Origin of the sequence: Alistipes sp. An116 (assembly GCF_002161005.1) — a bacterium.
GTDB lineage: Bacteria > Bacteroidota > Bacteroidia > Bacteroidales > Rikenellaceae > Alistipes > Alistipes megaguti.
In genome coordinates, this window is the sequence record NZ_NFLR01000002.1 from 230,687 (window position 1) to 288,357 (window position 57,671).

At 61.3% G+C, this 57,671-nt stretch carries 49 protein-coding genes (2 of these 49 running past the window's edge); 24 read left to right on the top strand and 25 right to left on the bottom strand.

Annotation, left to right across the window (positions count from 1 at the left end):
* The 4 genes from uvrA to dapB all read right to left on the bottom strand — a co-directional run.
* Positions 1-2,095 carry the 5' portion of an excinuclease ABC subunit UvrA gene (gene uvrA, locus B5E60_RS02195; protein WP_087309244.1) on the bottom strand. 695 nt of this gene lie to the left of the window's left edge, so the window shows 2,095 of its 2,790 coding nt (coding positions 1-2,095); its start codon is at positions 2,093-2,095; its stop codon lies off the left edge, out of view.
* A 199-nt stretch (positions 2,096-2,294) separates the two neighbouring features.
* Entirely contained in the window at positions 2,295-2,900 is a 606-nt protein-coding gene (locus B5E60_RS02200) for an IMPACT family protein (protein WP_087309245.1), read from the bottom strand.
* A gap of 3 nt (positions 2,901-2,903) precedes the next feature.
* The gene (gene lepB, locus B5E60_RS02205; protein ID WP_087309246.1) at positions 2,904-4,256 is read right to left on the bottom strand and encodes a signal peptidase I; all 1,353 of its coding nucleotides are present in this window, start codon (positions 4,254-4,256) and stop codon (positions 2,904-2,906) included.
* Between the two features lie 19 nt (positions 4,257-4,275).
* Complete coding sequence (gene dapB, locus B5E60_RS02210; RefSeq protein WP_087309247.1) at positions 4,276-5,034, bottom strand: 4-hydroxy-tetrahydrodipicolinate reductase; 759 nt, start codon at positions 5,032-5,034, stop codon at positions 4,276-4,278.
* Positions 5,035-5,223: 189 nt separating this feature from the next.
* Here dapB and truA point away from each other — a divergent pair, with 189 nt between their 5' ends.
* The gene (gene truA / locus B5E60_RS02215; RefSeq protein ID WP_087309248.1) at positions 5,224-5,991 is read left to right on the top strand and encodes a tRNA pseudouridine(38-40) synthase TruA; all 768 of its coding nucleotides are present in this window, start codon (positions 5,224-5,226) and stop codon (positions 5,989-5,991) included.
* 219 nt (positions 5,992-6,210) lie between these two features.
* Here the strand turns inward: truA and lpdA are convergent, their stop codons facing one another.
* Both lpdA and B5E60_RS02225 read right to left on the bottom strand, forming a co-directional pair.
* Positions 6,211-7,587, bottom strand: coding sequence for a dihydrolipoyl dehydrogenase (lpdA, locus tag B5E60_RS02220; RefSeq protein WP_087309249.1), 1,377 nt, complete (start codon positions 7,585-7,587; stop codon positions 6,211-6,213).
* A 36-nt stretch (positions 7,588-7,623) separates the two neighbouring features.
* Positions 7,624-9,321 (bottom strand): C69 family dipeptidase, encoded by a 1,698-nt coding sequence (locus B5E60_RS02225; RefSeq protein WP_087309250.1) that lies wholly within the window; start codon positions 9,319-9,321, stop codon positions 7,624-7,626.
* A 238-nt stretch (positions 9,322-9,559) separates the two neighbouring features.
* On the opposite strand from B5E60_RS02225, the gene B5E60_RS02230 reads away from it, so the two are divergent.
* The 3 genes from B5E60_RS02230 (at position 9,560) to proC (ending at position 12,622) form a co-directional block, all read left to right on the top strand.
* Entirely contained in the window at positions 9,560-10,810 is a 1,251-nt protein-coding gene (locus B5E60_RS02230; protein WP_087309251.1) for a WD40-like domain containing protein, read from the top strand.
* Between the two features lie 244 nt (positions 10,811-11,054).
* On the top strand, positions 11,055-11,723 hold the full coding sequence (locus tag B5E60_RS02235; protein ID WP_087309252.1) for a YggS family pyridoxal phosphate-dependent enzyme: 669 nt from the start codon (positions 11,055-11,057) through the stop codon (positions 11,721-11,723).
* Positions 11,724-11,845: 122 nt separating this feature from the next.
* The gene (proC, locus tag B5E60_RS02240) at positions 11,846-12,622 is read left to right on the top strand and encodes a pyrroline-5-carboxylate reductase (protein WP_087309253.1); all 777 of its coding nucleotides are present in this window, start codon (positions 11,846-11,848) and stop codon (positions 12,620-12,622) included.
* A gap of 249 nt (positions 12,623-12,871) precedes the next feature.
* Here proC and B5E60_RS02245 read toward each other — a convergent pair whose 3' ends face one another.
* From B5E60_RS02245 to B5E60_RS02270, 6 genes are all read right to left on the bottom strand, one after another.
* Positions 12,872-14,077 carry a peptidoglycan DD-metalloendopeptidase family protein gene (locus B5E60_RS02245; protein ID WP_087309315.1) on the bottom strand — a complete coding sequence of 402 codons (1,206 nt, stop codon included), beginning with the start codon at positions 14,075-14,077 and terminating at the stop codon, positions 12,872-12,874.
* Between the two features lie 197 nt (positions 14,078-14,274).
* Positions 14,275-14,847: a DUF3109 family protein gene (locus B5E60_RS02250; RefSeq protein WP_087309254.1), complete on the bottom strand. Its 573-nt coding sequence runs from the start codon at positions 14,845-14,847 to the stop codon at positions 14,275-14,277.
* Positions 14,844-15,827 carry a D-alanine--D-alanine ligase gene (locus B5E60_RS02255; protein ID WP_087309255.1) on the bottom strand — a complete coding sequence of 328 codons (984 nt, stop codon included), beginning with the start codon at positions 15,825-15,827 and terminating at the stop codon, positions 14,844-14,846. Before B5E60_RS02255 ends, B5E60_RS02250 begins: the two co-directional genes overlap by 4 nt.
* Before the next feature lie 2 nt (positions 15,828-15,829).
* Positions 15,830-16,642 (bottom strand): nicotinate (nicotinamide) nucleotide adenylyltransferase, encoded by an 813-nt coding sequence (nadD, locus tag B5E60_RS02260; protein WP_087309256.1) that lies wholly within the window; start codon positions 16,640-16,642, stop codon positions 15,830-15,832.
* A 2-nt stretch (positions 16,643-16,644) separates the two neighbouring features.
* Positions 16,645-17,208 (bottom strand): guanylate kinase, encoded by a 564-nt coding sequence (gene gmk / locus B5E60_RS02265; RefSeq protein ID WP_087309257.1) that lies wholly within the window; start codon positions 17,206-17,208, stop codon positions 16,645-16,647.
* On the bottom strand, positions 17,208-18,080 hold the full coding sequence (locus B5E60_RS02270) for a YicC/YloC family endoribonuclease (protein ID WP_087309316.1): 873 nt from the start codon (positions 18,078-18,080) through the stop codon (positions 17,208-17,210). Before B5E60_RS02270 ends, gmk begins: the two co-directional genes overlap by 1 nt.
* Positions 18,081-18,273: 193 nt before the next feature.
* Here B5E60_RS02270 and serC point away from each other — a divergent pair, with 193 nt between their 5' ends.
* The 7 genes from serC (at position 18,274) to B5E60_RS02305 (ending at position 24,802) form a co-directional block, all read left to right on the top strand.
* Positions 18,274-19,347: a 3-phosphoserine/phosphohydroxythreonine transaminase gene (gene serC, locus B5E60_RS02275; protein WP_087309258.1), complete on the top strand. Its 1,074-nt coding sequence runs from the start codon at positions 18,274-18,276 to the stop codon at positions 19,345-19,347.
* A 111-nt stretch (positions 19,348-19,458) separates the two neighbouring features.
* Complete coding sequence (locus tag B5E60_RS02280; protein WP_087309317.1) at positions 19,459-20,382, top strand: 3-phosphoglycerate dehydrogenase; 924 nt, start codon at positions 19,459-19,461, stop codon at positions 20,380-20,382.
* Between the two features lie 105 nt (positions 20,383-20,487).
* Entirely contained in the window at positions 20,488-21,744 is a 1,257-nt protein-coding gene (locus tag B5E60_RS02285; protein ID WP_087309259.1) for a DUF1015 domain-containing protein, read from the top strand.
* Between the two features lie 407 nt (positions 21,745-22,151).
* Positions 22,152-22,379, top strand: coding sequence for a 4Fe-4S binding protein (locus tag B5E60_RS02290; RefSeq protein WP_087309260.1), 228 nt, complete (start codon positions 22,152-22,154; stop codon positions 22,377-22,379).
* A gap of 3 nt (positions 22,380-22,382) precedes the next feature.
* On the top strand, positions 22,383-23,477 hold the full coding sequence (locus tag B5E60_RS02295; protein ID WP_087309261.1) for a 3-methyl-2-oxobutanoate dehydrogenase subunit VorB: 1,095 nt from the start codon (positions 22,383-22,385) through the stop codon (positions 23,475-23,477).
* Positions 23,478-23,482: 5 nt separating this feature from the next.
* Entirely contained in the window at positions 23,483-24,253 is a 771-nt protein-coding gene (locus B5E60_RS02300; protein ID WP_087309262.1) for a thiamine pyrophosphate-dependent enzyme, read from the top strand.
* Positions 24,254-24,256: 3 nt separating this feature from the next.
* On the top strand, positions 24,257-24,802 hold the full coding sequence (locus tag B5E60_RS02305) for a 2-oxoacid:acceptor oxidoreductase family protein (RefSeq protein WP_087309263.1): 546 nt from the start codon (positions 24,257-24,259) through the stop codon (positions 24,800-24,802).
* A 108-nt stretch (positions 24,803-24,910) separates the two neighbouring features.
* Here B5E60_RS02305 and B5E60_RS02310 read toward each other — a convergent pair whose 3' ends face one another.
* The 5 genes from B5E60_RS02310 to B5E60_RS02330 all read right to left on the bottom strand — a co-directional run bounded on the left by B5E60_RS02310 (position 24,911) and on the right by B5E60_RS02330 (position 30,484).
* Positions 24,911-25,603, bottom strand: a complete 693-nt coding sequence (locus B5E60_RS02310) for a PEGA domain-containing protein (protein WP_087309264.1) — start codon at positions 25,601-25,603, stop codon at positions 24,911-24,913.
* A 346-nt stretch (positions 25,604-25,949) separates the two neighbouring features.
* Positions 25,950-26,927, bottom strand: coding sequence for a methionyl-tRNA formyltransferase (gene fmt / locus B5E60_RS02315; RefSeq protein WP_087309265.1), 978 nt, complete (start codon positions 26,925-26,927; stop codon positions 25,950-25,952).
* A gap of 3 nt (positions 26,928-26,930) precedes the next feature.
* Positions 26,931-28,154, bottom strand: coding sequence for a bifunctional 3,4-dihydroxy-2-butanone-4-phosphate synthase/GTP cyclohydrolase II (locus B5E60_RS02320; protein WP_087309266.1), 1,224 nt, complete (start codon positions 28,152-28,154; stop codon positions 26,931-26,933).
* A complete protein-coding gene (locus B5E60_RS02325; protein WP_087309267.1) occupies positions 28,147-29,655 on the bottom strand; it encodes an LptF/LptG family permease in 1,509 nt (502 codons plus the stop codon). Before B5E60_RS02325 ends, B5E60_RS02320 begins: the two co-directional genes overlap by 8 nt.
* Complete coding sequence (locus tag B5E60_RS02330) at positions 29,639-30,484, bottom strand: metal ABC transporter permease (protein WP_087309268.1); 846 nt, start codon at positions 30,482-30,484, stop codon at positions 29,639-29,641. Before B5E60_RS02330 ends, B5E60_RS02325 begins: the two co-directional genes overlap by 17 nt.
* 97 nt (positions 30,485-30,581) lie before the next feature.
* Between B5E60_RS02330 and mtaB the strand changes: the two genes are divergently transcribed.
* From mtaB to B5E60_RS02365, 7 genes are all read left to right on the top strand, one after another.
* Positions 30,582-31,892: a tRNA (N(6)-L-threonylcarbamoyladenosine(37)-C(2))-methylthiotransferase MtaB gene (mtaB, locus tag B5E60_RS02335; protein ID WP_087309269.1), complete on the top strand. Its 1,311-nt coding sequence runs from the start codon at positions 30,582-30,584 to the stop codon at positions 31,890-31,892.
* Positions 31,893-31,983: 91 nt separating this feature from the next.
* Positions 31,984-32,796, top strand: a complete 813-nt coding sequence (locus B5E60_RS02340) for a hypothetical protein (RefSeq protein ID WP_087309270.1) — start codon at positions 31,984-31,986, stop codon at positions 32,794-32,796.
* Between the two features lie 6 nt (positions 32,797-32,802).
* Positions 32,803-34,248 (top strand): TrkH family potassium uptake protein, encoded by a 1,446-nt coding sequence (locus tag B5E60_RS02345; protein WP_239403170.1) that lies wholly within the window; start codon positions 32,803-32,805, stop codon positions 34,246-34,248.
* Positions 34,249-34,256: 8 nt separating this feature from the next.
* Positions 34,257-35,804 carry an SPOR domain-containing protein gene (locus B5E60_RS02350; RefSeq protein WP_087309319.1) on the top strand — a complete coding sequence of 516 codons (1,548 nt, stop codon included), beginning with the start codon at positions 34,257-34,259 and terminating at the stop codon, positions 35,802-35,804.
* 46 nt (positions 35,805-35,850) lie between these two features.
* Positions 35,851-36,321, top strand: a complete 471-nt coding sequence (locus B5E60_RS02355; protein ID WP_087309271.1) for an NfeD family protein — start codon at positions 35,851-35,853, stop codon at positions 36,319-36,321.
* A 12-nt stretch (positions 36,322-36,333) separates the two neighbouring features.
* On the top strand, positions 36,334-37,305 hold the full coding sequence (gene floA, locus B5E60_RS02360) for a flotillin-like protein FloA (RefSeq protein WP_087309272.1): 972 nt from the start codon (positions 36,334-36,336) through the stop codon (positions 37,303-37,305).
* 76 nt (positions 37,306-37,381) lie between these two features.
* Positions 37,382-38,203, top strand: coding sequence for an alpha/beta hydrolase (locus B5E60_RS02365; protein ID WP_087309273.1), 822 nt, complete (start codon positions 37,382-37,384; stop codon positions 38,201-38,203).
* A gap of 75 nt (positions 38,204-38,278) precedes the next feature.
* Here the strand turns inward: B5E60_RS02365 and B5E60_RS02370 are convergent, their stop codons facing one another.
* Complete coding sequence (locus B5E60_RS02370) at positions 38,279-39,064, bottom strand: CDGSH iron-sulfur domain-containing protein (protein ID WP_087309274.1); 786 nt, start codon at positions 39,062-39,064, stop codon at positions 38,279-38,281.
* A gap of 148 nt (positions 39,065-39,212) precedes the next feature.
* On the opposite strand from B5E60_RS02370, the gene B5E60_RS02375 reads away from it, so the two are divergent.
* Together B5E60_RS02375 and B5E60_RS02380 are read left to right on the top strand one after the other, a co-directional pair.
* Positions 39,213-40,697 carry a hypothetical protein gene (locus B5E60_RS02375; protein WP_087309320.1) on the top strand — a complete coding sequence of 495 codons (1,485 nt, stop codon included), beginning with the start codon at positions 39,213-39,215 and terminating at the stop codon, positions 40,695-40,697.
* Positions 40,698-40,839: 142 nt separating this feature from the next.
* On the top strand, positions 40,840-42,042 hold the full coding sequence (locus tag B5E60_RS02380; protein ID WP_087309275.1) for an MFS transporter: 1,203 nt from the start codon (positions 40,840-40,842) through the stop codon (positions 42,040-42,042).
* Positions 42,043-42,171: 129 nt separating this feature from the next.
* On the opposite strand, the gene B5E60_RS02385 is transcribed toward B5E60_RS02380, so the two are convergent.
* From B5E60_RS02385 to B5E60_RS02415, 7 genes are all read right to left on the bottom strand, one after another.
* Positions 42,172-43,380: a homoserine dehydrogenase gene (locus tag B5E60_RS02385; protein ID WP_087309276.1), complete on the bottom strand. Its 1,209-nt coding sequence runs from the start codon at positions 43,378-43,380 to the stop codon at positions 42,172-42,174.
* 40 nt (positions 43,381-43,420) lie between these two features.
* Positions 43,421-44,437: a homoserine O-acetyltransferase family protein gene (locus tag B5E60_RS02390; protein ID WP_087309277.1), complete on the bottom strand. Its 1,017-nt coding sequence runs from the start codon at positions 44,435-44,437 to the stop codon at positions 43,421-43,423.
* A gap of 22 nt (positions 44,438-44,459) precedes the next feature.
* Entirely contained in the window at positions 44,460-45,746 is a 1,287-nt protein-coding gene (locus B5E60_RS02395) for an O-acetylhomoserine aminocarboxypropyltransferase/cysteine synthase family protein (protein ID WP_087309278.1), read from the bottom strand.
* Positions 45,747-46,093: 347 nt separating this feature from the next.
* Positions 46,094-46,675: a TetR/AcrR family transcriptional regulator gene (locus B5E60_RS02400; RefSeq protein WP_087309279.1), complete on the bottom strand. Its 582-nt coding sequence runs from the start codon at positions 46,673-46,675 to the stop codon at positions 46,094-46,096.
* Positions 46,675-48,048, bottom strand: coding sequence for a TolC family protein (locus B5E60_RS02405; RefSeq protein ID WP_087309280.1), 1,374 nt, complete (start codon positions 48,046-48,048; stop codon positions 46,675-46,677). Before B5E60_RS02405 ends, B5E60_RS02400 begins: the two co-directional genes overlap by 1 nt.
* Before the next feature lie 3 nt (positions 48,049-48,051).
* Positions 48,052-51,237, bottom strand: a complete 3,186-nt coding sequence (locus B5E60_RS02410; RefSeq protein ID WP_087309281.1) for an efflux RND transporter permease subunit — start codon at positions 51,235-51,237, stop codon at positions 48,052-48,054.
* Positions 51,238-51,240: 3 nt separating this feature from the next.
* Positions 51,241-52,482, bottom strand: a complete 1,242-nt coding sequence (locus B5E60_RS02415; RefSeq protein WP_087309282.1) for an efflux RND transporter periplasmic adaptor subunit — start codon at positions 52,480-52,482, stop codon at positions 51,241-51,243.
* Between the two features lie 163 nt (positions 52,483-52,645).
* Here B5E60_RS02415 and B5E60_RS02420 point away from each other — a divergent pair, with 163 nt between their 5' ends.
* The 4 genes from B5E60_RS02420 to B5E60_RS02435 all read left to right on the top strand — a co-directional run.
* Positions 52,646-53,500 carry an AraC family transcriptional regulator gene (locus tag B5E60_RS02420; protein WP_087309283.1) on the top strand — a complete coding sequence of 285 codons (855 nt, stop codon included), beginning with the start codon at positions 52,646-52,648 and terminating at the stop codon, positions 53,498-53,500.
* Positions 53,501-53,774: 274 nt separating this feature from the next.
* Positions 53,775-54,779: a 2-hydroxyacid dehydrogenase gene (locus B5E60_RS02425; protein ID WP_087309284.1), complete on the top strand. Its 1,005-nt coding sequence runs from the start codon at positions 53,775-53,777 to the stop codon at positions 54,777-54,779.
* Positions 54,780-55,093: 314 nt separating this feature from the next.
* On the top strand, positions 55,094-56,284 hold the full coding sequence (locus B5E60_RS02430; protein ID WP_446697988.1) for a cupin domain-containing carboxymuconolactone decarboxylase family protein: 1,191 nt from the start codon (positions 55,094-55,096) through the stop codon (positions 56,282-56,284).
* A 101-nt stretch (positions 56,285-56,385) separates the two neighbouring features.
* On the top strand, positions 56,386-57,671 hold the 5' portion of the coding sequence (locus tag B5E60_RS02435; protein ID WP_087309286.1) for a 4Fe-4S binding protein. The gene runs 382 nt beyond the window's last position; 1,286 of the gene's 1,668 nt are visible here — the first part of the coding sequence; the start codon lies at positions 56,386-56,388; its stop codon lies off the right edge, out of view.

The window sequence follows — 57,671 nt, forward strand, 5'->3', positions numbered from 1 at the left end:
GCTGGTCGGCGAACAGCTTGCGGATCTCGTCGTAGGCCTTGATGTAGGTGACGGGATTCGAGCGCGAGGATTTGCCGATGGGGTTCTGGTCGACCATCTCGATCGACTTGAGGAGCCGCACGTCGCCCTCCAGCCCGTCGAAGTCGCCGGGTTTCAGCCCCGTGTCGTAGAGCATGCGCCGCAGCGCCGGGTAGAGAATCCCCTTGGCCAGCGACGACTTGCCCGAGCCGCTGACTCCGGTGATGCAGGTCATCACGCCGAGCGGGATGCGCACGTCGATGTTTTTGAGGTTGTTTTCGCGGGCGCCGCGGATGGTGATCCACTGGCTCCAGCCGCGGACGCTCTCCGGGACGGGGATCTGACGGCGTCCCGTGAGGTAGTCGGCCGTCAGGCTGCGGTCGCACTTCAGCAGGTCGGACAGCGTGCCGTTGAAGACCACCTGCCCGCCGTTGTAACCGGCCCCGGGGCCGATGTCGACGATCCAGTCGGCGGCGCGGATCACCTCCTCCTCGTGTTCGACGACGATCACCGTGTTGCCCAGATCGCGCAGCTGCTTCAGCACGCCGATCAGGCGGTTCGTGTCGCGGGGGTGCAGACCGATCGAGGGTTCGTCGAGGATGTACATCGAGCCGGTGAGGTTGCTGCCGAGCGACGTGGAGAGGTTGATGCGCTGGCTCTCGCCGCCCGAGAGGGTCGACGACAGCCGGTCGAGGGTCAGATAGCCGAGCCCCACGTCCGAGAGGTACTGCAGGCGGTTGCGGATCTCGACCAGAATGCGCGCGGCGGTCTTCGTGTCGTGTTCGTCGAGCTGCAGCGCGGCGAAGAAGCCGATCAGTTCGTCGACGGGCATGCGCACCAGATCGGCGATCGTTCGGCCGCCGACCTTGACGTAGAGGGCCTCCTTGCGCAGGCGCGAACCGCCGCACTCGGGACAGACGGTCTTGCCCGTGTAGCGGGCCTTCATCACGCGGAACTGAATCTTCCTCCGCTCGGAGTCAATGTACTGGAAGAATTCGTCCAGACCGTGGAAATATTGGTTTCCGCGCCACAGCAGCCGCTTTTGGGCGAGGGTCAGCTCGTGGAACGGCGTATGGATCGGGAAGTTGAATTTCGAAGCGTTGTCGATGAGCTGCTGTTTCCAGCGGCGCATCGTCTCGCCGCGCCAGCAGGCGATGGCATCCTCGTAGATGGTCTTGCTCTTGTCGGGGATGACCAGATCCTCGTCGATGCCGATCACCTTGCCGTAACCCTCGCAGCGGGGGCAGGCCCCCAGCGGGTTGTTGAAGCTGAAGAGGTGCTCGGTCGGGGGTTCGAACTCGATGCCGTCGGCCTCGAATCGCGACGAAAAGCTCTTCAGTCCCTCGTCGGTGATCGTCTCGCAGACTCCGTCGCCGTAGGAGAAGGCCCTTGCCACGGAGTCGCGCACACGGGTCGGGGTCTCCTCGTCGTTGTGCACACGCAGCCGGTCGACGATCAGATGGATTGACTCGGGCTTCGTGTCGGGGCCGATTTCGGGCAGCAGCTCCTCGATGAGTTTCGTTTCGCCCTCCACGTAGACGCGCATGAAGCCGTCCGAAAGCAGTAGCGTGAGCTTCTCGATGATCCCCTGCCCCTTCGTCAGCACCAGCGGAGCGGCGATGATGACCCGCTCTCCGTCGTGGGCCAGAAGGTATTCGGCCACGTCGTCCGTCGAGTAGCAGCGCACCTCCTGCCCCGAGACGGGCGAGAAGGTGTGGCCCGCGCGGGCGAACAACAGTTTCAGATAGTCGTAGATCTCGGTTGTCGTGCCGACGGTCGAGCGGGGGTTGCGCGTATTGACCTTCTGCTCGATGGCGATGGCCGGGGCAATCCCCTCAATAATGTCGACATCCGGCTTGTTGATCTTTCCGAGGAACTGCCGGGCATAGGCCGAGAGGCTCTCCACGTAGCGGCGCTGCCCCTCGGCAAAGATCGTGTCGAAGGCCAGGGTCGATTTTCCGGATCCCGACAGACCGGTGATGACGACCAGTTTTTCGTGCGGGATCTCGAGCGAGATGTTGCGCAGGTTGTGGACCCGCGCCCCCTTGATATATATGCAGTTTTCGTGTTTTTCCATATCGGTTCGGCCCAATGCAGCGGCCGTTTCAGCAATCTGTTTTCTGTGTGTTGTTTCATCCGGCGATGCTCCGGCCTCTGTCGTTTTCACGCCCGGGCCCCGTCTTTCACGTTCATCCTCCGTCTTTCTCACGCCCGGGTTCCGCCGGTTCCCACGCCCGGCCCGTCGTTTCTGCCTTCTCTATTCCCCTCCGCCGTTTTCACGCCCGGTCGCGGAGTGATCCGCCGGCCTTGCGGAGCCGCTCTTCGAGACGGTCGGCCAGAGTTTCGCGGATCGTGAGCCGCATGGTGCAGAGGTTGTCGAATTCCTGTGCTTCGATGCGGGGCTGCAGCTCCTTGACCACGCGCATGATGTCGTTCATCGCCACATAGGGAAAATCGACCGTCACCGTGCGGTCCACCGTCCGTTCGACGATCCGGGCGGCCTCGATGGCTGCGGCGGCCGACTCCCGGTAGGCGGCAATCAACCCCGGTACGCCGAGTTTCGTGCCGCCGAAGTAGCGAACCACAACGATCAGACAGTCCGTCAGGTCGTTCGACAGCAGCTGCCCGAGGATCGGTTTTCCGGCCGTCCCCGAGGGTTCGCCGTCGTCGTTGGCGCGGAACGCCTCACCCCGGGGACCCAGACGCCAGGCGTAACAGTGGTGCGTGGCGTCGAAGAAGCGTTTGCGCAGCGCGTCGAGGTGGTGTCGGATCTCCTCCTCCGAGCGGACGGGGAAGATCCACGACAGGAACTTGCTGCTCCGTTCGCGGCAGGCGGCCTCGGCCTCCCGGGCCACGGTGCGGTAGAGATCGTCGGCCTCCATTGCCTATCGCACTTTCCGGAAGAGGCGCTCCCAGCGGATGTTCGACGGGAACTTTCGGTTGGCGTCGAGCGACAGCCAGACGAACGAGGCCTTGCCGACGATGTGGTCCTCGGGGACGAATCCCCAGAAGCGCGAGTCGGCCGAATTGTGGCGGTTGTCGCCCATCATCCAGTAGTAATCCATGGCGAAGGTGTACTGCGAGGCGGGGGCTCCGTCGATGCGGATCACGCTGTCGCGCACTTCGAGCTCATGCCCTTCGTAGGCCTCGATGATGCGGCGGTACAAGGGCAGGTTTTCGGTCGTAAGCTCGACCGTGGCGCCCTTCTTCGGGATCCAGATCGGACCGTAGTTGTCCTGGCTCCAGCGGGCGTCGTCCCACTGCGGGAAGACGTCGGTCGAGGGCGAGTAGATGTATTTGCGTATGGAGATGACGTTGCTCGAGGCCTCGATCTTGCGGGCGGCCTCGTCGGTCAGCGACATGTAGTAGGCCGCACCGTTTCCGCTGTACTCCGTGATGCCGAGGTTGTCCAGTGCATACTGCGTGAAGGGGGCGTTGGTCTGTACGATGTAGGAGCTTTGCAGTCCGGGTATGGGCTCCTGGGCCGTGCCGTTGACATAGACCTGTCCGTCGCGGATCACGAGCGAATCGCCGGGCAGCGCCACGCAGCGCTTGATGTAGTTTTCGCGCTTGTCCACCGGGCGGCTGATGACCGTGTACTTTTCGTTGAGGCGTTTGCGTCCCTCCTCCTTGCCGAACGACTCCTCGAATCCGCGCAACACGTCGTAGTAGGTCACCGACTGGTTTTCGAGCAGCACGGTGTCGCCGGCCGGGAAGTTGAAGACCACCACGTCGTTGCGGCGGATGGGCTTGAGACCCTTCAGGCGGTGATAGGGCCACTTGATGGCCTCGGAAAAGGACTTTTTGGTCTGCGAGAAGGGCATCGTGTGGTGGACGAACGGGAACGACAGCGGCGTGTTGGGCATTTGGGGTCCGTAGGAGACCTTGCTCACGTAGAGGTAGTCGCCCACCAGGAGTGACTTCTCCATCGACGAGGTGGGGATCACATACATCTGGAAGATGAAGATGTGCACGAGCGAAGCGACGACCGTGGCGAAGATGATGGCGTTGACCCACTCGTAGACAGTCTTGTACACCTTGTTTTTCTGACACAACTCCGCATTGCGGTGCCAGACGTAGCGGTAGAAGAGCTTCGAGATGTAGAGGTCGTAGATGATCGGCAGTCCGAGGAGCAGCCAGAGGTTTCCGGTCCAGACGACGAACCAGAGGGTATAAAGCAGGGCCGAAAAGGTGAATCCGACCCACTTGTTACCGAAAAAAGCCTTGATTTTTTGCATCTTGTAGCGATTGTTTCAACTATTTCAACAGGTCGTCCATGCCGTAGACGCCCCGCTTTCCGCAGAGGAATTCGGCGGCGACGACCGCACCCTGGGCCAGCGTGCGGCGGTTCTTGATTTCGTGGCACAGTTCGAGACGATCGTCCTCCGACTCGTAGGTCACGGTGTGGATGCCCGGGACCATACCCTCGCGTACCGAACGGATCTCGATGCAGTCGGCCGGCGTATCTTTGCTGTGCTCGACGCGGTTCGTTGTGTGTTCGATGCCGGGGGCGTAGTTCACCCAGCCGGATTTGCCCGGGAGGTTCTCGATGATCCCCTCGGCCAGCGTGATGGCCGTACCGCTCGGGGCATCCTTCTTCTGGGTGTGGTGCACCTCCTCGATGCGGACGCTGTACCCGCCTCCGACACGCCCCACAAGAGCGGCCAGCTGGCGGTTGAGGCGGAACATCAGATTCACGCCCAGGCAGTAGTTCGAGGCGTAGAACATCGCTCCGCCGCGTTTGCGGCAGAGATCCTGCAGTTCGGCCAGACGGTCGGTCCAGCCCGTGGTGCCGCTCACGACGGCCACGCCGCACTCCAGACAGGTGCGGATATTGTCGTAGGCCGTGGCCGGGGTGGTGAACTCCAGCGCCACGTCGACCCCTGCGAGGTGTGCGGCATCCAGTTCACCGACATTCGCCTGATCGACGATCAGCCGGACCTCGTGTCCCCGTTCGCGGAGGATTCGTTCGATTTCGCGGCCCATCTTGCCGTATCCGATGATTGCAGCCTTCATAGTGTCTCGTTCGAAAAATTCGGTTCCGACAAAGATACGAATAAATTTGCAAACTGAACGTCGCGGGCGGTGTTTATCGTATGCCGCGGGGCGGGATCTTTTTCCGGCAGGGCGCTTTGCGTCAAAAACGCCGCCGGAGGTTTGTCGTGGTCCGCGACTTTCGCTATCTTTGTCGGAAAAATACCTCCCATGCGTTATTTCATCGAACTCCGCTATCTGGGGGCCGCCTACTGCGGGTGGCAGCGGCAACCCGACCAGCCGTCGGTGCAGCAGACCCTCGAACGGGCCCTGACAACGTTGCTGCGCGAACCGGTTGAGGTGACCGGGGCGGGCCGCACCGATACGGGGGTCAATGCCTCTTATTATGTGGCGCATTTCGACCTCGGCCGGCCGATCGACCATCCCGAACAGGTGGTCTACAAGGCGAATTTCCTGCTTCCGGGCGACATTTCGGTCTGGAGCCTTACGCCCGTGGCCGACGATGCCCACGCCCGCTTCCACGCCTGCGAGCGCGAGTACCGCTACTATATCGAACCGCACAAAAACCCCTTCACGCGTCATCTGACGTGGCAGTACTACGTGCCGCTGGACCTCGAGCGGATGAACCGTGCGGCGGCCCTGCTGCTCGAGTTCGAGGATTTCACCTCGTTTGCCAAGCTCAATTCGAACAACAAGACCAATATCTGCCACGTGCGACAGGCCTGCTGGACGGTCGACGAACGGGGTGTGCTGTGCTTCACGATCCGCGCGGACCGCTTCCTGCGCAACATGGTACGGTCGATCGTCGGGACGCTGGTCGACGTGGGCCGGGGGCGTTATACGCCGGAGGATTTTCGTGCGATTGTTGCCAGCCGCGACCTTTCGCGGTCGAGTGCCGGGGCTCCGGCGCAGGGGCTCTTCCTGAGCGACGTGCGCTACCCTGCCGAGATCTTCGCCGGCTTAAGAAGCCGGTTCTAGGGGCGCCGGTCCAAGAGACCGGTTTTAAGGGCGGCCGGGCCTTACCGGGCTTCAGAGCAAATAACCGCTCCCGCCCCTCCGGATTTCAGCACCAAACGGCTGTTCCCGAACCTCCGAATACCAATACCCCCCCCCACAAATACACAAGAGCCACCCCGACAAAGGGTGGCTCCTGTATTTATATAGGGATAGGGACAAGCGGTTTCCCGCCGGCCTTCGTCAGAGATGAATGGCAGCTCCGAGGGCCGCTTCGGCTGCCTCCATCACCCCTTCGTTCATCGTCGGATGGGCGTGGATCGTGCGGGCGATCTGGTGGGCCGTGGCGCCCAGACGGCGGGCCAGGGTCGGTTCGGCCAGCATCTCCGTCACGGAGGCGCCGACCAGATGGGCTCCCAGCAGGTGATCCTCCTCGTCGAAGATCAGCTTCACGAATCCGTCGCGATCCCCCGCAGCCGTGGCCTTGCCCGAGGCCGTGAAGGGGAAGCGGCCGATCTTAATTGCCAGACCGCGTTCGACGGCCTGCTGCTCGGTCATGCCCACCGATGCTACCTCGGGCTGCGTGAAGACGCACAACGGGATGGTCGAGTAGTCGACCGGTTCGGGTGCAAGGCCGCAGATGGCCTCCACGCAGCAGATGCCCTCGGCCGAGGCCACATGGGCCAGCGCCGGTCCCGGCACGATGTCGCCGATGGCGTAGATGCCCGGGACGTTGGTCCGGTAGAAGGGGTCAACCTTGATTTTGCCGTGCTCGACCTCGACACCCAGCTCCTCGAGGCCGATCCCCTCGATGTTCGGCTGAATGCCCACGGCCGACAGCACGACATCGGCCGAGAGGGTCTCGGACCCCTTCCTGCCCTCGATCTCCACGTCGCAACGCCCCTCGGCGTTGACGCTCACCCGCTTGACGGTCGTGCCGACGAGCACCGCGGCGCGCATCTTGCGGAAGGCGCGCTCCATGGCCTTCGAAACCTCCTCGTCCTCGAGGGGCATCATCCGCGGAAGATACTCGATGACCGTTACCTTGACGCCCAGCGCGGCGTAGAACCAGGCCAGCTCGCTGCCGATGGCTCCCGAACCGACGACGATCATCGTCTCGGGCAGCCGGGTCATGGCCAGCGCCTGCCGCGAGGTGATCACCCGCTCGCCGTCGACGGGCATGAAGGGCATCTCGCGCGGACGGGCGCCGGTGGCCAGGATGATGTGGTCGGCCTCATACTCCGTGCCGTCGACGTCGACCCGGCCCGGTGCCGTGAGGCGGCCGAAGCCCGCAATCAGGTCGATGCCGTTCTTCTTGAGCAGGAACTGTACGCCGCGCGACATGGTTTCGGCCACGGTGCGCGAGCGGGCGACGATCTTTTCGAGATTCGGGCGGACCGTGCCGTCGATCTCGAGTCCGTACTGTTCGGCGTGGCTGCAGTAGCCGAAGACCTGGGCGCTTTTCAGCAGCGCCTTGGTAGGGATACAGCCCCAGTTGAGGCAGACGCCGCCCACATCGGCCCGCTCCACGAGGGCCACCTTGCGGCCCAGTTGCGCGGCCCGGATGGCGGCCACATATCCGCCGGGGCCGCTGCCGACGATCAGAATGTCGTATTTCATCTTTGTTCGTTTAAGGTTCAAGGTCGATTTCGGAGGCTATTTGCGGACGCGCAGCACCTCGCCGTTATCGGCGGCCACGGCCCGTTTCCACTTTTCGTTGTAGCCCGGGAACTGGATCCGGTCGGGAATCTGACGGCCGTTTCCGTTGTCGACGAAGTGGGCCGCCGAGCCGTCGCCGTCGAGGAACGACAGCACGTCGCCGTGTTCGCTCTTGACGTTGCCGTCCATGTACTTGACCAGCAGATAGCCGTTCAGCCGCTGCCAGCGGTCGAACAATTCCTGGGCCGTTACGACGCTCACCTCGGTGAGGTAGTTGCGGCGGGCCTCCGCCGACATCTTGCCGATGCAGGCCGGCAGGTTCTCCATCTCCTCGAGGCGGGTATTTTCCCACTGGTCGGTGACCTTGCGGATATCGGCCGAGATCATGTCGTAGCGCATGTAGGCGAAGTTCGTGGTGCGGTTGAAGAGCCAGAAGGCCGACGTGGACGAATATTCGAGCATCGAGCCGTTGCCCTCGCGGAAGCACTCGGGCACCTCCTGCGCCGAGCAGAAGATCGGCGTCAGACACGACGTGGCGGCATCGTCGACCCCGAACCACAGAATGCCCGTATCGGCCGGACGGTCCGCACGGGCCTGGCCGACGAACCAGAAACCGGTCTGCTGCGTGGCCGTGGCGCGCTCGTTGAGATACTCCACGCCGTCGACTTCGAACGTCATCGGACGCCAGCGGTAGGGACAGTTGTGGCCGCCGGCACCGAGATCCTTCGTCATGTCCATCGGGGTTCCTTCGTAGTGGTCGCGCATGCAGTCGAAGAGCTGTTTGGGCGAGACCTTGTGTGCGGGTTTCACCCACAGCGGCAGCCGCTTCTGGAGGTTGTAGCCCATGGCGTAGTCCTCGTATTCGTCCATGCCGTCGGCCACCGTGCGGAAGAAGGCCCACACGCGGGCGTCACAGCTGCGTACGGTGCTGAAATCGGCCGGGCAGTAGGCGTCGGCGAAGCTGAACTCCTCGTCCGTGCCGTCGAAGTAGCCCATTTCGCGGGCGAACTCCACCACGTCGGGGGCATAGAGACAGTTTTCGGGGTCATCTTTCGGGAAGGTGGTGATGCGGGCTTGGTTGGCGTGTCCCGAGACGTAGCCGTCGGGGATGCGGCGGGCCACCCAGACGATGCCGCGGCGGGCGTTGTCCCCCTTGCCGTCGTCCTTGTAGCCCTTGCCGATGAGCTCCATGATCCAGGCTTCGTTCGGATCGGCGATCGAGAACGACTCGCCGCTCGAGGCGTAGCCCCAGGTATTGGCCAGTTCGGCAATTACGCCGATGGCCTCGCGGGCCGTGCGGGCGCGCTGCAGGGCGATGTAGATCAGCGAACCGTAGTCGATGCGGCCCGTGGTGTCGACGAGCTCTTCGCGGCCGCCGTAGGTCGTTTCGCCGATGATGAGCGAGTGTTCGTTCATGTTGCCCACGGTGGACCACGTCTGGCGGATCTGCGGGATGTCGCACAGATAGCGGCCCGTATCCCATTCGTAGACGGGCAGCATGGCGCCTTTTGCGTGTTTGCCGCCGGGGGTGTGGTAGAGGGCGCCGTAGAGGGCGTGCGAATCGGCCGCATAGGTCACCATGACCGAACCGTCGGTCGAGGCGCCCCGCGTGACGATGAAGTTGGTGCAGGCCGACACCGCGCCGCAGGTGGCCACGGCGGCGAAGGCTGCAAGCATCAATCGGAATTTTTTCATGTTTTTTCGGGTTTAGCTCGGTAAAGATACGAAAAGTCGGGCGCCGGGACAAATCAAAACACACTTTTCGATGTGTCGGTGTTCGCGCGGCGCCGGGCGATCAAAGATAGAAAAAAGCGGCGAAAACCTTGCATAACCCGGCTCAAAATCCGATCTTTGTGATCGAGCCCCGCCGTCCGGCAAGGCGACGGAGTCCTGTCCGGCGTGTGTAAATCCCTGAAAATCCCTGAAAACGAACATGTGGAAAATTACGATAGGTGTGCTGTTGTGCGCTCTGCTTGCAGGGTGCGGCCTGAAGGTGGAGCATCCGGCCGAAGAGCTGGTGACGGAGGTCGAGATGCCCGCGGGCGAACGCTTCACCCCGGGTGACGAGGTGACGGTCCGAGCCGTCGGCTTCGAGGCCGCGGACGAGATCTGGTTCGATATTGCCTGGACCGATGGCACGGAGGATTTTGCCCCGAACGGTACGGCCCGGGGCCTCCGGGGAACGGTGACCGGCCGCACCGACACGTCGATCAGCTTTCTCGTTCCGGGGCACTACCCTCCTGCAACGGTCTCCGTGCTGCTCTTCCGCAACGGGGTCTTCCAGACGCTGGGGACGATTCGCACCGACGACGGTGTCCGTCACGAAATCTCGCTCCATACCCTTTCGGAGACCCCCGGCGGCGGAACCATCGTGGCCCGTTATCCGATGTACGGATCGGCCGACCTGCGGGATGAGGAGTTCCCGACCGATCTGACGCTGGAGTGCGTCGTCGGCCGCTTCGGCCCGGGCACGGCCTGCGGCATAGCCGACGGACAACTCGTCGAATTGGATCTGGTGACCCGTCAGACGGAGATTCAGGGCGAAGGGTGCCTGCTCACGGGGGCGGTCTCCGAATCGACCGTAGCCGGGCTTTTCGTCCGCGACGACAGGCTCTGCCTCTCCGGCGGTTCCCTCCCCCGCGCATGGCAGCTGCCCGAAGGGGTCACCGTCGACCGCATCGTCCGCCAGCCCTTTGCCTTTGCATTCAACGCCCTGCTGCTTGCCGTGCGCAACGACGACGGTACGCTCTCGCCGCTCGTCCTGCCGTTATCGGGTACGCGGGCGCTGCTCGGTCCGGCCGTCGAGTCGAAGACGCTGCTCCCCTACTGGATGATGAAGCCCGCTACAGACAATCCCTCGCAATGGGAGCGTGTGGGCGGCTATGCCGTGCTGCATGACGATCTCACCTGGTTTCAGCCGCTCGATCCGACGACCCTCGAATTGGCGCCGACCCTCGGGGAGGCCGACCTTCTGGTCGAGGGACGGGTGCTGTCGATGACCCAGTGCATGCTTCCGGCCGAAGCGGGCGATGCCGATCCGCAGCCTGCGGTCCGGATCGGCGTGCTGACCGACACCGACGGTCGGCACGAGGTCTGGGTCTACGATCCGCAACGGGCCTCGGGATCGCTCGTGCTGGGGGATGTCGACCTCTTTGCCGTCCGCGGGATCTTTTTCGCGCGTTAACGCCGGTCCGAACTCCCTTGCTGATGCGGCAGGAACGTGCCCTCCGATGCTTCCGATGCTGTCGTACGGAGATCTTGCCGCTGTCGGACGGTGTATTCCGACTCTTTGCGGCAAAGCAGCCCTCGCACCCCAAAGTGGCGGGAGGTTGGACGGTGACTGAAAGTCCGAGGCGCGCTTTTTTTTCGGCCGAGGCGATCCGTCCTGCCGGATTTTTGCCTAATTTTACGTCGAAAATAACACTACCATGTCGGAAATCGCAACCCATCTGGCACATATCCGCGAAACCCTCCCGGCGGGGGTGACGCTTGTTGCCGTATCGAAAACCCACCCTGCGGAGATGATCCGCGAGGCCTACGAAGCCGGTCAGCGCATCTTCGGCGAAAGCCGCCCCCAGGAACTGCGCGAGAAGTACGAGACGCTGCCCCGGGATGTCGAGTGGCACATGATCGGCCACCTGCAGACCAACAAGATCAAATACATCGCGCCGTTCGTGGCGATGATTCAGTCGGTGGACAGCGCACGGCTGGTTGAGGCCATCCAGAAGGAGGCGGCCAAGTGCGGCCGCGTGATCGACATCCTGCTCGAGATCCACGTCGCCGCCGAGGAGACCAAGACGGGCTGGGATCCGGCCGAACTGCACGACTACCTCGCCACGAACCCCTTTGCCGCGCTGCCCAACCTGCGCGTGCGCGGCGTGATGGGCATCGCCACCAACACCGACGACGAGGCGGTCATCCGCCGCGATTTCGATGCGCTGCGCCACTGCTTCGAGGAGCTGCGTCCGCACTTCGGCGAGGCGTTCGACACCCTCTCGATGGGCATGTCGCACGACTACCGGCTGGCCGTTGCGTGCGGTTCGACGATGGTGCGTGTCGGCTCGTCGATCTTCGGCGAACGCGACTATTCGAAATGATTCGTTTCAGAACCGTACCCGAAGCGGAAAGCGGCCCGTATCGGCTGCTCTGAACCGGCGCGGAGCCGGTGATTCACCGCCGTCGCCCGCCTCTCGAACAACGTAACTTATTTTATATGCATATGAAGATCGGATTTATCGGATTCGGAAACATGGCCCAGGCACTGGCCCGCGGACTGGTGCGCGGCGGAGCCGTCGAGGCCGCCTGCATCGGGGCCTGCGCCCGCGATCGGGCCAAACTGCAACGCAATACGGAGCCTCAGGGCTTCCGGGCCTTCGACACGGCGGCCGAGGTGGCGGAGTTCGCCGACGTGGTCATCATCGCCGTGAAACCCTATCAGGTCGAGGGGGTTGTTACGCCGATTCGTGAGACGTTGAAGCGGAAGATCGTCGTTTCGGTGGCTGCCGGGGTGACGTTCGACGACTACGAGCAGATGCTCGCCCCCGGTACGGCCCATCTGAGCACGTGTCCCAATACGCCGGTGGCCGTCTGCGAGGGGATCGTCGTCTTCGAACGCCGCCACTCGCTCTCGCCCGAACAGCTGGCTTCGCTCGAGGAGCTCTTCTCGCACGTCGGATTGGTGCTGTCGGTCGAGACCTCGCTGCTGGGGGTGGCCGGGACGATCTGCGGCTGCAGTCCGGCCTTCGTGGCGATGTTCATCGAGGCCTTGGCCGATGCGGCGCTCAAGTACGGTATTCCGCGTGCCGATGCCTATCGGATGGTGAGCCAGATGATCGTCGGCACGGGCAAGCTGCAACTTGAGACGGGACAGCATCCCGGCGTAATGAAGGATGCCGTCTGCTCGCCGGGCGGTACGACGATCGTGGGTGTAGGGGAACTCGAACGCGAGGGCTTCCGCGGATCGGTCATCGCGGCCATCGACGCCATTCTGGGCTGACCACGCCCTCCTTCCGGCTGCGGCTCCGACCTGCGGCGCAACCGGAAAAGAGAGAGGAACCTTCTCCCCTCCCCGCTTTTTAGGCAGGTTTTCGGGACGCTATCCCGTTATCAGACCTCCGGAATTTGTCTCCGCTTCCATCGCTTCAGACCGGGAGCGTCCATTTGCTGCTGAAACCCAGCAAGGTCCGGCTGCCTCTAAAACCCACCTCTTAGGTGGGCCGGCCCATAGAACCGGTCTTTTAGACCGTTAGCGGACGCGCAGCGTGCGGCCGATGCGCAGGATGGTGGTCGACTTGATGCCGTTCAGACGGCAGATGTTCGACACCGTGGTACCGTAGCGGCGGGCTATGGCACCGAGCGTATCGCCCGAACGGATCTTGTGATAACGCATGGCGGCCTTTTCGGCAGCCTCCTTCTTGTCCTGCTCCTCGTTGGCGATCTCGTCGTCGAAATCCTGCCCGGCGTTGGAATTGATGTTGAAGAAGGACTTCTTCAGCAGGAACGTTTCGCGGCAGAGCATGCCGTTCTTGAAGTCGATCAGCCGTTCGGGGTCGAAGGCCTGTCCGTAGTAGCGGGTCTCGAAGTGGAGGTGCGGACCGGTCGAACGGCCCGTCGAACCGCCCTTGCCGATGACGTGGCCCGCCTCGACCCAGTCGCCGGGTTGGACCAGACGCTCCGAGAGGTGGCCGTAATAGGTCTCCAGTCCGTTGTCATGGCGGATGATGACCAGATTGCCGTAGCCGCGCACATATTGCGAGATGCGCACCCGTCCGCAGAAGGTCGCATAGACCGGTTCGCCCATCTTGAGCGGCAGATCGACACCCTGGTGGCGGCGTCCGCGGCGCGGTCCGTACTTGCCGCGGGGATTCACCGCCCCCTTGTAGGGATAGTGGTAGCTCTTCGTCGAGTCGATCAGGTCGATGACCACCGACTGCGGCAGCGAAGCGATGCTGACATCCTTGTAGGGAAAGAGCGAGACCGTGTCCCAATACTTTTCGAAGATCGTGCTGTCCTTGGCCACGGCGCGGTTGCGGACGTATTTCCAGGTGTTGTTGCCGTAGAGGATGACGTAGAGGGCGTCGTTTCCGGAGTTGAGCGTGTCGAGGACGGTCAGTCCGTTGGTGTCGAACGTCGATTCGATCTCCTTGCGGCGCAGGCGCAGCTGCAGGTTGGCCACCGAATCGGCCGCCGCTTGCTGGGGATCGATCTGGGCGGTCGGAGACGATGCCGTACGGGCCGCACGGGCCTCGAGCTGCGCCTGCATGTTGTCGAGCAGCGTCTGCAGCGAGTCGATGGCGACGCTCTGCACGTCGGAGACGTGGCGCAGCGAGTCGGCTTCGGCCATCGCTTCGACGGTCTGTTCGAGGAGTTTGACCCGTGAGGGACGGGGTGATCGGGCGTCGGCCGTTGCGGCCAGCGAGAGGGCTGCCAGCGGCAGCAGGTATTGTTTCATCTTCTTCATACGTTGCATTTTCGGTTGGACCGCTCCGGACGGGCGCAGCGGCCGTTCACTTTTCGATTGCCGGGATTCTTCCGCCCGACTTTTCAAGGGGTTTCCCCCGGGGACTCTCTTCGGGGAGCGCTTTGCTCTTCCCGATTGGCCACTCCCCCGGCATTTATTTTTTTTTTTCCCCCCCCCTCCGGATTCTGTCAGCCCCGTTTGATCAACTCTTCGGCGGCCTCGAGCTGGTGGTAGAACTCCTCGCCGAAGCGGCGGATGATCGGTTCGCGCAGCGCCTTGTAGACCGGGATTCCCAGTTTGGCGCCGCATTTGCGGGCCGGGGCACAGACCGACCAGCGGTGGTAGTTCAGGCCGAGTGTGCCGTTCGAGAAGCGCATGACGCGGATTGGATAGAGGTGGCACGAGATCGGTTTGCGGAACGCGGTCTTGCCCTCCATCCAGGCCTTCTCGATGGCGCACAGCGTCACGCCGTTCTCCTGACAGGCGTAGGCGCACTGGGCGTCGTTGACGAGCGGCGTGGTCCGATCGCCCTCTTCGTCGAGGACCATGAAGCCCTGCCGTTCGACGGCCTCCACCCCTTCGCCCGTCATGTAGGGACGGTAGTTCGGGTATTCGCGGCGGAGGATCTCCTCTTCGTCCTCCTCCAGCGGGGCTCCGGCGTTGCCTTCGACGCAGCAGATCCCCTTGCACTGCACCAGATCGCACGCAAAGCATTCGCGCAGCAGATCGACGCTTAGGATCTTGTCATCAATCTCGATCATTTGCGGCACGTATCGGCGATAATCAGATCATACAGTTCGCCGAGCGACATGCCCATCTGTCGGGCCTGCTTCGGGACGATGCTTCCGGCGCTCATGCCCGGAATCGAGTTCAGCTCGATGAAGTAGGGCTTGCCTTCGGGGGTGACGATGAAATCGACCCGCACGACGCCCGAGCAGCGGCATGCGCGGTAGGCTTCGCGCGTCATGCGGTTCAGCTCGGCGCGCACCTCATCCGGGATCGGTGCCGGGGTGATCTCCTCGGAGCGTCCGGCCGTGTATTTGGCCTCGTAGTCGAAGAAGTCGTTCTTGGGAACGATCTCCGTGATGGGGAAGATATACTCCTTTTCACGGGTGACGAGGATGCCGCACCCCATCTCACGGCCCGTGATGCACTCCTCGATGAGAATCTCGCCGCCCTGGGCGAAGGCGGCCTCGATGGCGGCGGGAAGCTCCGCGGCCGTGTGGACCTTCGTCACGCCGAACGACGAACCGTTGGCATTGGGCTTCACGAAGAGCGGGAGTCCCAGATCGGCGACAATGGCCTCGGCATCCCACGCCTCGCCGCGGCGCAGGAAGTGTTCGCGGGCCAGATTGACGCGTCCGGCCAGCGTGCGCTTGGTGGTGATCTTGTCGAAGGTGACGACCGACGAGACCATCGAGCACGACGAATAGGGAATACCCATCATGTCGAGATAGCCCTGCAGACGGCCGTCCTCGCCCGGGGTGCCGTGGATGAGAATCAGCGCGTAGTCGAAAATCTTGTGTTCGCCGTCGATCGTAATCGAGAAATCGTTCTTGTCGACCTGCCACTGTCGGCCGTCGGGCGTCGTGTGGTGCCAGTCGCGGTGATGGAGGTCGATGACCGTGATATCGTATTTCGTGTGATCGAGCGCCGCTTCGATCTGTGCGGCACTTTGCAGGGCGATCTCCCGCTCGGGAGAGTCGCCGCCCGCCAGGAGGGCGATCTTCAGTCGTGTCATTTTCAGGGGTTGTAGATGTCTTTGTATCGGAATTCGAAAATCTCCTGCACCATCTGGGCAAACTGCCGGGCCTCGACGTGGTTGGCGTCGATGCGCAGCACGGCGTTGAAGTCGTTCAGCGCCGGGCCCCACTCGCTCAGGCGGTAATGGAGCTTGCCGCGTTCGAGCAGCAGTTCGATGTCGTCGGGGCGTGCGGCGAGTTGTGTGGTGAGGACCGCGATGCGGGTTGCGGGGCTCCAGAGCCCCTTCTTGTGGATGTATTCGAGGACCTTCGGGGCGAGCATCGCCGAGACATCCTCGCCGCGCGTGATGCGGTCGCGGATCCCGGTCGAGGCGATGTCGAGCAGCGGGGCTTCGTCGAGCAGTGTGATGCGTCCCTCGAAGCCCGAGACGCTCTCGCTGCCGCGCCGCGGATAGACGTAGACCGGGTATTCGAGGATTCGGTCGTACTCCTTCCAGCCGTCGAGGCGGGCGATCTGGTCGCTGCCCATCAGGATCGAGAACTCCATCTCCGCCCCGCAGTTCTCCTGCAGATAGCGCAGCGTGTCGATCGTATAGGAGGGTTTCGGCAGCAGCATCTCCACTACCGAAGGTTTGATCCGTTCGGGATATTTCGATGCGGCGCAGGCGATCTCGGCCATCTCGAAGCGGTCGAGTTCGGGGGCCAGCGCCTCCTCCTGCTTGTAGGGGCTCTGGGGCGAGACGATCAGCGCCACCTCGTCGCACAGCCCGCGGTCCAGCACATACTCCGCCAGGGCGATGTGGCCCTTGTGGATCGGGTTGAATGACCCGAAATAGAGCATTTCGCGTTTCATGGCTATCGGGCAAAGAATTCGTCGAGAATGGCGCACGCTCCGGCCACGGCCTCGTCCAGACGGTCGTTGACCACCACATGGTCGAACTCCGGGGCCTTTGTCAGTTCGAACTCGGCCTTGGCCACACGGCGTTCGATGGCCTCGGGGGCATCCGTGCCGCGTGCGACGAGCCGCCGGCGCAGCTCCTCGACCGAGGGGGCCTTGATGAAGATCGAGCAGGCATCCCGACCGAAGATCCGCTTGAGGTTGATGCCGCCCAGGACGTCGACGTCGAAGACGATCACGTGACCCTTCTCCCAGATGCGCTCCACTTCGCTGCGCAGCGTGCCGTAGCAGGTGCCCTTGTAGACCTCCTGCCACTCGACGAAGCGCCCCTCGCTGACGGCCCGTGCGAACTCCTCGGGCGAGAGGAAGTAGTAGTCCATGCCGTTGCGCTCCTCACCGCGCGGGGCGCGGCTCGTGGCCGAGATCGAGAATTCGAGCTGCGGATAGCGGCGGAGCAGCTCCCGGACGATGGTTGTCTTGCCCGAGCCGCTCGGGGCCGAAAATATGATGACTTTTCCCATTAGAGTATGTTCAATACCTGCTCCTTGATCTTCTCCAGTTCGTCCTTCATCTTGACGACGAGGATCTGGATGTTCGTCTCGTTGGCCTTCGAGCCCATGGTGTTGATCTCGCGGCCCATCTCCTGGGCGATGAATCCCAGCTTGCGGCCCACGGCCTCCTCCGAGGCGGCCACCTCGCGGAAATAGCGGCAGTGGTTGGTCAGACGCACCTTCTCCTCGGTGATGTCGAGCTTCTCGAGGTAGAAGATCATCTCCTGTTCGAGGCGGTTGCGGTCGACCTCGACGGGGAGTTTCGAGAGGTTGTCCAGAATGCGCGTACGGATGGTCTCCGTACGGGCCTGTTCGAAGGGGATGACCTCGTTCTTGTACTGTTCGATCAGATCGACGCGGCGCAGCAGGTCGGCGATGAGCGTGGCCCCCTCCTGCGAGCGGAAGGCGTCGAGCCGCGCGGCGGCCTCTTCGACGGCCTTGAGCAGCACGGCGTGCTCCTCGTCGGAGATCGTCTCGGCCTCCGTCGAAACCACCTCGGGCAGCCGCATGAGTGTCTGCATCGCCGCGGCATCCCACCCTGCCGTGCTGCAGTCCAGTCCGGCACCGGCGGCCGCCTCGCGCAGCTGTCGGGCATAGGCGGCGAAGACTTCGCGGTTGATGCGGGCCGAGGTTTCGACGCTCTGGCTCTCGATCGAGACGAAAAGGTCGATCTTTCCGCGCTGGAGCCGCTGCTGGATCAGATTGCGGATTTCGTATTCCGACTGCCGGTAGAGGGCCGGGAGCCTCAGGGCGAGGTCCAACTGCTTGGAATTCAGCGATCGGATCTCGACGGTGATCTTCTTATTCTGGATTTCGGCCTCGGCTTTTCCGAAACCGGTCATGGATTTGATCATAGGTCAGCCTTGCTTGATTCAGGCAACAAAAGTAGTAAAAACAAATCAAAAAGGCGACGATTCGCCCGGCGGAATGAAATTTATTTGGCGATCTTTGGTTTTTCTAATTTATTTTTATTTATATTTGTGTTATAAAATTAACAGACTGAAATCCGAACAACCAAATCTCATAACAATTATTATGAAAAAGCACAATTTCAATGCGGGACCGTCCATTCTTGCGGACGAAGTGATCGAAAAAGCAGCCAAAGCCGTACTCGATTTCAACGGATCGGGACTTTCGATTCTTTCGATTTCGCACCGCACGAAGGACTTTGACGCCGTGATGGCCGAGGCCGACGCGCTTTTCCGAGAGCTGCTCCACATTCCGGACAACTACAAGATCATCTACCTGGGCGGAGGTGCGAGCACCTATTTTTATGAGATTCCCGCCAACTTCCTGGGCAAGAAGGCCGGCTACGTCAATACGGGCGTCTGGTCGAAGAAGGCCATCAAGGAGGCCAAACGCTACGGCGAAGTGGAGGTCATCGCCTCGTCCGAGGACCGCAACTTCACCTATATCCCCAAGGGATTCACCATCCCCGAGGATCTCGACTACCTGCACATCACCTCGAACAATACGATCTACGGTACGGAGTACCACGAGGATCTGACCTCGCCCGTGCCCCTGATCGCCGACATGTCGTCCGACATCCTGTCGCGTCCGGTCGACGTGACGAAATACGCCATGATCTACGGCGGTGCGCAGAAGAACCTGGCTCCGGCCGGCGTGGCCTTCGGCATCATCCGCGAGGATATGCTCGACCGCATTGTGCGTGACCTGCCGACGATGATGTCCTACCGCACGCACGTCGAGAACAACTCGATGTTCAACACGCCTCCCGTCTTCCCGATCTACGTGCTGATGGAGACGCTGCGCTGGCTGAAGTCGATCGGCGGCGTTCCCGAAATCTACCGCCGCAACCGGGAGAAGGCCGCCCTGCTCTACGACGAGATCGACCGCAACCCGTTGTTCCGCGGTACGGTCGAGAAGGAGGACCGCTCGCTGATGAATATCTGCTTCGTCATGCAGGAGGGCTACGAGGATCTGGCTCCCGAATTCCTCGAGTTCACCAAGAGCCGCGACATTGTCGGCATCAAGGGTCACCGTCTGGTGGGCGGCTTCCGTGCCTCGTGCTACAACGCCCTGCCGATCGAGAGTGTCCGCGTGCTGGTGGAGTGCATGCAGGAGTTTGCCGCAAAACACGCCAAATAGCCGACGCCGATGCCTCTTGTCACACGCGTCCCGACCGGATACGACACCCTCACGGGCGAAGTGAAGGCCTGGGATTATCAGGAAATGTTGAACAACGAAATTTTGAAACCCATGAAGATACTGGTAGCTACGGAGAAGCCTTTTGCCAAGAAGGCGGTCGACGGCATCCGCGAGATCGTCGAAATGGCCGGTTATGAACTGGCGCTCCTCGAAAAATACACGGACAAGGCACAGTTGCTGGAGGCCGTGGCCACGGCCGATGCGCTGATCGTGCGCAGCGACAAGGTCACCGCCGAGGTGATCGCCGCCGCTCCCCGTCTGCAGATTGTCGTGCGGGCCGGCGCGGGCTACGACAACGTCGATCTGGCCGCCGCCACCGCACGCGGCATCGTGGTGATGAACACCCCGGGGCAGAATTCGAACGCCGTGGCTGAACTGGCCATCGCCATGATGATCTATATGGCCCGCAACCGCTTTACGCCCGGTACGGGCTCGGAGATCCAGGGCAAGACGCTCGGCATCCATGCCTACGGCCATGTCGGCCGGCTGGTGGGTCGAAAAGGCAAGGCGCTGGGAATGAACGTCGTAGCCTACGATCCGTTCCTGACCGATCCGGAGGTCTTCGCGGCCGACGGCGTCGAGCAGGTGGCTTCGGTCGAGGAGCTCTACAAGCGGGCCGACTACCTCTCGCTGCACATCCCCGCCACGGAGCAGACCAAGGGCTCGATCGGCTATGGGCTGCTGATGTCGATGCCCAAGGGTGCCACGCTGGTCAATACGGCCCGCAAGGAGGTGATCGACGAGGCCGGGCTGATGCAGGCGCTGACCGAACGCGAGGATCTGAAGTACATCACCGACATCGCCGCCGGCAACCAGGCCGAGCTGGACGAGAAGTTCGGCAAACGGGTCTTCGCCACGGCGAAGAAGATGGGTGCCGAGACGGCCGAGGCCAACATCAACGCCGGACTGGCCGCCGCAAACCAGATTGTCGATTTTCTGAAGAACGGCAACCGGAGGTTCCAGGTCAATAAATGACCGGGCCGCGCGGAACGTTGAGAAAGGCGGGTGCGACGTGTACGGACCCGCCTTTCTTACCTTGAACGATGAACAACCTGAAACAATAACCGACAAAGAGAAACTATGGTACGTATCAAACCGTTCCGGGCGGTCCGACCGCCCAAGGAGCATGCCGCCGAGGTGGCGTCGCGTCCGTACGACGTGCTGAATTCGGCCGAAGCGAAGGCCGAAGCGACGGAGCGCTCGCTGCTGCATATCATCAAACCCGAGATCGATTTCGAACCCATTGCCGACGAGCATTCGCAGGAGGTCTACGACAAGGCCGTGGAGAATTTCCGCGCCTGGCAGAAGAAGGGATGGCTGCAGCAGGATCCCGAGGAGTACTATTATATCTATGCGCAGACGATGGAGGGCCGCACGCAGTACGGACTGGCCATGTGCTGCCATTTCGAGGACTACCTCTCGGGGGCCATCAAGAAGCACGAGCTGACGCGCCCCGACAAGGAGGAGGATCGCATGATCCACGTGCGCAACCAGCAGGCCAACATCGAGCCGGTCTTCTTCGCCTACCCCGACAATGCGGAGATTGATGCCATCGTTGCGGACGTGGTTGCGCACAATGCCCCGGAGTACGACTTTACGGCGGCCGACGGTTTCGGCCACAAGCTGTGGGTGATCCGCGACCGCAAGACCAACGACCGCATCACGGAGATCTTTGCCGGGATTCCGGCGCTCTACGTGGCTGACGGCCACCACCGTACGGCTGCTGCCGCCCGCGTGGGCGCCGAGTGCCGCGCGAAGAATCCCAACCATACGGGCACGGAAGAGTACTGCTACTTCCTGGCCGTGACGTTCCCGGCCAGCCAGCTGCGGATCATCGACTACAACCGCGTGGTGAAGGATCTCAACGGCCTGACTCCCGCGGAGCTCATCGAGCGGCTCAAGGAGTCGTTCGAGGTCGAGGACAAGGGAACGGAGGAGTACCGTCCGACGGGGCTGCACAACTTTTCGATGTACCTCGAGGGGCACTGGTGGAGCCTGACGGCCAAGCCGGGCACGTACGACGACAACGACCCGATCGGGGTGCTGGATGTGACCGTACTGTCGAATCTGGTGCTGGACCGGATCCTCGGGATCAAGGATCTGCGCACCTCGAAGCGGATCGACTTCGTGGGCGGTATCCGGGGGCTGGGCGAGCTGAAGCGCCGGGTCGACAGCGGCGAGATGAAGGTGGCCTTTGCGCTCTACCCCGTCTCGATGCAGCAGCTGATCAACATCGCCGACACGGGCAACATCATGCCGCCGAAGACAACGTGGTTCGAGCCGAAACTGCGTTCGGGCATGGTGATCCACTCGTTCGCCGAGGAGAAGACCAAATAGCAGCCGGCGGATCGGTTGTCCGGTCCGTAGTCGAGAGAAAAGGGGTGATACGGTTGAGGCCGGATCTCCCCTTTTTTTGCTCATGACCTTACGGACGTGGCAGCCGCAACGACGGGATTCCTCGTCGTGTTTATCGGCGGCTCGCTGGTCTTTGTGGTCTGGGCCATTTTCTTCCTGATGTGGTTTTGCTCGGCGGGAACTCCCGGCGAAAACCCCTGTGGCCCCGATCCCATACAGACGGAGGACTGATGCGAAAAACACGATTCCGGCTCGGATCCCCGCCCACCGGCTGGGAGGATGCTGAAAGCACAATTATATTACGAATCGGCGAGAATTTATAACGAAAATAAAAGTGGGCACGGAAAATTTCGTATATTTGTAAGCAACTTAACAATACTATCGATGTTATGGCAAAGATCAAAGGAACTATCGTCGTTGACAGAGAGCGCTGTAAGGGGTGCGGAGTTTGCGCCTCGGTGTGCCCGTGCAATGTTCTTGCCCTGTCGGCGGAGGTGAACAGTAAAGGCTACCAGGTGGCCTGGATGGCGAATCCCGATGCGTGCACGGGCTGCGCTTCGTGTGCGGTGATTTGCCCTGACAGCGTCATCACGGTTTATCGTCAAAAATTCGAATAAGCGATGGCAGAGAAGGAAGTAAAACTGATGAAAGGCAACGAAGTGATCGCCTATGCGGCGATTCGCTACGGTTGCGACGGATATTTCGGCTATCCGATCACCCCGCAGTCCGAGGTGATGGAGACCCTCATGGAGCTCAAACCGTGGGAGACAACCGGTATGGTGGTGCTCCAGGCCGAATCGGAAGTCTCGTCAATCAATATGGTATATGGTGGCGCCGCCACGGGCAAACGGGTCATGACTTCGTCGTCGAGCCCCGGTATCAGCCTCATGTCCGAGGGGCTGAGCTACCTGGCCGGTGCGGAGCTGCCCTGCCTGGTGATCAACTGCCAGCGCGGTGGCCCGGGTCTGGGTACGATCCAGCCTTCGCAGGGCGACTATTTCCAGGCTGTCAAGGGTGGCGGCCACGGTGACTACCACCTGATCGTCTTCGCCCCGAACTCCGTGCAGGAGATGCACGACCACGTGGCCGAAGCCTTCGATCTGGCCTTCAAGTACCGCAACCCGGCCATGATCCTGGCCGACGGCGCCATCGGTCAGATGATGGAGAAGGTGGTGCTGGCTCCGCAGCGTCCGCGTCGTACGGACGAGGAGATCAAGGCCGAGTGCCGCTCGTGGGCAACCTACGGCAAACCGGCCGACCGTCCGCGCAACATCGCCACGTCGCTCGAACTGCAGTCGGAGAAGATGGAGATCATCAACAAGCGGCTGCAGGAGAAATACAAGGCGCTGGAGGAGAACGAGGTGCGCTACGAAGCCATCGAGTGCGACGATGCGGAATACGTCATCGTGGCCTTCGGATCGTCGGCCCGCATCTGCTCGGCGACGGTCGAGATGGCCCGTGCCGAGGGGCTGAAGGTGGGTCTGCTGCGCCCGATCACGCTCTACCCCTTCCCGACCAAACAGCTCGCCGAACTGGCCGCACGCGGCGTGAAGGGCTTCCTGTCGGCCGAACTCAATGCCGGACAGATGGTCGAGGACGTGCGTCTGGCGGTCAACGGCAAGGCTCCCGTGGAGCACTACGGACGTCAGGGCGGCATGATGTTCACCCCCGACGAGGTGCTTCAGGCCCTGAAGGAAAAACTGATTAAAAAGTAGAAACGATGGCAGAGGTTGAAATCAAACAGGAGAATCTGGTTTACGCAAAACCGAAACTCATCACCGATAATGTCATGCACTATTGCCCGGGCTGCAGCCACGGCACGGTGCACAAACTCGTCGCCGAGGTGATCGACGAAATGGGCCTCGCAGACCGTACGGTGGGCATTTCGCCCGTAGGCTGCTCGGTCTTCGCCTACAATTACATTGATATCGACTGGATCGAGGCCGCCCACGGACGTGCACTGGCCATCGCTTCGGCCGTGAAGCGCCTGTGGCCGAACAACATGGTCTTCACCTATCAGGGCGACGGCGACTTGTCGGCCATCGGTACGGCGGAGTCGATCCATGCGGCGGCGCGCGGCGAGAATGTCGTGGCCATCTACATCAACAATGCCATCTACGGCATGACGGGCGGCCAGATGGCGCCGACGACGCTGCTGGGCATGAAGACCTCGACGACCCCCTATGGACGAGATCCCCGTCTGAACGGCTATCCGTATAAGATTGCCGAGATGATGGCCCACTTGGACGGTGCGACCTACATCACGCGTCAGAGCGTCCACACGGCGGCCAACGTGCGCAAGTGCAAGCGTGCGATCCGCAAGGCGTTCGAGAATGCGATGGCCGGGAACGGCTTCTCGCTGGTGGAGGTCGTGGCGACCTGCAACAGCGGCTGGAAACTCTCGCCCGTGGCCTCGAACCGCTGGCTGGAGGAGAACATGCTGCCCTACTACCCGCTGGGTGATATCAAGGATGTAAAAAAGGAGGAGTAGACAATGAAAGAGACATTGATCATAGCAGGATTCGGAGGACAGGGAGTCCTCTCGATGGGCAAGATTCTGGCCTATTCGGGCGTGATGCAGGACTATGAGGTTACGTGGATGCCCTCCTACGGTCCGGAGATGCGCGGCGGAACGGCCAACGTGACGGTGATTCTTTCCGACCGGAAGATCTCCTCGCCGATTGCGCACGAGTACGATACGGCGATCATTCTGAACCAGCAGTCGATGGAGAAGTTCGAACCGCTGGTCAAGCCGGGCGGTGTGCTGATCTACGATACGAACGGGATTTCGCGCCATCCGGTCCGCACGGACATTTCGGTCTATTCGATCGATGCCACGGCCGAGTGTGCGAAGATGGGTCAGGCGAAGTTGTTCAATACGATGATTCTGGGCGGCTATCTGAAGGTTCGTCCGATCGTCGAGATGGAGAACGTGATGATCGGTCTGAAGAAGTCGCTACCGGAGCGGGCATGGAAGATGCTTCCGCAGAACGAGGAGGCAATCCGCCACGGCGGCGAGATCATTCACAAGATCCGGTAATCCGGTAAACGTCAAATTGAAAATACCCGAATCGATTATAATCGATTCGGGTATTTTTTGTAAAGAGAGGGAACGAAACGGAGATCGTTCCGGCATTCGCGGGGGATTTTATTCCTCGTCTTTGGGAACCAGCATGAAGAAACTGCTTATTTCCTGTTGATCAAGAGCCTGGCGGACATTGAACCGTTTTACCTGAGCCTCGTACCCCGATTTCATCACTTTGATTTCAATTTGTACGTTTCGGGCATTCTCGTAGGTAAGTCCCAGAATGTTGAAGGCGCGGGTCTCCTCATAAGGAGTCGTCATCAGATAAGTTTCATTTGTATTCTTTACCTCTGCCGGGACGCTTGAGAGCACACGATAGAATACTCTGGCCCCTTGGGGATCGGAATCGATTGCCCATCGGATGATGGTTTGTTCGAGAGAGGTCTGTCCCGGTGTATCACGGCTGACTCTTTCTTTGGCTGCTCCCTCGGGGATGGTAGGGTCCTGCGTATAGGGGGTCGGAGTGAGTCGGCAGGACAATTCTGAGGGGTAGGCCTTTTTGCCGTCGAACTGCTTTTGCTTGACAACGAGCAGCTTCCCGTCCTCATATCCTTTTTTCTTGAAAGTGACGGTAAATGATTTTCCGCCCGGAGTTTTGATCATGGTTGGCGTCTTCTGGTTGGTCGGCATTCCGTTGATGAAGACTTCGGCATTGGCCGGTTCCGAGTTGATAACGATTCGTTTTTGGGCGGAAGTGGACTCTGTGGCAAGAAGAAGTCCGAGGAGAGACAGTGAGGTAAGAAGAAGATTTTTCATGTTCTTTCAAGTTAAGCCGTGTCCCTGCGGCAGTTGTTGGGTCAGAAGTGAAGATATAAAAAACGTGGGACAAAACTTTTATCTGCTTTTCGAGGTTCTGGAATACCTGTGCTGCCAAATAAAGAGTAAAGCCCACGTAGAAACGTGAGCGTTTACGCCTTACTCCTGGCAGCTTGTGAAATTTTCCAGATTTCGAAAAGCAAGAGATAAAGCTAACGCTTTTTATATGTATGTACCGGCGCTTTTCGTGCGGGGACGGTACGGGGTTTTTCAAAGAAAAGGGACGATTGTTTTATTTAACCATAGGCATAAACATTTTGTTTTCGACAAATATATCCATTTTTTGTCATTTCTCAAATTTGTACTGCTGCACGTCGCGCCAGCCGAGAAGCAGGTCGTGCACCGAAAGGCGCTTCTTGCCGGCGATCTGCAGCTCCCCGAGGCGGATCCAGCCGTCGGCACACGCCACGCGGATGAAGCTCCGCCCGTCGCTTTCGACCGTGCCGCAGGCAATCTCCGCGTGGTCTGCCGCCTCGAACTTCGCCGCGAAGATCTTGGCCGTCAGCGCCTCTTCGCCCGAACCCTCGCGGTACATCGCCGTCCAGGCGGCCGGATAGGGCGACAATCCGCGGATGAAGTCGACGATGCGCTTGCCGGGCTGCGTCCAGTCGATGCGGCAATCCTCCTTGAAGATCTTCGGCGCCGGATGCAACGTCGATTCGTCGATCCCCTCCTGCTCGATCGGTTGGATGTCTCCGGCCGCGATGCGTTCGACGGTCTCCAGCACCAGACCGGTTCCGATCTGCATCAGCCGGTCGTACATCGTGCCGATGGTATCCTCTTCGCCGATCGGCACGCGGATCTGCCCGATGATGGCCCCCTTGTCGATCTCGTGGTTCAAGAGGAAGGTCGTGACGCCGGTTTCGCGCTCGCCGTTGATGATGGCCCAGTTGATCGGGGCTGCACCGCGGTATTGCGGCAGCAGCGAGGCGTGGAGATTGAAGGTTCCCAGCCGGGGCATGGCCCAGACCACCTCGGGCAGCATGCGGAAGGCGATGACGATCCCCAGATCGGGCTTCCAGGCCTGCAGGGCCTCGATGAATTCCGGATCGCGCAGCTTGACGGGCTGCAGCACGGGCAACCCCAGCTCGCGTGCGGCGATCTTCACGTCGCTTTCGTGCAGCCGCTGACCGCGGCCGGCGGGTTTGTCGGGCGTCGTGACGACCCCCACGACGTGGTAGCCACCGGCGACCAGTGCCCGCAGCGAGGGTACGGCAAACTCGGGCGTACCCATGAAGACGATGCGCAACTCCTTGCCGCTCATATACTACTCCTTTTTCAGCCCCAGCGTATGGTGCATGCGCTCCTGCTTGGTTTCGAGATAGTGTTCGTTGTAGGGGTTCGGGGCGATGACGATCGGGACGATCTCGTCGATGCAGAGTCCGTAGCCCTCCAGCCCGGCGCGTTTGAGCGGGTTGTTGGTCATCAGCCGCATGTGGCGGATGCCCAGTTCGCGGATGATGCTGGCACCGACGCCGTAGTCGCGCTCATCGGCCTTGAAGCCGAGCTTGAGGTTGGCGTCGACCGTATCGAATCCCTCGTCCTGGAGTTTGTAGGCGTGGATCTTGTTGCAGAGTCCGATGCCGCGTCCCTCCTGGTTGAGGTAGATGACGGCACCCTTGCCCTCCTTCTCGATCATCTGCATGGCGCGGTGCAACTGCTCGCCGCAGTCGCAACGGTACGATCCGAAGATGTCGCCCGTGGCGCACGACGAGTGGACGCGCACCAGCACGGGTTCGTCCTCCGTCCATTCACCCTTGGTCAGGGCGACGTGCTCCAGTCCGTTGGATTTCTGGCGGAAGGGCGTGATTTTGAAATCGCCCCATTCGGTAGGCAGCGGTACGGTAACCCCCTTTTCGATGATCGACTCCTGCTTCAACCGGTAGGCGATCAGCGAGGCGATCGAGATGATCTTCAGTCCGAACTTTCGGGCCTTCTCCTGCAACTGGGGCATGCGGGCCATCGTGCCGTCCTCGTTCATGATCTCGATCAGCGCTCCGGCGGGCTGCAGCCCGGCCAGACGGGCCAGGTCGACCGCCGCCTCGGTGTGGCCCGGACGGCGCAGGACGCCCTTTTCACGGGCGCGCAGCGGGTTGATGTGTCCCGGGCGTCCCAGGTCGGTGGGTTTGGTCGAGGGGTCGGCCAGCGCACGGATCGTGGCGGCGCGGTCGTGGATCGAAACCCCCGTGGTGCAGTCGTGGCCCAGCAGGTCGACCGTCACGGTGAAGGGCGTTCCCAGCAGCGAGGTGTTGTTCTCCTCCATCATGTTGAGGCCCAGCTCCTCGCAGCGCTTCTCGGAGAGCGGGGCGCAGAGGACGCCGCGACCCTCCTTGAGCATGAAGTTGACGATTTCGGGGGTGATTTTCTCCGCGGCGATGATGAAGTCACCCTCGTTTTCGCGGTCCTCGTCATCGACAACGATGACGATTTTACCGTTGCGGAAGTCCTCGATGACCTCCTCCACACTGTTCAGTATCGTCTCTTTAGCCATTGCGTTTATTGCGTTTTTTGATTTTTATCCGATTTTTCCATTTTCCGAATCTCGGTCCCAGCCAACCCTCCACGCGATCCTTCATGGCCTTGACCTTGCCGGCATACCAGTCGGTGTCGAGCAGTGCGGAGTCATTCGTGGCCTTGTAGGTGAGGTAGACGGCGATGGGTGTGAGGATGAACGTGGAGATCCACATGCCGTAGATGGCATCCCACGTACCCTCCTTGGCCATCTTCTCGCCCGTGAGGCTGATGACGTAGTAAATCACGAAGAAGATCACCGACACGACCACCGGAAGTCCCAGACCGCCGCGTCGGATGATGGCTCCGAGCGGTGCGCCGATCAGGAAGAAGATCAGGATCGACACCGGGAGCGAGATTTTGCGGTGCCACTCGATTTTCGAGCGGTACAACTGGTTGAGGGCCTCCTTGGCCGTCGATTCGTCGAAGGCGAACATGTTGCGGGAGTTCTTGGCCAGCGTGCGGGCCTGGTCCCAGACCTTCTCCTTTTCGCGGGTCGGGAGCCCGGGCAGAGAATCCGTGGCCAGCAGGTCGCGGAAATGGCTCTTGTCGATCTTCAGACTGTCGGCTACGGGCAGCACCGTATTGTCGCGCACGAAGATCTGCTCCTTGAGCAGCGGTTCGTAGGAGGTTGTCGTGGCGTCGTTGACGCGGATTTCGAGCGAATCGATGTCGTGCTGCAGTTCGTGGATGTTCTTGGTCTGGGCGTTGGAGAACATGTCGGCGTCGGAGCGTCCCATGGCGAAGCCGTCCATCGGGATGACCTGCTTCTGCAGGTCGAACGTATGGTGGCGCAGGACGCTCTTGGTGAACCACTGGCTGTTGCGGGTCTGCTCGTAGGTCTGGCCGTGGAAGAGCGTCACGAGCAGGTACTTCTTGTCGTCCGACAGGCGGATGTAGCCCGAATCGGCGACGATGGTGTTCATGTTTCCGTTCGAGGCGCGGTTGTCGTAGATCAGCACGTCGGTCAGCAGATGGGTCTCGGGGTCCTGGTGTCCGACGCGGATCGACATGTTGTCGATGCCGTTGAAGAAGAGTCCGTCCTGGAATTCGAGGCTCTGCTTCTGCTGGCGGATGTCGTAGATGATGCTGAACATCTTCTTGTTGGAGTACGGCACCAGGTTGTTCGAGATGAAGAAGCTGCCCACGGCGACGATTCCCACGACGATGATCAGCGGCTGGGTGATCCGGACGAGCGACATGCCGGCCGACTTCATGGCCAGCAGTTCGTAGTTTTCGCCCAGGTTTCCCATGGTCATGATGGCGGCCAGCAGCATCGAGAGGGGCAGCCCCATGGGGATCATGTTGGCCATGGCGTAGGACATCAGTTCGATGATGATTCCGGCGCTGAGGCCCTTTCCGACCAACTCGTCGATGTATCGCCACACGAAGTTCATCATCAGCACGAACATGACGATGAAGAACGTGAGGACCATGGGGCCCAGATAGGCTTTCAGGACGAGTTTATGAATGGTCTTCATGCGCGTGAAGCGGTTTTTTCTGCGACAAAGATACGAGTTTTACCGAAACGAGTGCCACGGTGAGCACAAATATTATGGCGGCGCCGGGCGGGACCTCGAGGTGGTAGCTGAGAATCAGGCCGGCGACGTTCCCGGCGACGGCGACGATCGGGGCCGTGAGGGCGATCGTCCGGTACGAGCGGGCCAGGGTGTTGACGATCACCACGGGCATCGTGAGCAGCGAGATGAGCAGGACGATGCCCATGATGCGGATCGAGAGGACGATGGCCGTGGCCACCAGGGCGGCCATGACGTAGGAGATCACACGGGTGGGGATGTTGCGCGAGCGGGCGAAGTCGCGGTCGAAGGCGACGTACATCACGGGGCGCAGCCACAGCAGGGCCCCGATCAGGATCAGGGCCGTGAGCAGGGCCAGGGCCCGGACGTCGGTATCGGTGACGGTGATGATGCTGCCGAAGAGGTAGGCGGCCAGGTCGCCCGACGTGTATCCGGGACGCAGGCTCATGAACAGGGCGCCGACGGCCATGCCGATGGACCAGATGATGCCGATGGCGGAGTCTTCGCGGATGCGGCCGCGCGAGCCGGCCCACTCGATGCCCAGGGCCGAGAGTACGGCGAAGATCCAGGCGCCGACGATGGGGTTCGTGCCGGCCCAGAAAGCGATGCCCAGACCGCCGAACGAGGCATGGGTGATGCCTCCGGCCAGGAAGACCATGCGGCGGCAGACGACGTATGTACCGATCAGTCCGCACGTTATGCCCGAGAGGATGCAGGCCGCGAGTGCGTTCGAGAGGTAGCCGTATTGGAAGACGTCGCTGAAAAACTCCATTTTTGGTTTATATAGCGTGCAAATTTACGCTTTTTTATCGGAAAAGCCTCCTTCTTTCGGAGGGATTTCGTAATTTCGTGCCGTAAAAAAGGAATTCATGCAACCTCGAAGAGTCAATTTTCATACGTTGGGCTGCAAGCTCAACTTTTCGGAGACATCGACCTTGGCGCGGGAGTTCGAGCAGGGGGGCTTCGTGCGTGTGGCGCCGACGGCCGAGGCGGACATCTGCGTGATCAACAGCTGTTCGGTGACCGAGCATGCCGACAAGAAGTGCCGCAATCTGATCCGCAAGCTCCACCGCCGCAACCCCGATGCGATCATCGCCGTAACGGGGTGCTACGCCCAGTTGAAACCGCAGGAAATCGCCGATATAGAAGGTGTTGATATCGTGTTGAGCAACAATGATAAGGGGGATTTATATAAACGGGTGGTTGAACTGTCGGGCAAGGGCCGTGCACAGGTCTACAGCTGCGATACCGATTCGCTGACGTCGTTCTTTGCGGCCTTCTCGAGCGGCGACCGCACGCGGGCCTTCCTCAAGGTGCAGGACGGCTGCGACTACTGCTGCTCCTACTGTACGATCCACTACGCCCGCGGCGCGAGCCGCAACATGCCCATCGCCGATCTGGTCGAGGAGGCGCGGCGGATTGCCGCCGGCGGTCAGCGCGAGATCGTCCTCACGGGGGTCAATACGGGTGATTTCGGCCGTACGACGGGCGAACGCTTCATCGACCTGCTGCGGGCGCTGGTCGAGGTCGAGGGGATCGACCGTTTCCGCATCTCCTCGATCGAGCCCAACCTGCTGACCGATGAGATCATCGACTTCTGCGCTCACAATCCCAAGATGATGCACCACTTCCACATTCCGCTGCAGAGCGGTTCGGACCGCATCCTGGGGCTGATGCGCCGCCGCTACACCTCGGCACGCTTTGCCGACCGCATCGCCTCGGTGCGGCGCGTGATGCCCGACGCCTTCATCGGCATCGACGTCATCGTCGGCTTTCCCGGCGAGACGGAGGCCGATTTCCGCACGACGTACGACTTCCTGGCCGATCTGAAGCCCGCCTTTCTGCACATCTTCCCCTTCTCGGAGCGTCCCGGCACGCCGGCCGTCGATCTGCCCGGCAAGGTACAGCCGTCGGTGGCCACGCGCCGTGTGGCCGAACTCGAGGAGCTCTGCAACCGGCTCCACGGCGAATTCTGCGCCCGGGCCGTCGGTACCGAGGACGAGGTGCTCTTCGAAAGCACGCGCCGCGGCGGCATGATGTTCGGCTTCACGGGCAACTACCGCCGCGTGAAGGCCCCCTACGACCGTTCGCGCGTCAATACGATCTGCCGCGTGGCCCTCGGCGAGATGGATGCCGCGCACGATCTCGAAGGACGGATTCTCGACCCCGCAGAGGCGTAGATGGCGGGCCCGGGGCAAAAATCTCCCGCGAGATTGGCTTTTGCGCCCGACTTTTCGTATCTTTGCCGGAAAGTAAGATCCTGTTAAAGTTATGACCGGTTTGCGTAAACGGGTGACGGTTGGTTTTCTGAGCATCGTCTGCCTGCTGTTTTTTTCCGGGATGGTCTCGTTGCTCGAACTGGGCCATCTGAGCCGCGATACGGGCGAAATCCTCAAGGCCAATGCCCGTAACATCGAGCTGGCCAAGGAGATGCTCGATGCCGCTCACGAACAGAACATGGCCCTGATCCGCCTGTCGGTCTTCGGCGACCGGTCGCGCGACAGCGTCTGCCGCGCCTGCATGGACCGGCTGGAGAATACGCTGCTCGTGGCCCAGAACGAAGCCCTCGACAAGACGTTCCTCGATTCGCTGGCCTTCGCCACCACCGAGATGCGTATCGTCACGGACAACTACCTGGCCTTCGGCGATTTGCGACAGAGGGACTCCCTGGCGGCCGTACATGGCCCGGCTTCCGCCGCAAACCGCCCCGATTCGCTGGGTATCAAGTGGTACAACGAGGAGTACGAGGCCCTCTACGGCCGGCTGACCGATGCCATCAAGAACTACATGACCTCGACGCAGAGCTCGCTGGCGCCGCGTGCCGAGCAGATGAAGAAGAATGCCTACCGGGCCGTGACTCCGGTGCTGATCTCCGTGGCGGTGATGATCGCCATCGTGCTGATGCTCTTCTATTTCATGTTGCTCTACTGCGTCACGCCCATCGAACGCATGAACAGGAGTCTGGGCGACTGGCTCTCATTCCGCATCCCGTTCAACGTCAAGGGCGACCTGAAGGACGAGGTCCTCGAACTCAAGGAGCGCATCGAAACGCTCATCAACCAGTCGAAACAACCCAAAGCCTGATCCGCGATGCGTGTCGAAGTGGTACTGCGATATATCGGTGTCGTGATGCTGTTCATCGCGATGTTCATGCTGCTCTCGGCGGGAATCTCCTATGTGAGCGGCGTGGACTCGGCCTTCTATCCCCTGCTGCTCTCCTCGCTGCTGACGGCCCTGCTGGGGGCCTTCCCGCTGATCTTTGTCGGCCCCTGCACGCAGATCACCAACAAGGAGGGTTTCTGCATCGTCGTCGGAGCCTGGCTGGTGGCCTGCGTGGTGTCGATGTTCCCCTACCTGATCTGGGGCGGGGAGTTCACGTTGGTCAACGCCTGGTTCGAGAGTGTTTCGGGGTTGACGACCACCGGCTCGACCGTTCTGAACGACGTCGAGGCACTGCCCCGCGGACTGCAGTTCTGGCGCTTCTCGACCACGTGGATCGGCGGTATGGGCGTGGTGATGTTCGCCCTGGTGATCCTCCCCTCGATGGGCCGCAGCAAGATGATGCTTTCGAACGTCGAACTCTCGGCCATGGCCCGCGACAACTACCGCTACCGTTCGCAGATCATCGTCCAGATCCTGCTGGTGGTCTACGTCGGACTGACCGTCGTGTCGACGCTGCTGCTGAAACTGGCCGGCATGAACTGGTTCGATGCCCTGTGCCACGCCATGTCGGCTTGCGCCACGAGCGGATTCTCGACCAAGAACGCCAGCGTGGCCTACTTCAACAGTCCGGCCATCGATACGATCCTGATCTTCGTGATGGCCATTGCGGGCATCCACTTCGGACTGATCTACGCTACGGTGACCGGCAAACGCAACAATCTGTTCCGCTCGGAGGTGACGCGCTGGTATCTGGGCATGCTGCTCGCGGGTGGCGTGCTGATCGCCGTGAGCCTCTATGCAGCGGATGTCTACCCCACGCTCTCGGCCTCGTTCCGCCACGGCATGTTCCAGTTCGTTTCGCTAGTCTCGACGTCGGGCTACGCCACCGCCGATTCGAATACGTGGACTCCGTTTGCCGTCATTCTGCTGATCTTCGGCTCGATCGTCTGCGCCTGTGCGGGCTCCACGGCCGGAGGTATCAAGGTCAACCGAATGGTGTTGGCCGGCAAGATGCTGCGCGCAAAACTCAAACTGCAGCAACACCCCAATGCCATCATCCGTATCCGGTTGGACGGAACCATTCAGGACAATGAGATGCTGTATACGGTGATGATCTATATTGTCGCCTATCTGATGTTCATCCTCGCCGGAACGATCTTCGGCACGCTGCTTGGGGTCGATCTGACGACGAGTTTCACGGGTTCGGTCGCCTCGATAGGCAACGTCGGACCGGGATTCGGCCAGGTGGGCTCGATGGACAACTTCTCGGCGCTGCCCTCGGCCTTCAAGGTTTCGAATACGCTGCTGATGCTGCTGGGGCGTCTGGAGATTTTCGGTCTTATACAGATCTTTTTGATTAAATGGTGGAGATGATCCGAAGTATGTTTCGCAAGACTTTTACCTATATGTTTGCGGCGCTGCTGCTCTCATCGGGGGTATTGCTGGCACAGCAGCCCGCCGTCGAGGCCCGCATTGCCGGTCTGGAGAACAATGCCGAGTACATGTCGCTGCTGGGCGAGGATGCCCGGTTGCAGCAGCGCGAGGATTCGATCGTGAATGCCGTGGCGCAACTGAGGCGTCAGCTGCGCGAGGATCCGGCACGCCGCCAGGAGTATTCGCAGCAGATCCTGCAGCTCGAAAGCCGGATCTTCGAGATCCGCAATGCGAAGGGCCGGCTGATCGACCGCATCAATACGATCGAACAGGAGTGGGTGCTGGCCAATCTGAACGGCGGCGTGCCGTCGGCGAACACCGCCGCGGAGAATCCGGCCGTGACGGTGCCCGATTCGCTGAAGGTGCGCAATCTGGTTGACAACCTCTACTTCCGCGAACATCTGGCCGAGGCCGATTACACGGCGCTGCGCCGCTCCCAGCAGCTCGAACCCCGCGCCCGGGAGTATGTCGACCGTTTCATGGCCAACTACGCCACGCTCCGCGATCTGGCCGAAACCTACGCCGCGGTGCAGACCGAACAGGAGGCCATGGAGATCTACGGACGGCTGAAGACCCTGCAGGGGGTGAACCGCGTCTTGTCGGATTCGCTCTCCGAGGTGTGGAACTACATCTTCGACAACAAGAACTACGCCTACGGTTATCTGCTCGATGAACTGGGCCAGGAGGAGATCCTCTCGCGCGAGGAGAAGGCTCTTTCGCGGGCGGCCCGCCGGCTCTCGGAGCTGAGCGATTCGACCGAATCGACGGCCGTGACGGACTATCTGCTGCGCAAACGGGTGTTGACCGACTACGAGACGGCGGTGGCCGGTGTCCTGTCGCTCGATGCGGCCCGGGATTCGCTGCGGGGGGTGGCCTCCGTGCTGGCGCAGGCGGACGAACGGCTGCCGCGTATCGCCGTGGCTGAACGCTACTTCCTGGACTACGACAGCGTGGCCTTCTCGTCGACGCCCAAATACACGTACAAGAACCCGATCCCCGAGTGCAAGGTCTACGCCAACGGCACGATCTACCGCATCCTGCTCGGAACGTTCAATACGAAGCGCGCCGCCGCGACCTTCCGCGGGGCCTATCCGCTGTTCTATCTGATCAACGACGACGGCAAGTGGTGCTACTATACGGGCGGTTTCGCCACGCTGGAGGAGGCGCAGGCGGCCCAGAAGGTGTTGAAGGAGCACGGTTTCGTGCGTCCGGAGATCGTGGTCTGGACCGACGGCGCGGAGCGGAACCTCTCGCGCGACCCCGAGGCGCAGAACCTCGCCTACCGGGTCGAGATCACCGGAACGGAGGCCCTCTCGGATGCCGTCAAGCAGGCCATCGCCGAGACGGCCGCCGGGCACGAACTCTCGCGCGTGGGTCAGCAGCTGTTCGTCGTCGGCGGGTTCAACGACCGCGCCGTGGCCGACCGTCTGGCCGATGCCGTCCGTCAGTTGGACCCCGCACTCGAAATTAAAGTGGTCGAAATGCCCAATCCGTGAGAATTTTTTGCTATCTTTAACTCCATAAAATCCCTCGAAGCGCTTTATGGAACTCTTCTACATCATTCTGCTCGTCTTCTTTGGCCTGCTCTTCCTGCTGGCCGAACTGGTGCTGCTGCCCGGAGTCTCGATCGGCGCCATCCTGTCGCTGGTCTGCTACGGAAGCTCGATCTATCTGGCATTCAGGGATTACGGTACGACGGGCGGCGTGGTGGTCATCGCGGTTGTGCTGCTGTTGTCGCTTCTGGTGGTCGTCGTATCGCTGCGCGCCCGGACGTGGCAGCGCTTCTCGCTGCGGCAGGAGATCCGCTCGTCGAGCATGTCCGTGCTGCCGGCCGACGAACTGCAGGTCGGTGACCGCGGGCGCACCCTCTCGCGCCTCTCGCCGATGGGCAAGGTCGAGATCGGCGGCCGCACCTACGAGGCCAAATCCACCGGAGCCTACGTCGATCCGCAGCGCGAGGTCGAGGTCGTGGGCTTCGAGAATTTCAGTGTCATTGTCAAACCCCTCCCATAAAACACGTAACGTATGAATCTTCAGCTTGGACTGATCGCCTTGATCGTCGTCGTGAGCCTCTTTGCCATCTGGCTCATCTTCTATTTTATTCCCGTGGGACTGTGGTTCTCGGCGCTGGTGTCGGGCGTGCGGATCAGTCTGCTGCAACTGGTGCTGATGCGCTGGCGCAAGGTGCCCCCTTCGATCATCGTCTCGTCGATGATCGAGAGCACGAAGGCCGGTCTGACGCTCAACCCCAACGAGCTGGAGGCCCACTATCTGGCCGGCGGCAACGTCACGAACGTCGTCCATGCACTGGTCTCGGCCCAGAAGGCCAACATCCTGCTCGACTTCAAGATGGCCACGGCTATCGATCTGGCGGGACGCGACGTCTTCGAGGCGGTGCAGATGTCGGTCAATCCGAAGGTGATCAACACGCCGCCGGTGGCCGCCGTGGCCAAGGACGGCATTCAGCTCATCGCCAAGGCCCGCGTCACGGTGCGTGCGAACATCAAACAGCTGGTCGGCGGTGCCGGTGAGGAGACCGTGCTGGCGCGTGTGGGCGAAGGCATTGTCTCGTCGATCGGTTCGGCCGCCACGCACAAGATTGTCCTCGAAAATCCCGATTCGATCTCGCGCGTGGTGCTCGAGAAGGGGCTCGATGCCGGTACGGCCTTCGAAATCCTCTCGATCGACATCGCCGACATCGACGTGGGCAAGAACATCGGCGCCCAGCTGCAGATGGACCAGGCCCAGGCCGACAAGAACATCGCCCAGGCCAAGGCCGAGGAGCGGCGTGCCATGGCCGTGGCTCTGGAGCAGGAGAACCGTGCCAAGGCCCAGGAGGCCCGTGCGAAGGTGATTCTGGCCGAAGCCGAGGTGCCGCTGGCCATGGCCGAGGCGTTCCGCAACGGAAACCTCGGAATCATGGACTATTACCGCATGAAGAACATGATGGCCGATACGCAGATGCGTGAGACCATCGCCCGGCCGGAGAAGAAATAGACGGCTTTGTTGACGGAATGGTATCGGGGCGCTGCGGCGCCCCTTTTTTGAATTCGGGACCCGAACAGCAAACACAATGATGAAGCGAATCCTTTTTCTGGCGGCAGCCCTTCTGATCGGGGTGGCCGCCGAGGCTGCGCGGATTGATACCGTGGCGGTCTTCAGCACCAAAATGCAACGTGAAATTCCGACCGTGGTGGTCCTTCCCGATGTGGCCGGCGAGGGGCATCGCCTCCCGACGCTCTATCTGCTGCACGGTTACGGCGGATCGCACCTCTCGTGGCTCGGAATCACCGACCTGCCGCGTCTGGCCGACGGTTTCGGTATGATTCTGGTCTGCCCCGACGGCGCAAACAGCTGGTACTGGGACAGTCCGCTTGATTCCCGCTCGCAGTTCGAGACCTTCGTCGCGCAGGAGCTGGTCGACTGGATTGATGCCCGCTATCCGACCTTGCCCGTGCGTGAAAAACGGGCCATCACGGGATTGAGCATGGGTGGCCACGGCGCTTGGTGGATTGCACTGCACCATCGGGACCGGTTCGGTGCGGCGGGTTCCACCTCGGGAGGTGTGGATATCCGCCCCTTCCCCGATTCGTGGGAGATGAAGCGGCAGCTGGGCGAAGAGAAGGAGTTCCCCGAACGCTGGCGCGACCACACGGTGATCGAACAGGTCGACAGCCTGAAAAACGGCGATCTGGCCCTGATCTTCGATTGCGGGTACGAGGATTTCTTCTATGAGGTGAATCTGAATCTGCACAAGAAGCTCCTCGATCTGGGCATCGGGCACGACTTTCAGGTGCGACCCGGGACGCACAATGCGGCCTATTGGGCCATTTCGCTCCCCTCGCAGATGCTCTTCTTCTACCGTTATTTCGATCCCCGGGCGCTGAAAAAGTGATCCCCGGAACGGATCCCGGGGAGCACTGAAATCCGGACGGCCCGCTTTCGGCCGTCAAGGTGCACTGCATACGGGCTACGGAACGGGAACGGCCTCCCGTTCGGTGAGCGGTTCGGACGCCTCCTCCGGTGCCGCATCGAGGTGATCCTGCCACTTGATGGAGGCGTGGGTGCCGTCGCAGTAGGGCTTGTTGGCCGACTGGCCGCAGCGGCACAGCACCATGCGGTTGCGGATCTCGTAGGTTTGCCCCGTCTGGCGGCGCAGTGGAATGCCTCCCCGCACCCACAGCCCGCCGCTGGAGCCGATGGCCGGATCCTCGATCAGCCCCAGACTCGGTTCGAAACGAAACTCGTAGGGACGTCCCGAATCGCGGTCCCAGGCCATCAATCGTCCGCCGGGACACATCGAGGCGGCCCGGATAGCCAGGCGGCGCGAAGTCGGATCGCCGGACCGTTCGGTCAGCGTCCAGGCATCTCCCGAGGCGTGGCAGAAGCGCGCGAAGACACAGTATTGCGCATTGTCGCTCATGGCGAGGGTCTCGCCGCGGATCTCCTCCGAATGGGCCAGCAGCGGTTCGTCGCGGGCCGTGAGTGTCGGGTCCCAGCGGGCCGACGTATGGCTTCCGTCGCAATAGGGCTTGTGCTTCGAGGCTCCGCAGCGGCACAGGGCCGTGGGTTCCGAAGCGGTCGGAAAATGACGCCCCGGCAGAAAGTACCAGCTTTCGTATTCGGCATTGAGCATGATGAACTGCGTGGCCAGCGGCGGACGGCCGTAGACCAGATAGGGACCCTTCTCGCTCACGGTGATCGAGTAACGGTCGTCGGCCTGACGGCTTCCGGTTTCAATTTTCGGTGTCGACATATACTATATGCTTTTCGAATTCGTTAGTCCTTCGGCGGCAATAATTGTTCCGGATGCAAAAATCGCCGCTGTCGTGTGGGATTTGTCCCGCTTTTTGGTATCTTTGCAACGGTTTTTGGAATTGAAATTCAGTAAATACACGATGAATATGAAAAGATTCGCCGGGTGGTGTTGTGTGCTGGCCGCCGCCCTCTTCATCTCGTGCGGCAAGGACGATGTGACCGGGTCGCTTGCGTTCGACGAACCCGCCATCTTCTTCTCCGAAGGGGATACCGAGTCCGTGACGGTCCACTTTACGGCCTCGAACCTCGATACCTTCTCCATCTCGAGCAAACCGAGCGGGTGGGACAATGTCGTCGTCAACAGCGCGGCCATGACCGTTACGGTTACTCCGCCGTCGACCTTCGACGAGGAGAATGTCAAAACCGGTACGGTGACGCTGAGCGGTTCGGGGCGCGACGGTGCCGCCGGCAGCGCTTCGATCTTCGTCGGGGTGGTTGCCCGGCAGGATCTCTCGGCGCCGCGGGCCAACAGCTACATCGTCTCCCAGAAGGAGACGAACTACCTGCTTGACGTCATGCACCGTCCCGACGACACTTCGCTGGCAACGGCCTCGGTGGGCGTGGTGTGGCAGAGCGCTTCGAGTCTGATCCAGTATGTGACGCTCGACAACGGCAAGGCCTCGTTCTACGTCGGTGCCGACAGCAACGACGAAACGACGATCAAGTCGGGCAATGCCGTGATCGGTGCCTATGATGCCTCCGGAGCGCTGCTCTGGAGCTGGCACATCTGGGTGACCGCGTACGATCCCTCGGCGACAGCCGGCCAGCGGCTCTTCAACGGGTACACGATGATGGACCGCAACCTCGGAGCGCTGGCTTCGGGCAATGAATCGACGGACGATATCCGCTCTTCGTACGGACTCTATTACCAGTGGGGCCGCAAGGATCCCTTCATCGGTCCGTCGACCTACAACTTTGCCAACGGTACGGCCGCCACGATCTACAACGGCAGCAATGCAAGCCTTTCGGCGACTCCGGTGGAGACGAGTTCCTCGAACGGAACGGAGGATTACGCACGGCTTAATCCGCAGCTCTTCCTGAAGGGGGTCGAGGCGTCGGAGTACGACTGGCTGTGGAGCCACGACGCCGCGCTGTGGACGATTCCCGGCACGGACAAGAGCCTCTATGATCCCTGTCCGGCCGGCTGGCGCGTAGCTCCGGCGGCTGCCTTTGCGGGGCTGACGCCCGAGGCCGCCTCGCTGGAGTGGGCCAATACGAAATACAGCGTGACGCTGGCCAAAGACGGCGTTTCGTCGCTCTTCATGGGGGCCGGACAGCGCACCTATCGCGACGGCAAATTCCAGAACTTCTATTTCACGGATGCCGATCCGAAGAGTACGCGTGCCGACGAGGCCCAGCCCTGGATCGGCCTCTACTGGACGGCCAATGCGTCGATAGCGGAGAATCTCTCCGCAGCCGTCTATTTCCACTACGGCAGTACGGAGGCCGTTGAGGCCTCCTACGACCTGCGGCGTGCCGGTGGACTCCCGGTCCGCTGCGTGAAGGAGGAGCAATTTCGGCCGCAGAGGGGCTCGCAGGTGCGGATACCCCGGCAGCCAGACCCTCAATAGAGCCGGTTCCCGTTTGAGGGGACCGGCCTCTTTTTTCCCGACGCAGAGGCGGAGGAGCGGTTGTGCAATCTGTCAGGGGAATTCCGGCGTCGACCCGGAATTTCGGTACGACACTTGCAAGGATTCTCGAAAATCTTTGCACATGGAAATCAAAACAGGGAAAGGGTCCATTCCGCTCGTCGTGCTGCTGGCCATCTGGTCCGTGTCGGCCATCGCTTCGCTGCCCGGACTGGCCATCTCGCCCATTTTGGGCGATCTGAACAAGGTATTTCCGAAAGTGACCGATCTGGAGATCCAGATGCTGACGTCGCTGCCGTCGCTGCTGATCATCCCCTTCGTGCTGCTGTCGGGCAAACTCTCCGAAGGTCGCGACAAACTGCGGATTCTCGCCGTCGGACTGTCGATCTTCTTTCTGAGCGGCGTGGCCTGCCTCTTCCTGCGCAGCATCGTCAGCCTGATTGTCGCCAGCTGCATCCTCGGCATCGGCGCCGGGATGGTCATCCCCCTCTCCACGGGGCTTGTCGTCGAGTACTTCACGGGCGACCGGCGTGTGCGGCAGCTGGGTTACAGCTCGGCGATCAACAACCTGACGCTCGTCGTAGCCACCGTGGTGACGGGTTATCTGGCCAATGTCGACTGGCACCTCCCCTTTCTGGTCTATACGCTGCCGGGGCTCTCGCTGGTCCTGTCGTTCTTTCTGCGGCGCCGTCCTCCCGAGCCCGAACCCGCCCGGAGCATCCAGCTGCGCAACAAACGCATCGATTGGCGGAAACTTGTCGGCCTGATGCTCTTCTACTTCTTCATCACCTATGCCGTGCTGGCCATCGTCTACTACGCATCGTTCCTGATCGACGATTACCGCATCCGCAGCTCCTTCTCCGGGGTGCTGATCGCATTGTTCTTTCTGGCCATCATGCTGCCGGGACTCTTTGTCGACCGCATCATCCGGCGGCTACGATCGTGGGTCAATTTCGTCGCGCTGCTCTCGGTGGCTGCCGGACTGCTGTGTCTGGGGCTCTTCCGCAGCGAAGCGCTGCTCGTCGTCGGGGCGCTGCTGGCCGGTTACGGCTACGGCATCATGCAGCCCGTCATCTATGACAAGGCCGCTACGATCGCTCCGCCGCGATCGGCTACGCTGGCCCTCTCGTGCGTCATGGCGATGAACTACCTGGCGGTGATGATCTGCCCCTTCGTCGTGGATCTCTTCCGCGATCTCTTCCACACGCACGGCGAACGGTTCCCCTTCCTGTTCAATGCCGTGCTGGTGGCGGTCATGGCCGCCGTGACGTGGATGCGCCGTGCGGACTTTACCCTCGGATTGGGCGAGGAGTACTACCGCGACTGATGCTCCCGGGGGTGGCGACCCGAAAAAGAGAGATCCGGGATGCCAATTTTCTGCCTCTGTTCTCTCTGTTCTCTCTGTTCTCTCTGCTCTCTCTTTCTCTCTGCTCTTCCTGCCCCCCCCCTCTCTTGATCAGTCGCGGTTGAGGAAGAAGATCGGAATGTTGGCCAGGAAGACATCCTTGCCCGAGAGCTGCGGGCGTTTGGCGATCAATTCGCTCAGCAGGATGTCGCCGATGACGTAGTTGCTCTCCTCGCTGATGAACTGCTCGTGGATTTTCGTGAAGTGAAGGATCTGCCGGACGTCGGTTTCGCGGTAGCGGGCGTAGATCTTCAGCTGGATGTCGGTCGTGTATTCGGGCTTCTCGATGTAGTTCATCTTCTTGTACTCGTAGCGGTAGTTGTGCTGCCGGGCCATGATGTCACTCAGGATCGACGAGGCTGTCGGAAGGCTTCCGGCCCCCTTGCCGAACATGAACTGGCGGTCGTAGCACTCGCCGCGGATCACCACGCCGTTGTACTCGTCGTCGACGCTGTAGATGTACTTTGACGGGGTGACGAACTCCGGCATGACGAACATCGTGAAGTGCTCGTCGCTCACCTTGACGACCTGTGCCACCAGTTTGATCTTGACGTTCTTTTCGCGGGCGTAGCGGATATCCGAGTCGTGGATCGTCGAGATGCCATAGGTGAAGATCCGCTCCGGGGCGACGTACGTTCCCAGGGCGTGGACCGTGATGATGACCAGTTTGAAGAGCGAGTCGTAGCCCTCGATGTCGAACGACGGGTCACTCTCGGCAAACCCCAGCGCCTGGGCCTGAGCCAGCGCATGGGCGTAGGAGTCGCGGTGGTCGAAGACCCGCGAGAGGATGTAGTTCGACGAACCGTTCAGAATGCCCTTCACCTCGAGCAGCAGGTCGTTGTCGTAATACTCCTCGAGGTTGCGGATCACGGGGATCGAACCGCACGACGAGGCATCGTAGAGCAGCGCCACGCCGCGCGTCTTCTGAATCTCGATCAGTTCCGGAAGGTGGTGGGCCAGCATCGTCTTGCTGCCCGAAACGACCGGAATGCCGCGCAGCATGGCCCGTTTGACAATCCGGTAGGCCGCCTCGGCATCGTTGATCACCTCGACGACCAGATTCACGTTCTGGTTGTCCAGAATGTCGTCCACCGACGAGGTGAAGAGCTCCGGATCGACTTCGATCTTGCGGGGTTTCTGCGGGTCGCGCACGCAGATCTTCACGATCTCGGCGTGGGCGTTCTTCGATTTGCGCACCACTTCGTAGATGCCCTGTCCGACGACGCCGAATCCGAACAGTCCGATTTTGATTTTCGTCATAGCCGTATCTGTTTTTTGTTTGTTGATCAGAGAGGTTGTATCACGGCTCCGCCTCGAAGGGGCGCAGCAGCGCGTTGAGTTGTTCGTACTCGACCAGAAAGCCGTCGTGACCGAACGGCGAGTCGATCTCTCCGTAACGGCTTCCGGGGATCCGGCGTTGCAGGCGCCGCATCTCGGCCGGGGTGAAGATGATGTCGGTCGTGATCCCGACGATGAGCGTCCGGGCCCGGATCCGCCCGAGGGCCGCCTCTACCCCGCCCCGTGCGTATCCGACGTCGTGCGTGTCGAAGGCGTCGAGGATCACGTGGTACGAATAGGCGTTGTAGCGCCGGCAGAGCTTCTCGCCCTGGTATTGCTGATAGGTACAGGCGCGGTGGTTTTCGGGCGACTCCTCGCGATCCTGCTGCGTGAGGTTGTAGCCTTCGGGGCCGCGGTAGCTCAGCAGTCCCAGGGCCCGGGCCGTGGCCAGCCCCTTCATGCCGGCATCGGGGCGCTCCTGGCCGTAGGTTGCGTCGGCCTCGAGGGCCATGCGCTGCGTCTCGTTGATGGCGATGTTCCAGGGCGAGGCCTTGGCATCGGTGGCGATCAGCACCAGCCGCTCGATCCGTTCCGGCTCCCCGACGGCCCACTCCACGGCCTGGAATCCCCCGACCGAACTCCCCACCAGCAGTGCAATCCGTCCGATGCCGAGTGCGTCGGCCAGCAGGCGGTGGGCCCGCACCATGTCGCGGATCGTGACGTGCGGAAAGCTGCCGTACCAGGGACGGCCCGTCGCCGGATTCACGTGCAGCGGCCCGGTCGTGCCGTAGTGCGAGCCGAGGATGTTGGCACAGACCACGAAGTAACGGTCCGGGTCGAGAAAACGCCCCTGCTCCACCGTGTGAGGCCACCAGTCGGCCACCTCCGAATTGGCCGTCAGCGCATGGCAGACCCATGCGACGTTGTCGCGTGCGGCATTCAGCCGGCCGTAGGTGTGGTAGGCGATGCGCAGTTCGGGCAGCACAGCGCCCGATTCGAGTCGGAAGGGCCCGGGGGCCCGATAGATCGTCGGTTCCATCGTGAGGCGTTTCGGCGTGCGGTTATTCGACGTGGGTGAAGGCCTGCTCGAAGTCCTCGATCAGATCCTCGACATTTTCGAGTCCGACCGAGATGCGCAGCATCGTCGGCGTGACGCCGGCGGCCGCCAGATCGGCCTCGCTCAACTGCTTGTGGGTCGTTGAGGCGGGATGGGTCACTACGGTGATCGAGTCGCCGATCATCGTCATGTTGGCTGCCAGGCGGAGCGACTCGACGAAGCGCACGGTGCTCTCCAGCGTTCCCTGCAGCTCGATGGTGAAGACTGCCGACGACCCGAAACGGTAGTATTTGCGGGCGTTGTCGTGGCTCGGATGGGTGTCGAAACCCACGTAGCTGACCGTGCGCACCTTCGGGTGGAGGCGGCAGAATTCGGCCAGCCGGCGCGTCGATTCGACCTCCTGACGCACGCGCAGCGAGAGGGTCTCCAGACCGATCAGCATCAGGTACGAATCGAACGGCGAGGGGCAGCACCCCATGTCGCGCAAGCCGTCGACGCGACACTTGACGATGAAGGCCGCCGCACCGAACGCCTCGTGGAGATTCAGCCCGTGGTAGCCCTCCGAAGGACCGTCAATCTGCGGGAACTTGCCGTTGGCCCAGTTGTAGTTGCCGCCGTCGACGATCACGCCGCCCATCGACGTCCCGTGGCCGTTGATCCACTTCGTGGCCGAGTCGACGACGATGTTGGCCCCCCACTCGAAGGGATTGCACAGGTAGCCCGCCGCGCCGAACGTATTGTCGACCACCAGCGGCACGTCGCGCCGCCGCGCCAGTTTGCCCAGCGCCTCCAGATCCGGCACGGCACAGGTCGGATTGCCCATGCTCTCGACGTAGAGGGCCTTCGTGCGATCGTCGATCAGTGCCTCGAACGACGCGGGATCCTCGCTCGGAGCGATGCGGCAGTCGATGCCCAGCCGGCGCAGCGTGATGCGGAACTGGTTGTAGGTGCCGCCGTAGAGGAACGGCGAGGTGACGATGTTGTCGCCCTCGCCGGCCAGCGAGAGCACCGTGACCAGAATGGCCGACATGCCCGACGAGACGGCCAGCGCCCCGACGGCACCGTACAGGGCGGCGATGCGCTCCTCGAAGGCTGCCGTCGTGGGGTTCTGCAGCCGGGTGTAGATATTTCCGGCCTCGCTCAGTTCGAAGAGCCGCGCCGCATGGTCGCAGCTGTGGAAACGGTAGGCTGCCGTGGGCCAGATGGCTATTCCGCGCGAACCGGTCGGTTCGTCGGGGTTGAGTCCGGCATGGATCTGCCGGGTCTCGAATCGGTACTTTCGCGTATCCATTTCAATTGACGTTTGATAGCGGTTTTACAAAAAAATCCGACTTTCTTCAAAGCCGGATCATATCGTTTCTGCACACGAAAAGGTTACACCCGGCTTGCTCGGCTGTACATGCACATGACCATCATCATCGTCGAGGAGGTGTCGACGACTTTCTGCGTATATACGCGATATGTGGTTTGTGCCTTCATGCCGCTTTCCGGGTTTCGGATCGTGTTGTTGGTGCAAATATAGAAAAAGATTTTAATAAATGCAACCCGACACAAGAAAAGCCCCGCATTTTTCGTGCGGGGCTTTTCGCGGGTTTCCGTGGCCGGGCTTTCGGCCGGCCCGGGCCGGGTATGGGATTTTCACGCCCGGCGGTCGATCAGCTCGATTCCCTGACGGGTAGCTGCACCGCGCAGTATCGTGCGGCAGAAGAGGCTCAACTCTTCACGCGAGGTGCCGTTCAGCCGCAGGTCGAGCAGCGAGCCCATCAACTGTTCGGTAAAGGCCGCAGCGTCGATCTCGGGCAGCAGCAACTCCTGTTTGCGACAGGAGTCGAGCAGCAGTGAGAGCTCCTTGTGCCAGAATTCGCGGTGTTCGTCGTAGTGCTCGGCGAAGACCACCTTGCGGCGCAGGTCCGACAGAAAGCTGTGATCCACCTTGTAGAGGTTCTCGATGTACTGGTTCATCAACCGGAGGGCCTTCTGCAGGGGATTTCCTCCCCGGCGTTTGCGACAGGCAACGATCTGCTGCTGCTGTTCGTTGCGCATGGCGTCCAGACAGGCGCCGATCAGATCGTTCTTGTCGGTGAACATTTCGTAGAGCGTGCGTTTCGAGATGCCCAGCGTCTGTGCAATCTCATCGACCCGCACGGCACGGATGCCGTTGCGGGAGATGAACTCCTGCGTCGTGCGGATGATCTCTTCCTTGGTCGCTCCCCGCTTCATTACTTCTCCTCCTGGCTTGTAAGGTCACGTCCGCCGCCGAGAGCCTGATAGAGGCTCACGATGCCCTGGATCTCGTCGAACTGATCGGAGATCTGCGACAGCTGGGCCGAGAGCAGCGACTGTTGGGCGGTCAATACCTCGAGGTAGGTCGTCGTGCCGTGCTGCATGAGCAGTTCGGTAGCCTCGACGGCACGCTCGAGCGCCTCGATCTGGGCGATGCGCAGATCGGTCTTGGCGCGGGCCGACTGGCACTGCACCAGTGCGTTGTTGACCTCGGCTCCGGCATTGAGCAGCGCCTGCTGGAATGCCAGACGCGACTCCTCCTGCTGGGCCTTGGCGATCTTCACCTGGGCGCGGTTGGCGTTGGCGTTGAAGATCGGCTGCAGCAGCGATGCGGCGGCCGTCCAGATCAGCTTGCCCGGATCGACAATGATGCCGTTGTTGTTCGTCCAGCCGAGCGTACCGCTCAGCGTGATCGACGGATAGAGCGCCGACCGTGCACTGGCCGTAGCGTAGTAGGACTGCATGAGCGAGTATTCGGCCTGACGGATGTCGGGACGGTTCGAGAGCATCTGCAGGGGCACGCCCACGGCCAGCGTGGCGGGCATCTGCTGTGCCTCCAGAATACCGCGCTCGATCGGGTGCGGAGCCTCGCCCAGCAGCGAGCAGAGGCTGTTTTCGGTCTGCGTGCGCTGGTAGGCCAGATCGTGCAGCGACGCCTCGATCGAGAGCGTGTTGGCCTCGTACTGGGCCACGCCGGCCTCGTTGGTCAGACCCGCATCCTTCATAGCGCGCATCATCTCGACGCTCTGACGCCATTTGGCGGCCGTCTCTTCGGTCACCGTGTACTGGCTGTCGAGCATCAGCAGCGTGTAGTAGAGGTTGGCCACGCTGGCGATGAGCTGCGTCTTGACGGCCTGCTCATACTCCTGGCTCTGCAGGTAGAGTGCCTTGGCCTTGCGTTTGGCGTTGGTCAGACCGTTGAAGATGTCGATCTGCCAGCTGGCCGTCACGGGAATCGTGTAGGTTTTCGTCGGTGTGGCGCCGTCGAAGCTGCTCAGCGAACCCTGGGGGGCGAAGTTGAACGACGGAAGGTAGGCCAGCCGCGCCGATTTGAGCGTGGCTTCGGCCTCCTTGACGCGCCATCCGGCCGATTGCAGGTCGGTGTTGTTCTCCAGAGCCCGCGTGATGAGCGTCTGCAGCTGCGGATCGGTGAACATCTCCTGCCAGCTGATGTCGCCCAGCGTGGTCGAGTCGTTGGTCTCGGCCGTGCCGTACAGTCCGTCGGTCATCACCTCGGGACGGGTGTAGGGCTTGTAGATGCCGCAGCCGGTCATGGCCGCTGCAGCCAGTATGATGATGGCTTTTCTCATGGTTTACTCCTCTTCTTTCTCGTTTTTAACCTCTTCTACTTCGGCGCGTACGGCCCACTGCGGATCGGGATCCAGTTCGAGGGGTTTGATCTTCTCCTGGAGCGTCTCGAAGACGATGAACAGCGTCGGCACGAGGAACAGCAGGGCCAGCGTTCCGACGATCATACCTCCGACGACACCCGAACCCAGCGTCGAGTTGCCGTTGGCACCTACGCCGTGCGACAGTACCAGCGGGATCATACCGAAGACGCAGGTCAGCACGGTCATCAGGATAGGACGCAGACGGACCTTGGCGGCCGAGACGGCGGCCTGCGTGAGGCTCATGCCCGCACGGCGGCGGTCGGCGGCGTACTCCGTGATCAGGATGGCGGTCTTCGACAACAGACCGATCAGCATGATGATACCCGTCTGGAGGTAGATGTTGTTTTCGAGTCCCATGATCTTGGCCAGCAGGAACGAACCCATCAGTCCGCACGGTACGGCCAGAATGACGGCGAACGGCAGCAGGAAGCTCTCGTACAGGGCGCTCAGGAGCAGGTAGATCAGCAGGATGCAGATACTGAAGATGATGATCGTGTTGCTGCCCGTCTGGGCCTCCTCACGCGTGATGCCGTCGAACTCGTAGCCGTAGCCTCGGGGCAGTACCTGGGCGGCAACCTCCTGGATGGCCTTGATGGCGTCACCCGACGAGTAACCGTCGGCGGCCATACCGTTCACGGCGATCGAGTTGTACATGTTGAAGCGGTTGAGCACCTCCGAACTGTAGACACGCGTCAGGTTGACGAACTGACTCAGCGGAGCCATCTCGCCGCTTTCGGTGCGGACGAAGACGTTGTTCAGCGATTCGGTGTCGAGCCGGTATTTCGGGTCGGCCTGGATCGTCACGTAGTACATCTTCGAGAATCGGTTGATGTTCGAGACGTACTGTCCTCCGTAGTATCCCGAGAGGGTCGAGAGAATGGTCGAGGGCGATACGCCGGCGCGTTTGGCCTTGGCGGCGTCGATGTCGACCATGTACTGCGGGAAGTTGATGTTGAAGGTCGAGTAGGCACGGGCGATTTCGGGGCGCTGGTTCAGCGCGGCGATGAACTGCAGGTAGATGTTGTAGAAATCGGTCAGGTCACCGCCCGTCTTGTCTTGAAGGTTCATCGAGAAACCGGTCGACGTACCGTAACCCGAGATCATGGGCGGAGCCACGGCGAAGAGCTGGGCATCCTTGATGTCGGCCGTGCGGGCGTAGATCTGGTTGATGACCGCATTGACGGCATCCTCCTTATCGGGACGCTCGTCCCAGTCCTTCAGCTTGATGATACACATACCGTACGACGTACCCTGACCGGCGATCATGCCGTAACCGGCCGTCTGCATGAAGTCCTTGATCTGCGGGATGCTCCGGACACGTCCGGCGATCTCCTCCATGACCTTGTTGGTTTCGGAGAGGGTCGAACCCGGGGCGGTGGTGACGTTGACCATGATGGTACCCTGGTCCTCGTCGGGCACCAGACCCGTCTTGGTGGAGTCCATCAGCACGATCAGTGCCACAAAGGCCAGGCCGAGCGTCGACCACATGAGCCACTTGTGCTTGATGAAGAGCATCACGCCGTGCTTGTACTTGGCCACCAGGGCGCCGAAGGCGGTGTTGAAGGCCTTGCGGAAGCGGGCTGCGAAGTTGTCGCGCATCTCGCCGTTCTCATCCATATAGGGTCTCAGGATCAGGGCGCAGAGGGCCGGCGAGAGGGTCAGGGCGTTGACGGCCGACAGACCCACGGACACAGCCATCGTGATACCGAACTGCGTGTAGAAGACACCCGACGTACCGCCCATCATCGCCACGGGGATGAACACGGCCATGAAGACGAGCGTCGAGGTAACGATGGCCGACGTGATACCCGACATGGCGTCGATCGTGGCCATGTAGGAGGACTTGTATCCGGCGTCGAAGCGCGCCTGAACGGCCTCGACGACGATGATGGCATCATCGACCACCGTACCGATCGCAAGTACCAGGGCGAAGAGCGTCAGCAGGTTGATCGAGAATCCGGCCACCGACAGGAAGGCGAACGTACCGACCAGGGCCACGATGATCGAGACCGTCGGGATGAGCGTCGAACGGATATCCTGCAGGAAGACGTATACGACGAGGATTACGAGCAGAATGGCCTCGAAGAGGGTCTTGACCACCTCCTTCATCGAGGCGTAGAGGAAGTCGTTGACGCTCTGCAGGTGGGCGATGGCGATGCCTTTGGGCAGCTCCTGCGAGATTTCGTCGAGCAGCGCGTTGACGTCGTTGACGACCTGCGTGGCGTTCGAGCCGGCGGTCTGGAAGACCATGGCGCTGACGCCCGGGTGTCCGTTCGTGTAGCCCTTGAAGGCGTAGGATTCACGGCCGAGTTCGATGTCGGCGATATCCTTCAGACGCAGGATGTTGCCGTCGGCATCCGAGCGGATGACCACCTGCCCGAACTCTTCGGGGGTCTGCATGCGTCCGCGATACTTCATCGTATACTGGAACGTATTGTCGGAGTTCTCACCCAGCGTACCGGTAGCCGATTCGATGTTCTGCTCGGCCAGTGCCGCCGTTACGTCCGACGGGATGAGCTTGTACTGGGCCATGATGTCGGGCTTGAGCCAGACACGCATCGAGTAGTCGGCGCCCAGCGTGAAGGCCTCGCCGACGCCCTGGACACGCAGGATTCGGGGCTCGATATTGATCTTCAGGTAGTTCGACAGGAACGTTTCGTCGTAGCTGTCGTCAGGGCTGTAGAGCGAGAAGATCTTCACCATGGAGGTCTGACGCTTCATGGTGGTCACACCGATCTGCGTTACCTCGGAAGGCAGCTGTCCGGTGGCGGTCGATACCTTGTTCTGTACGTTCACGGCCGCCATGTCGGGGTTGGTTCCCTGGCGGAAGTAGATCGAGATCGAGGCGCTTCCGGCAGCGGCGCTCGAGGTGATGTAGGTCATGTCCTCGACGCCGTTGATGGCCTCCTCGAGGGGCACGACCACCGATTTCTGAATGGTCTCGGCACTGGCTCCCGGATAGGAGGCACGTACCATGACCGTCGGGGGCGCGATGTCGGGGTATTGCTCGATAGGCAGTGTTGCAAGGCCGATGATGCCCGCAATCACGATGACAATGGAGATGACCGACGCCAGTACGGGTCGTTCAATGAAATGTCTGAGTGTCATGGGTTATTCCTCCTTTTCGGTTTGAGTCTGGGCCGAAGCGGCCTTCTGCTCGGTCTGGTTATCGGCGGCGGCAGCCTGCTCCTGGTTCTCTGCGGCGGCAGGAGCTGCGGCAGCCTCTTCGGCGGGAGCAGCCTGAGCGGCGGCCTCGCCCTTCGGACGGATCGGCGTGCCCTCACGCATCAGGCCGACACCCTCGGTGACGATCACATCGCCCGGAACCAGTCCCGACGTGACGATATATTCCTGCCCGTTGGAGATCTTCTCGACGCTGAGCGGGGCCGACGTGGCCTTGCCGTCTACGACCTTGTAGGCGAATACCTTGTCCTGAATCTCAAACGTGGCGGCCTGCGGCACGACGATGCAGTTCTTGAACGAGTTGGTCAGCACGACGTTGCCCGAACCGCCGCTGTGGAGCAGTCCGTCGGGGTTGGGGAATGCGGCGCGCAGCGAAACGCTGCCCGTCGAGGTGTCGATCACACCGCTGATCGACTCCACGCGGCCCTTCTTGTCATACATCGAGCCGTCGTTGAGCTGCAACTCGACATCGGGCATGTTCTTCAGCGTCTGGGCGATCGAGCCGTAGCGGCGCGTGAGGTTGAGCAGCTGGTTTTCGGTCATCGAGAAGTAGACATACATGGTCGAGTTGTCCGAGACGGTGGTCAGCGGCTGGGGCATCGAGGCGCTCACCAGGGCACCGACCCGGTAGGGAAGCGTGCCGACGACGCCGTTCGACGGAGCCTTGACAACCGTATAGGAGAGGTTGTTGGCCGCGTTTACGCGCTGAGCTTCGGCCTGAGCCAGCTGGGCCTTGGCCGTGAGCAGGTTGTTCTCGGCGGTCGAGAGGTCGAACTGCGAGACAACGTTGCGGGCGAAAAGTTCTTTTTTGCTGTCATAGGTAAGTTGGGCCGTGGCCACGCTGGCTTCGGCGGCTGCGACATTGGCCTCGGCGGTCTGCAGGGCGGCCTTGTAGGGGACCTGGTCGATGATGAAGAGGGTCTGCCCCTTCGAGACGTTCTGACCTTCGGTGACGCAGAGTTGCCAGATGGTTCCCGAAACCTGCGGATAGATGTCGATGTCCTGGCGACCGCGGATCGTTGCCGAGTAGTTGGTCGGGATTTCGCGGTCGGTCTGGGCGATGGTCATCACGGCATACTCGCCGGGACCCATGGCCGTCGGAGCCTGCCCACATGCAACGGCAGCCAGGCAAGATGCCCAAACGGCCGCTTTCACGAATGTTTGCTTCATAACTTTCCTTTGCTTTATTGTACTAAAAAACTTTTTCAGGTGCAAAAGTATCTTAAAAACGGTGCCGATGTGCCTTATATTGCGAACAGTGTTGGCATTTTTCGGAACAATAATAGAGGAATTAACTCTTTTTTCACTATTTTTGTTCGAAAAAAGAATTCACATGACCTCAATCAACCCGTTAATCACCTCTGCGGAGGAGCAGTTCATTGTCGGCGAGTCCGATTTTTCCTACTTCGAGCAGAATGCCCACCGCCTCGAGGGGTGTGCCATTCTCTTCTGTCGGGAGGGACATGCGGAGGTGATGGTCGATCAGTGTCAGGGGCGGCTGCAATGCAATTCGACGGTGTTGCTGCTGCCGGGGAGCTATCTGCTTTTTCTGGATCGGACGGAGAATTTTCGTGCCTCGTACTGCACATTTTCGCGGGATCTTTTTCTGGAGGCGGCCTTCCGCCTGGATCCGGGATTTTTCGAGATCGTGCATCGCAATCCCTTCTCGTCGACTCCCCCGCAACGGATTGTCGACGGAACCAATATCTGGTTTCAGATGATGGCCTTCAACTACCGCGACCGGCAGAACATCTACCGCAATACGATTGTCAAGAACCGGCTGCAGAACGTCCTGCTGGAGATCTACGACAAGATGCAGCGTTTTGCTTCGAAGCAGATGCCGGCCGGAGAGTCGACGACACGTCAGACAGAGCTGTTTCAGCGCTTTGCAGCCCTTGTTCACGAATATTGCTCGCAGGAGCGCGAGGTGTCCTTTTATGCCGACCGGCTCTGCATCTCGGCGCGTTATCTGTCGACGATCGTGCGCAGCGTGGCCCATACGTCGGCCAAGGAGTTCATCGACCGCTCGGTGATGCTTGAGATCCGGATGATGCTCCGCTCGACGGATCTTTCGGTGCAGGAGATCGCCTACCGGTTGAAATTCCCCGATCAGTCCTATCTGGGCCGCTTCTTCAAGAAGCACGCCGGGGAGTCCCCCACCGAATACCGCAACGCACGACGGGGATAATCGCATCCTGCTGTGGCGGGTTTTTTGGTCTTCAAGGGGGCGGCTTTGGACCCGAATTTGCCGCATTCCCGGTGGAGTCGTCTAATATATAGGTGACTGGATACAATCGGCGGCGGAACGGACGATTTCTGGAAACCGACATAATGAAAACTTCGATTTTTCGTTTTCAGAACGACGCGACGCCTCGGATGTCGCACCCTGCGTTTGCGGGTGAGACGGATGCGGGGAGGCGTCGATTCGGGACACGGAAAATTCCGGCTAATATTCGAATGCTATGAAAGTCATGCTTTTCGGGACGCAACCTTACGACAAGGAGTCCTTCGAGCGGATCCGTCCGAATTTCGGCTTCGAGGTCTGCTACCATCGCAGCCATCTGAATGCCAACAACGTAGCGTTGGCCAAGGGGGCGGATGTTGTCTGTATCTTCGTCAACGATACGGCCGATGCCGAGACGATCGGCGCCCTCTCGGAGATGGGCGTGCGGCTCATAGCCCTGCGCTGTGCGGGTTTCAACAACGTGGATCTGAAGGCGGCGGCCCGTTACGGGATTCCGGTGGTACGGGTTCCGGCCTATTCGCCGCACGCCGTGGCGGAACACGCCGTGGCACTGATGCTGGCGCTCAACCGCAAGATCCACCGTGCCTACTGGCGCACGCGCGACGGGAACTTCTCGCTGCACGGTCTGATGGGCTTCGACATGTACGGCAAGACGGCCGGCATCATCGGTACGGGCAAGATTGCCCGGGAACTGATCCGCATTCTGAAGGGCTTCGGCATGGAGATTCTGGCCTATGACCTCTACCCCGACGAGGCTTATGCCGCCCGTGAAGGGATCACCTACGTCGGGCTTGAGGAGCTTTACAGCCGTTCGGACATCATCTCGCTCCACTGCCCGCTGACCGACCAGACGCGTTACATGATCGGCGACGTGGCCATTTCGCACATGAAGCCGGGGGTGGTGCTCATCAATACGGGCCGCGGGCAGCTGATCCATACCGAGGCGCTGATCGACGGACTGAAGGAGAAACGCATCGGTGCGGCCGGTCTGGATGTCTACGAAGAGGAGGCGGCCTACTTCTACGAGGATACCTCGGACCGCATTATGGACGACGACGTGCTGGCGCGCCTCCTGTCGTTCAACAACGTGATTGTCACCTCGCATCAGGGATTCTTCACCCGGGAGGCGTTGGACAACATCGCGCGCATTACGATGTTGAACATCCGTGAATTCGAGGCTCACAAGCCCTTGACGAACGAGGTGCGTATCGACGCCGAGTGACCGGTCCCGCGATCGGGAGCACGACGGCCGAGGAGGAGCGGCCCCGTGCCGGATCCGCTCCTCCTGCCGTCTGCGGACCGGTGCGGGCGGACGCGACGGCCGAGGGTGTACGGGGCCGGCAGCCGTGCTGCCGGGAGAATACGTAAAACGGGTAGGCGGATCCGTAATCCGGGTATGGTTCGGAGGGCGGAAAGATGCTACTTTTGTACCGTGAAACTTTCATCCCGAACCTTATGAACGGAATCTGGAACCTCTTATGGACCGCCCTGCTGTTGGTAACGGGCGGATGTGTACAAACGTTACATGCACAGCATATGGAAAAACCTCAGAAAGTCAGCCCGTTTCCCGTGGGTGACAAATTACCGGAACAGTTTTCGAAGTATTTTATCGGTCAGGCCTGGCTGGCACCGCTGACCCGTGAATCGGCGCTTCACGTGCCGGTTTCGAACGTGACCTTCTCGCCCGGATGCCGCAACAACTGGCACAGCCATACCGGCGGTCAGCTGCTGATTGCCGTCGGCGGGCGGGGCTATTATCAGGCCCGGGGCGAGGCGGCCCGGGAGTTGCTGCCGGGTGATATCGTCGAGATCGCACCTGATGTCGAACACTGGCACGGAGCGGCTCCCGACAGCTGGTTCTCGCATCTGGCCGTCGAGTGCAATCCGCAGACCAACGTCAATACGTGGCTCGAACCCGTCGACGACGCGCAGTATGCGGCCGCCACAACCGCTGCAGCCGCCGCTCCGGTCCTCAGCGAGGATGCCCGGCAGCTGCTGGAGCAGTTGTTCCCGGGTGAAACGCCCATTTTGGGCGGTGAAGATCCCGAACTGGCGGAAATTTTTGCTAATTTTGCACTCGGCGAAGTTCCCTCCCACAGCGATCTCGATCTGCGGACGCGCCTGCTCTGTACGCTGGCCTCGGCCGTGGCGCTGGAGAGCCGGACGCTCTTCCGGACGACCCTTGAGGCGGCTCTTCATACGGGCATAACCCCCGTCGAGGTGAAGGAGGTACTCTACCATGCGGTCCCCTACGCCGGAATGGCGCGTGTGGCCGATCTGCTGGAGCTGACCAACGACATACTGCGGGCCCGGGGCGTGAAGCTGCCGCTTGCGCCGCAGGGGACGACTTCGCGCGAGGACCGTTTCGAAAAGGGTCTGGCTGTGCAGCGGACGATCTTCGGTGCCGCGAACATCGACGCCATGCGTGCCGCGGCTCCCGGGGAGGAGCGTCACATTCAGGATTTCCTCTCGGCCAACTGCTTCGGCGACTACATGACCCGCGGCGGGCTGGACGAGCCGATGCGCGAACTGGTGACCTTTTCGATCCTCATCTCGCTCGGCGGCTGCGAACCCCAGGTCAAGGGGCATATCGCCGGCAACGTGCAGGTGGGCAATGACAAGCGCAAACTGCTGGCCGTGGTGACGCAGCTGCTGCCGTGGATCGGTTATCCGCGGACGCTCAACGCCATCGGTTGCCTGAACGAGGTGCTGCCCGGGAAGAAGTAGGCTTCTGCGGAAGGAGGGGGCGCGGAATGCGGTGAATGATCGACGGATGAGCGTGTGCATCCGTCGGAATGAGATAGTGAGATAGAACAAACTGAATACCCATGCTGCGAAAAATCCGGATCGCATTGGCGACCCTCTTCTTCGTTCTGATCACGCTGTTGTTCCTCGACTTTACGGGGAGCATCCACGCGTGGTTCGGTTGGATGGCCCGGATCCAGTTTCTGCCCGCCGTGCTGGCGTTGAACGTCGGGGTGGTGCTCTTTCTGGTGGTGCTGACGCTCCTCTTCGGGCGCATCTACTGTTCGGTGATCTGCCCGCTGGGCGTCCTGCAGGACCTCGTCTCGTGGTTCTCCGGACGGCGGCGCAGGCACCGCAACCGTTTTGTCTACCGGCCGGCCCGGACGTGGCTGCGCTGGACGGTGCTTGTGCTCTTCATCGGGGTGATGGCCGCCGGTCTGGGAAGCATCGGCGCACTGATTGCCCCCTACAGCGCCTACGGACGCATGGTCCAGAGTCTCGTGGCGCCGTTCTACGGTTGGGGCAACAACCTGCTGGCCTGGGCGGCCGAGCGTCTGGACAGCTACGCCTTCTATTCGGTCGATGTCTGGCTGAAGAGCCTCCCGACGCTGCTCGTTGCCGGGGTGACCTTCGTGGTGATCTTCGTGCTGGCGTGGCGTGGCGGACGCACGTGGTGCAATACGGTCTGCCCGGTGGGCACGGTGCTGGGCGAGCTGTCGCGCTTCTCGCTCTTCAAGCCGCGCTTCGACGTGTCGAAGTGCAACGGTTGCAAGCTCTGCGCCCGCAACTGCAAGGCTTCGTGCATTGATCCGGCGGCTCACACGATCGACTACAGCCGCTGTGTGGCCTGCATGGACTGTCTGGAGCACTGCCGCCAGGGGGTCATCTCCTATACGTGGCGGCACTCGGCACCGAAACCGGCCGCCGGAACCGACGCAAAGGGACCGGACCGGAAGAAGAGTCTCTCGCGGTCGACGGCCGCTTCTGTCCAGGTTGTCTCCCCCGCTGCAGCTACGACCGATAGCCCTGTTTCGGCCACGGTTGTCTCCCCCGCTGTCTTTGCAGCCTCTGCTGCCTCGGTGAACGCCCCGGCCTCCCCGGCTTCGGAGAGTTCCGCCGGGGGGAAGGTTTCGCGCCGCGGATTCCTCGGCGTGGTGGGACTGCTGGTGGGTTCGGCCATTCAGGCCCAGGAGAAGAAGGTCGACGGAGGACTGGCCTTTATCGAGAAGAAACGCGCCCCGGAGCGGTCGACGCCGCTCGTACCGCCCGGAGCCCGGAGCCTGCGGGATTTCCTCGCCCACTGCACGGGCTGCCAGCTCTGTGTGACGGTCTGCCCGAATCAGGTGCTGCGACCGTCGGGCGATCTGAT

Excerpts from the sequence above, each read along its gene's own strand:
- B5E60_RS02200 (WP_087309245.1), bottom strand. The coding sequence starts at position 2,900 with ATGGAGGCCGACGATCTCTACCGCACCGTGGCCCGGGAGGCCGAGGCC.
- lepB (WP_087309246.1), bottom strand. The coding sequence starts at position 4,256 with ATGCAAAAAATCAAGGCTTTTTTCGGTAACAAGTGGGTCGGATTCACC.
- dapB (WP_087309247.1), bottom strand. The coding sequence starts at position 5,034 with ATGAAGGCTGCAATCATCGGATACGGCAAGATGGGCCGCGAAATCGAA.
- truA (WP_087309248.1), top strand. The coding sequence starts at position 5,224 with ATGCGTTATTTCATCGAACTCCGCTATCTGGGGGCCGCCTACTGCGGG.
- lpdA (WP_087309249.1), bottom strand. The coding sequence starts at position 7,587 with ATGAAATACGACATTCTGATCGTCGGCAGCGGCCCCGGCGGATATGTG.
- B5E60_RS02225 (WP_087309250.1), bottom strand. The coding sequence starts at position 9,321 with ATGAAAAAATTCCGATTGATGCTTGCAGCCTTCGCCGCCGTGGCCACC.
- B5E60_RS02230 (WP_087309251.1), top strand. The coding sequence starts at position 9,560 with ATGTGGAAAATTACGATAGGTGTGCTGTTGTGCGCTCTGCTTGCAGGG.
- B5E60_RS02235 (WP_087309252.1), top strand. The coding sequence starts at position 11,055 with ATGTCGGAAATCGCAACCCATCTGGCACATATCCGCGAAACCCTCCCG.
- proC (WP_087309253.1), top strand. The coding sequence starts at position 11,846 with ATGAAGATCGGATTTATCGGATTCGGAAACATGGCCCAGGCACTGGCC.
- B5E60_RS02245 (WP_087309315.1), bottom strand. The coding sequence starts at position 14,077 with ATGAAACAATACCTGCTGCCGCTGGCAGCCCTCTCGCTGGCCGCAACG.
- B5E60_RS02250 (WP_087309254.1), bottom strand. The coding sequence starts at position 14,847 with ATGATCGAGATTGATGACAAGATCCTAAGCGTCGATCTGCTGCGCGAA.
- B5E60_RS02255 (WP_087309255.1), bottom strand. The coding sequence starts at position 15,827 with ATGACACGACTGAAGATCGCCCTCCTGGCGGGCGGCGACTCTCCCGAG.
- nadD (WP_087309256.1), bottom strand. The coding sequence starts at position 16,642 with ATGAAACGCGAAATGCTCTATTTCGGGTCATTCAACCCGATCCACAAG.
- gmk (WP_087309257.1), bottom strand. The coding sequence starts at position 17,208 with ATGGGAAAAGTCATCATATTTTCGGCCCCGAGCGGCTCGGGCAAGACA.
- B5E60_RS02270 (WP_087309316.1), bottom strand. The coding sequence starts at position 18,080 with ATGACCGGTTTCGGAAAAGCCGAGGCCGAAATCCAGAATAAGAAGATC.
- serC (WP_087309258.1), top strand. The coding sequence starts at position 18,274 with ATGAAAAAGCACAATTTCAATGCGGGACCGTCCATTCTTGCGGACGAA.
- B5E60_RS02280 (WP_087309317.1), top strand. The coding sequence starts at position 19,459 with ATGAAGATACTGGTAGCTACGGAGAAGCCTTTTGCCAAGAAGGCGGTC.
- B5E60_RS02285 (WP_087309259.1), top strand. The coding sequence starts at position 20,488 with ATGGTACGTATCAAACCGTTCCGGGCGGTCCGACCGCCCAAGGAGCAT.
- B5E60_RS02290 (WP_087309260.1), top strand. The coding sequence starts at position 22,152 with ATGGCAAAGATCAAAGGAACTATCGTCGTTGACAGAGAGCGCTGTAAG.
- B5E60_RS02295 (WP_087309261.1), top strand. The coding sequence starts at position 22,383 with ATGGCAGAGAAGGAAGTAAAACTGATGAAAGGCAACGAAGTGATCGCC.
- B5E60_RS02300 (WP_087309262.1), top strand. The coding sequence starts at position 23,483 with ATGGCAGAGGTTGAAATCAAACAGGAGAATCTGGTTTACGCAAAACCG.
- B5E60_RS02305 (WP_087309263.1), top strand. The coding sequence starts at position 24,257 with ATGAAAGAGACATTGATCATAGCAGGATTCGGAGGACAGGGAGTCCTC.
- B5E60_RS02310 (WP_087309264.1), bottom strand. The coding sequence starts at position 25,603 with ATGAAAAATCTTCTTCTTACCTCACTGTCTCTCCTCGGACTTCTTCTT.
- fmt (WP_087309265.1), bottom strand. The coding sequence starts at position 26,927 with ATGAGCGGCAAGGAGTTGCGCATCGTCTTCATGGGTACGCCCGAGTTT.
- B5E60_RS02320 (WP_087309266.1), bottom strand. The coding sequence starts at position 28,154 with ATGGCTAAAGAGACGATACTGAACAGTGTGGAGGAGGTCATCGAGGAC.
- B5E60_RS02325 (WP_087309267.1), bottom strand. The coding sequence starts at position 29,655 with ATGAAGACCATTCATAAACTCGTCCTGAAAGCCTATCTGGGCCCCATG.
- B5E60_RS02330 (WP_087309268.1), bottom strand. The coding sequence starts at position 30,484 with ATGGAGTTTTTCAGCGACGTCTTCCAATACGGCTACCTCTCGAACGCA.
- mtaB (WP_087309269.1), top strand. The coding sequence starts at position 30,582 with ATGCAACCTCGAAGAGTCAATTTTCATACGTTGGGCTGCAAGCTCAAC.
- B5E60_RS02340 (WP_087309270.1), top strand. The coding sequence starts at position 31,984 with ATGACCGGTTTGCGTAAACGGGTGACGGTTGGTTTTCTGAGCATCGTC.
- B5E60_RS02345 (WP_239403170.1), top strand. The coding sequence starts at position 32,803 with ATGCGTGTCGAAGTGGTACTGCGATATATCGGTGTCGTGATGCTGTTC.
- B5E60_RS02350 (WP_087309319.1), top strand. The coding sequence starts at position 34,257 with ATGTTTCGCAAGACTTTTACCTATATGTTTGCGGCGCTGCTGCTCTCA.
- B5E60_RS02355 (WP_087309271.1), top strand. The coding sequence starts at position 35,851 with ATGGAACTCTTCTACATCATTCTGCTCGTCTTCTTTGGCCTGCTCTTC.
- floA (WP_087309272.1), top strand. The coding sequence starts at position 36,334 with ATGAATCTTCAGCTTGGACTGATCGCCTTGATCGTCGTCGTGAGCCTC.
- B5E60_RS02365 (WP_087309273.1), top strand. The coding sequence starts at position 37,382 with ATGATGAAGCGAATCCTTTTTCTGGCGGCAGCCCTTCTGATCGGGGTG.
- B5E60_RS02370 (WP_087309274.1), bottom strand. The coding sequence starts at position 39,064 with ATGTCGACACCGAAAATTGAAACCGGAAGCCGTCAGGCCGACGACCGT.
- B5E60_RS02375 (WP_087309320.1), top strand. The coding sequence starts at position 39,213 with ATGAAAAGATTCGCCGGGTGGTGTTGTGTGCTGGCCGCCGCCCTCTTC.
- B5E60_RS02380 (WP_087309275.1), top strand. The coding sequence starts at position 40,840 with ATGGAAATCAAAACAGGGAAAGGGTCCATTCCGCTCGTCGTGCTGCTG.
- B5E60_RS02385 (WP_087309276.1), bottom strand. The coding sequence starts at position 43,380 with ATGACGAAAATCAAAATCGGACTGTTCGGATTCGGCGTCGTCGGACAG.
- B5E60_RS02390 (WP_087309277.1), bottom strand. The coding sequence starts at position 44,437 with ATGGAACCGACGATCTATCGGGCCCCCGGGCCCTTCCGACTCGAATCG.
- B5E60_RS02395 (WP_087309278.1), bottom strand. The coding sequence starts at position 45,746 with ATGGATACGCGAAAGTACCGATTCGAGACCCGGCAGATCCATGCCGGA.
- B5E60_RS02400 (WP_087309279.1), bottom strand. The coding sequence starts at position 46,675 with ATGAAGCGGGGAGCGACCAAGGAAGAGATCATCCGCACGACGCAGGAG.
- B5E60_RS02405 (WP_087309280.1), bottom strand. The coding sequence starts at position 48,048 with ATGAGAAAAGCCATCATCATACTGGCTGCAGCGGCCATGACCGGCTGC.
- B5E60_RS02410 (WP_087309281.1), bottom strand. The coding sequence starts at position 51,237 with ATGACACTCAGACATTTCATTGAACGACCCGTACTGGCGTCGGTCATC.
- B5E60_RS02415 (WP_087309282.1), bottom strand. The coding sequence starts at position 52,482 with ATGAAGCAAACATTCGTGAAAGCGGCCGTTTGGGCATCTTGCCTGGCT.
- B5E60_RS02420 (WP_087309283.1), top strand. The coding sequence starts at position 52,646 with ATGACCTCAATCAACCCGTTAATCACCTCTGCGGAGGAGCAGTTCATT.
- B5E60_RS02425 (WP_087309284.1), top strand. The coding sequence starts at position 53,775 with ATGAAAGTCATGCTTTTCGGGACGCAACCTTACGACAAGGAGTCCTTC.
- B5E60_RS02430 (WP_446697988.1), top strand. The coding sequence starts at position 55,094 with ATGGAAAAACCTCAGAAAGTCAGCCCGTTTCCCGTGGGTGACAAATTA.